Origin of the sequence: Brochothrix campestris (genome assembly GCF_046058945.1) — a bacterium.
GTDB lineage: Bacteria > Bacillota > Bacilli > Lactobacillales > Listeriaceae > Brochothrix > Brochothrix campestris.
Genome location: NZ_CP175511.1, coordinates 230,685 through 288,355, shown reverse-complemented (window position 1 = coordinate 288,355; position 57,671 = coordinate 230,685). Strand labels below are relative to the sequence as shown.

Genomic DNA, 57,671 nt, shown 5'->3' with positions numbered 1-57,671 from the left:
GCTTAACTTTGTTTAATGATCCGATCCCACAAGCCTTAATTTTAACAGCGATTGTTATTGGCTTTGCGGTTACCGCCCTCTTTTTAGTAGTGGCCTACCGCGCGTATCAAGAAAATGGAACCGACATGGTTAACCGCACGAGAGGAAATGATGATGATGATGACTAATTTTGCTTTACTGCCAATTCTAATCCCTTTCGTTGCAGCGATTCTATTATTGATTTTGCCTCATAAAATCAAATATCAGCGTCCCGCAGCCCTAAGTTTTAGTTTTATTTTGTTAGCTGCTTCCCTTTTCAGTGCTTATAAAGTAATCACTGAAGGAACACTTGTTGTCACAATGGGGAACTGGCCTGTTCCATTTGGTATTAGCATAGTGGCCGATATGTTGGCCATGCTACTCGTTGTAACGACAACGCTCATTTTACCGCTAATTATTTTATATTCAATCCGCACCATCAGCGTTCAACGGGAAGAAGGACTCTATTACCCACTTGTCTTTTTTATGATTACAGGTGTTAACGGGAGTTTTTTAACCGGTGATATTTTCAATCTATTCGTTTTCTTCGAGGTTATGCTGATGTCATCCTATGGTATTTTAGTTTTAGGTGGCACGCGAGTACAGTTGCAAGGGATTTTAAAGTACCTTGTGTTCAATGTCATTGCCTCTGCCTTTTTCATCGTCTCTGTCGCGATGCTCTACGGCATTGTTGGCACACTTAATATGGCCGATATCGCCAACAAACTGGCACAAGTTCAAGGCAACGCAGACGCCGGCCTCATTAGTGTGATTGCGATTTTCTTTTTGTTTGTGTTCGGTTCCAAAGCCGGTATTTTTCCACTGTTTGTTTGGTTACCTAGTTCCTACGTCAGTGCACCGATGCCGATTCTTGCTTTGTTCGGTGGTCTTCTCACTAAGGTTGGTGTCTACGCGATTTTACGAACCTTCAGTTTGTTTTTCTCCAGTTCGCCCGGCATAGAATGGGACTTCTTACGTTGGTCGGCCTACTTGACAATTATTATCGGTGTCGTTGGTGCCATGAGTTATCGGAACATGAAAAACATTATTATTTACAACATTTTAATCGCGATTGGGGTCATCTTAGTCGGTTTTACCAGTTTAACAACATCAGGGATGACTGGCAGCGTCTTTTACCTCATTCACGATATGTTAATCAAGGTCGCGTTGTTCATGGTTATTGGTGTGATCCTCTTTATTACCGGCACACCTGATATTCGCGATTTTTCGGGACTGATTGCCCGCTACCCTGGTCTGACCATCACCTTCTTCATCGCGATGTTAGGACTGGCAGGCATTCCACCGTTTAGTGGTTTTGTCGGCAAACTGTACATCGTCAAAGGTGTCTTCGAAAGCGGCGATAGCGTCGGCGGGATCCTCATCCTCGTCTCGAGTCTCTTCGTTTTATTGTCACTACTCCGTATCTTCATCTTAGGTTTTTGGGGCAAAGAACGGGGGCCCCGTCATTACGTCTTTGGCTACCGACAAATGATGCTACCAACGGTGATACTTGTGGCAATTACCGCCATATTTGGCGTCGGGATTCAATTCGTCACCCCTTATGTCCTCGAGGCATCTGATTCGTTAATCGATCCACTCGTTTATATTACTGCTGTGTTAGGAGGCAATTAAATGGTTTTTCAAATCTTTCTCAATACATTAATTGCCTTACTTTGGCAGTTTCTCCAAGCTGAATTCAATTTCAGCACTTTTTTAATCGGTTATTTAATCGGTATTATTATGCTTTTCACCATGCGTCGCTTTTTCAATGGTCGCTTTTACTTAGAACGGGTCTGGTCGGTCATTCGACTGATTATGATGTTCTTAGGAGATGTCGTGACGAGTTCCATCACCATGTCGAAGGTCATTTTATCAAATGAAATCGATATCACGCCTGGTATTTTCAAGTACCGCACGGTGCTTGAATCGGATTGGGAGGTCATGCTACTCACGTCGCTCATCTCACTCACACCCGGAACAACCTGTATCGAAGTTGATGAAGATTCACACACCTTTTACATTCATTGTATCGACTTAACCGACCCTGAAGAAGAACGCAGTAAAATTCGCAATGGCTTTGAACGTCACATCGTGGAGGTGTTCCGTAAATGATTTTACACGTATCGATTTATATCTCATTAGTCTTATTCGGCATTTCAATTATCCTTTTCTTATACCGTGTCATCAAAGGCTTTTTCTTAGCTGATCGCGTACTCGCACTTGATTGTATCGGCATTGCACTCGTATCGATTGCTGCGCTAATTTCAATGATGCAAAACACGCCAGTTTTTGTTGATGTGTTACTCATCATCGGCTTACTCGCCTTCATCGGTACCGTCTCATACGCCCGCTTCGAAGAGAAAGGTCAGGTGATTGTCCGTGATCGCACTAAGTCTTGAAATTTTAATTTCACTCCTCATCATCACGTCTTCGATTTTAAGTTTAATCGCAGCCCTAGGACTGATTCGCCTGCCTGATACGTATACGCGTGCGCATGCAGCCGGTATTGGTAACACGCTTGGTATCACCGTGATGATGGTCGCGCTGATTATTTACTTCTCCTATTTTTCAGAAGTAAACATGTTACCGCGCATTATTTTAGCACTCCTCTTCATCTTCTTAACGGCACCGATTGCGAACCATTTAATTACTCGGTCGGCCTATCATATCGGTGTTCCTTTAACTAAGAACCATCTAATTGATGAGTTATATCCGGTTAAAAAAGAAGAGATGCAAGCGCTCCGTGCTGAACGGTTACAACGGGAGGTTCGCGAACAAGAAGATTATTTGAAGGCGATGAAACAGGTCCATTTTGCCGACTACATGCGCGATCGTCGCTTAGAACAACATGAGCAAGAAGAAGAAGCTGCCTTCCAAACAGAACTTAAGGCGCCACTTCGACCAACTGAAGAACTAAACGATGATGAAACAACTACTTAATTAAAAGGAGGCCTTTTCAATGGATTTTTGGAACAACATTCCGCTGATGGCGGCTTTAATTGCAATTGGGTTCGCCCAAGTGATTAAAGTTCCCATCCAAGCTTTAATGAGTCGTACAACGAATTGGTCTTTGCTAACAGCAACTGGCGGTATGCCAAGTTCTCATTCGGCTGCCGTCTGCGCCTTAATGACAACGCTAGCGATTGAACATGGTATGAATTCACCGTATTTTGCAGTTGCTGCCATTTTCGGCGTCATCGTGATGTATGATGCAATGGGCGTTCGTCGTCAAAGTGGCGAACAAGCCATTACGATTAATAAGCTCATTGCCGATTTTCAAGCGATTACCAACATCGGAAAAAATTCAACCGAAAAAGACCCTGATGAGGGTCTTAAGCGTTTGAAAGAAGTCTTAGGTCATAAACCGACTGAAGTCTTTTTCGGTATTTTAACCGGGATTGCAATTGGCTTTTTGGTTGAATATCTCTATCATTTATAAGTATTAAAAAAGCGGTCAGGATTACTCCCGACCGCTTTTTTTGTGTTACTTATTTATAAAATTGGAATTTACCTTTTTTAAGCATTGTTGAAACGCCACCAAGCATTGCGATTGAACGGTCATCAATTACTTTTTTAAGAACTGATGCACGGTAACCTTTAAGTGCTTTATCGCCAACAAGACCCATTGCATCGTTATCACCCAATGAACAGACAGTTCCTTTAGGTTTGTAAACGAAGTCTTTTAATGGTTGGTCGTTTAATAACGCAATAATGTTAGCTGCTGCATAATCTGCTTGTTGAATAGCAATTTGTGCTGTTGTTGGGTATGGACGGTTGTTAGCAGTATCCATTACAGCTGAACAGTCACCAATCATGATGATGTCTTCGTTACCAGGAACAGTTAGGTTTGCGTTAACCATTACACGGCCACGACGTTCTTCGAAACCAGAAGCGCCGACAACGCCTGAGCCACGAACACCAGCACCCCAAATAAATGTGCCACATTTGATTTCTTTACGTTCTTCACCATCAGCATAAATAACTGAGTCAGCTGTTGCTTCTTTAATTGGGTGACCAATTTTGAATTCAACACCACGGTCTTCAAGACGAGAAATCGCATAGTTTGCTAAGTCTTTTGTAAACATTGGTAACACACTTGGTGCTGCTTCAATACAGATGATGCGGATTTTTTCACGCGGTACATCGTATTGTTTCACTAAGTAAGGAATACGGTTAGTTAATTCACCTAAGAATTCAAAACCAGTAAAGCCTGCACCACCAACAACGATTGTTAATAATTCGTCATTTTGTGTTGTTTTCCATTGTGAAAATTTAGTTTCGATGTGCTCACGAATACGTTTTGTTGAAGGAATATCAGCAATTGGTAATGTGTGTTCATCAACACCCGGCGTACCGAATGATTCTGATTCAAACCCTAAAGCAAAGACTAAGTAATCGTAAGAGATTAAACCATGTTGTTCTAACTCAACTGTTTTATCCTCTTTGTTTACTTTAATAACAGCGTCTTGGATGAATTTAGTTGCACCCTTAACTTGGTCTTTAATTGGGAAACACGCATCGTTTGCTTCAATTGTTCCAGCAGCTACTTCGTGTAACCATGTTGCTTCGTAGTGGTAATCATTTTTGTTAATGATTGTAATTTCTGCATCTGGTTTTGCTTTTTGTAAGTTACGTAATGTACGGAGACCGCCGTAACCAGCACCGAGAATGACAATTTGTTTCTTAGCCATCATAAATCACTCATTTCATTTTTATTATATTTGTGTCCTATTCGTTCACACAAAAAACACTTTTCCATTTACAATTCTAAAGGTTTTTACATTTGTTTTCAAGCCTTTTGGTTATTTTTATCTTTTCTCTTTCATTCCCGTAATTTCTTTCTAAACCAATTAAGTTATCCTAGCTTTTTTTTATGGTATTATATGAAGGAAGTGATGCCGATTAGCATCACAGTTTAATTAATGGAGGTCTTTATCACGTGACTAATACAGAAGAATTATACGATATAACAATCATCGGTGGCGGACCAACAGGTCTATTTGCTACTTTTTATGCTGGCCTACGCAGTGCCAAGGTGAAAATCATTGAAACGTTACCGACTTTAGGCGGACAGCTTTCAATGTTATACCCTGAAAAACGCATTTATGATGTGGCCGGTTTTCCAAACATTAAAGCGCAAGATTTAGTTGACCGCCTCGTTGAGCAAGCAGCTACGTTTAACCCTACGATTTGTTTGGAAGAAGAAGTACTTGAGCTCAATCAACAAGCTGATGAGACCATCGAACTTGTAACGAACAAAGGTCGACACCGCTCAAAAACGGTCATTATTACAGCCGGTAACGGTGCTTTTGAACCTCGTCGACTCGACATCACTAATGCCAGTGCACTTGAAGGCTCACAGGTACATTATTACATTAAGGACATGAATCATTTTGCCGATAAAAACGTCGCCATTTGTGGTGGTGGCGATTCAGCCGTCGATTGGGCTCTAATGCTCGAACCGATTGCTAAATCAGTTAGCCTGATTCATCGTCGCGACGCCTTCCGTGCACATGAGAGCAGCGTGCAACAATTACAGGATTCATCGGTAACTTTGATGACACCTTATGTCCCGGTAACTTTAACGACCGATGATGACGGCAATTTAACACACGTTGGTTTAAAGAAAATGAAAACAGCTGAAGAAAGCAGCGTAGCGATTGATCACTTTATCGTCAACTATGGTTTTATTTCAACGTTAGGTCCCATTAAAACGTGGGAACTCGAGTTACAAAAAAACGCATTAGTGGTCAACTCTAAAATGGAAACAAACCGCCCGGGTATCTATGCCGCCGGTGATGTGTGTACCTATCCTGGTAAAGTCGCCTTGATTGCAACAGGACTTGGCGAAGCACCTACCGCGGTCAACAATGCAATGAACTACATCAACCCCAAAACCCGCGTACAACCGATGCACTCAACCAGTATGTTCGGTCAATAAAAGCACACGACAGGCCGTTAAAGTCGTACAGCTTGGAGGCAGGCGACTGGCGAAAGGTGCTAGTAAAAAAGAGGATTGCTCACAGCCAATTTGGCCCGAGCAACCCTCTTTTTATATGGTTACGCATAAAATTTCCAGAGTACGAAAAAGCCTGCACCGATAAGGAACCACATTACTGCCCAATCGACATTGCGTTTAAACAGCTGAATAACAGCTAAGGCGAGCATAAAGATCATCGCCACTTGTACGAGTAAGGTCATTGTTCTTCCTCCTTTATTTCACGCTTGCTAATCGTTTATTTTTGTTTGTATTTATCATGAATTTGAGCGGCAATTATTAGTACAACCATAATCGTGACACAGACTGTTGAACCGACGATATTTGCCTTATTAAAGACTGATGAAATGAAGATAACACTGAAACACACAATCGCAAAGATGGTTGTATATGGGAATAACCATACTTTGAAACTTGGCGTTAAATTGCTACGTTTGCGTAAAATGATTTGCGAGACACAGATAGCTAACCAAACAATCATAATCGTGAATCCCGGAATTTGCATCAATAAGTTCAAGGCACGACTCTCTGTTAAAAAGGCGATTAAAACGCCTAAGAAAATAAAGACGGCTGTGATGAGGATGGCACGACGGGGCACACCATTCTTCGATAATTCCCCAAACTTACGTGGTGCTTCACCACTTAACGACATTGCATGCAAGGTACGGCTTGTGGCATAGATTCCTGAGTTTGCTGCCGATAAAACAGCTGTTAACAAAACAAAGTTCATAATGTCTGCTGCTGCGGGAATATTTAACATGTCGAATACTTGTACAAATGGGCTTACCTCACCTGTTACTGAGCTCCAAGGAATTAATGCACAAATTACAATAATTGGAAAAATGTAAAAGGTGATGACACGAAAAACTGTTCCTCGGATAACGCGTGGCAAGATTTTTTCAACATCCTTCGTCTCCGTGACAGCTACACCAACTAATTCTGCTCCACCGTATGAGAATACAACCACTAAGAAAGCTGAGGCAATCCCACCTAAACCAAACGGCATAAAACCACCATTACTCGTTAAGTTTTCGACCGGGTTGGCTGCTGAACTCGGGATAATTCCGAAAATTAGACAGGCGCCTAAAATAATAAATAATGTCAGAGTCGTAATTTTAATGCCCGCAAACCAAAATTCAAGTTCACCATAATTTTTTACCTGTGATAAGTTAATCGCAATAATTAACACGCCACAAATGAGCGATAAAATCCATAATGGCAGGTCGAACCAATATTGTAAAAATGAGCCCGCTGCTACAATTTCAACGGTTGTTACAACAACCCAATTAATCCAATACAACCAACCGGTTACAAATGCCGAGCGTGATCCCATTGCCTTATGTATTAACATTTGCACGTTATGTTTGGGATGTGTTAAAGCCATTTCGGCTAAAGCCGTCATTACAATTAGAAGTAATAAGCCCCCTGCTAAATAGGCAAAAACAACGGATGGGCCAGCTTGTTGCAATGTTTCAGCACTACCTTTAAAAATACCCGTACCAATCATACCCGCTAAGGCGATAAATTGGACATGTCTACCCGTTAGGCCTTGTTTTAATTCTGTTTGCTTTGTTTCACTTGCCATGTCTTAATTTCCTCCTAATTGATTACATCATTGAGTTTTTATTAAGTCTAATACATTTTTCAGAAAATTACTACATTTTTAATGTAATTACCTAGTGCTTTTTTCTTTTATCACTTTAGCCCTCCCTTTATTCATGACTTTTATAGTCCTTCACTTTTTTAAAAGCAAGCAACTATGGTATATTATATTCATAATTACTTTTCATAAAACATTTGGAGGTCGAAATTATGGAGCCGAAAGCTCTACAGCACAACTTTGAATTAAAGCTCGTCGAAAAAACGGACGTGACACAATTCAATGAATTATTACGTTATGTATTCCAAGTTACAACGGACGATTTACACACTTTTGGGTGGGAAGAAGAAGAAATTCGGCAGGCGAAGCTCCCTGTGCTTGAACAAGCTGATGTTATTGGCTGGTATGATCAAACGAAGCTCATCTCACAAATTGCGATTTATCCGTTCACCGTCAACATTTTTGGGCAGCAGTATGCCATGGGTGGCATTACCGGTGTGGGAACTTATCCTGAGTATGCTCGAATGGGCTTAATGCATGATTTAATGATTAGTGCACTACAAAAAATGCGTGAAAATAAACAATTCATCTCGTATCTCTATCCGTATTCGATTCCCTTCTACCGTCGTAAAGGCTGGGAAATCATTAGTGATAAAATGACCTTTAAGGTCAAAGATACACAGTTACCAAAAACAAAAGATGTGTTAGGCATGGTTGAACGCACTGACTGTGATGACCCCCTTATTTTTACAATTTACGATAATTTCGCCGCTCAACAACACGGCAGCATGATTCGCACCCAACTTGCATGGGATGAATACTGGCGCTGGGAGTCAGATGAAATGATGGCCGCAGTTTATCGCGATACGACGGGAACACCTACTGGTTTCTTGTTTTATCGCTTGGCAGATGAGGTCTTTTATTTGAAAGAAATGGTCTTTTTAAACGAAGAAGCCCGCAGTGGTCTTTGGAACTTTATTTCAGCCCATTTTTCGATGGTCAATGAGGTACAAGGTTCAACCTATACCGATGAAGCACTCGCCTTCTTGCTCGATGATAGTGAGATTAAAGAGACAATCACACCTTATTACATGGGACGAATTGTCGATTTATTACCGTTCTTGCAGCAGTTTCCATTTAAAACGTTGTCAAAAGTGAATGGCTCTTGGTGCTTTGCAGTAGAAGACCCACTGGCCGAGTGGAATCGCCAAACGTATGAATTAAGTTTGCTTAACGGTACAGTCACTGTATATGTTAGCACCAAACAACCGACAACGACCGTCACAATCCAAACGTTGACAACGATGTTTTTAGGCTACAAACGACCGACGTATTTAAAGAAAATCGGTCGCTTGAATGCAACGTCTGCTGAAGTACAATTGCTTGAAAGTATTATTCCCGCAGATGTTCCCTATTTTTCTGATTATTTTTAAATACTATCCAAAAAAGCTCATGCTCTATCGTTGATTAGCGATAGCACATGAGCTTTTTTTAAAGAACCATTTGATAGAAATCAACATCGAGCCAACGGTCAAACTTAAAACCGACTTCTTTCATACGGCCACTAAACGTAAAACCAAGCTTCTTATGGAGGTGAATACTTGCACTATTCTCACTATCAATCCCTGCAAGCATCACATGATAGCCTTCTTGTTTAGCGATTGCTATTAAGTGTTGCATTAAAGCAGTCGCAATCCCTCTCCCCGCAGAGGTCGGATTCACATAGATGGAATGTTCAATCGTTTGTCGATAGCCCGGATACGCCCGAAAGGAGCCATAGGTTGCATAACCGACAACTGTTTCATCGATTTCATACACAAACAGGGGCCAGCCTTCCTGTGCTTGTCGCGCTATCCAGGCTCTCCGGTCAGCCACTGTCACAGGATCATTTTTGTAAATCGCTGTCGTCTTTAAGATTGCCTCGTTATAAATGGCCGTTATTGCTGCTGCATCTTTCGCTTGAGCGATTCGAATCATCTGTCTCTCCCCCTCAGTACATTTGGCGTGCCAGTTGTTCGATTTCTAACTGTCCTGGTGCGCTTGTTGCTTCCAAGGCACCAAAGGTCATCACTGAGCCACTAAACGAACCAATTAAACGACTGACTTGTCCTAACGCGCCCATTGAGATTGTAATCACAGGCACGCGTTGGCACGCATAACGTTGACTCGCTTCAATCAAACGTAGCACGTCTAATTTTGAATGGGGCATCACTGCTAATTTAGTAATATCAGCCTCTGCATCAGCTCCTGCTTCTAACAGGTTAACCATTGTTTGAACCGGTGGTGTCCGTTCAAAATTATGATGAGAGACAATCACTTTCGTCCCTTGTTGGCGAATTCGGGAGCATAGCCCCGGTGCTAGTTGTGGCAGAAGAGCTAACTCAATATCGATTGCTGCAAAACTACCAGTGGCACTCGCCCACTGCAAGAGTTCCTCATAAGTAACCGTCGAAAGCGTTGCTTGACCACCTTCAGCACGCGTTCGACACGTGAAAATAAGCGGTGTTGTCCCGATTGCTGCTTTAATGATAGTAAGAACCTCTTGGCGTAACGGCTCATTTGACCATTCAACAAAACAATCAACCCGCCATTCTAGAACATCAACAAAGGCTTTTTTCTGCTTAAACAGCTTTAATTCAGCGGCAATAGCTGCCGTCGTTGCCCCACTTAAAGAAACACAACGCCGCGGTGTTCCTTCCTTTATACTGACCTGACCTAACATTAACTGCTCGCCCATCGTTCACACGCCCCTATCTGTTATTTCTTCTCATTTTACACGTTTACGTTCTATTTGAATAGATTAACGCCACAAAAAAGCGGAGGCAACTGCCTCCGCTCCAAACTGAAGATCAACGCTGTTCTAGGTCGTCAATGCCTCACCTTCTCGGAGTCGGTACCATCTGTACACTCTCCTCAAAGGCTTGTGTTTCCTACAACGAAAGTGACATCAACCGCTTAGAAGCAAACAGCTTGGAAGATAAATGGCAGTAACGGGAAATAGTTGCCTTCATTTTTATTCCGTAATAAATTCGCCGTGTGTACGTATAAAATGCTGTGGCGTAATCGCGGTAATTTGCGTGCCATCTTCAACATACTCCAGCTTAATTATCCGTGCTTCTTCGTTCATTTGTGCAACAACATCACCACGGTCATACGGAATAAGCCAGCTATGCTCTTCTTCATCCGCAAAGAGCTCGGCTTCGATGGCTGCCATTAAGGCTGGTAACCCTAAGCCGGTACGTGTTGAAACCCATACATGGTTCGGCGGCATAATTTGTGATACTTCCGGTACTAAATCGGCCTTATTCCACACGTGAATCATTGGTTTATCTTCTACACCAATGGCTTTAAGCGTTTCTTCGGTAACGCGTTGGCGCTTATCAGCATCAGGACTAGCCGCATCAATCACATGAATGAGTACATCCGCTTGAATTACTTCCTCTAAGGTCGAACGGAATGCCTTCACTAGTTGTGTCGGTAACTTATCAACAAAACCAACCGTATCTGTTAATAAGAATGGTTGATGATATTTCGGATGAATCCGACGCACTGATGTTTCGAGCGTTGCAAACAACATGTCTTTTTCAAGCACGTGTTTTTCGTCTGTTTGCGGATGGTAAGCACTGACAAGTGTATTTAAAATACTTGATTTCCCTGCATTCGTATACCCAACAAGTGCTGCCACACGCAAGCCTTTTTTCTGACGTGATCGTCGTTGATTGTCCCGTTCATTCGCAACGATTTTTAATTCACGCTGATACTGATTGATTTTATCACTGATTGTTCGACGATCGAGCTCAAGTTTGGTTTCACCCGCACCTCTGTTCGCTAAACCCGATGAGCCACCACCTTGACGGCTCATTGAAATACCCATACCCGCTAGGCGTGGCATTAAGTATTGTAACCGTGCGACTTCAACCTGTAGCTTCGCCTCACGTGTTTGAGCACGATCAGCAAAAATTGCTAAAATCAGCATCGTACGGTCAATGATTTCAACCTCAAGTGCCGCTTCTAAGTTTTTAATTTGGCTCGGCGTTAACTCATCGTTAAACACGAGCGTTTCGCTCTGGGCTGCTGCTAAGTAACCTTCCAGTTCAGCTAACTTCCCTTTACCAATATACGTACCGGCATGCACGCGTTCGCGTTTTTGTGTTAAGACATGACCGACAGTTAAACCAGCCGCTTCTGCTAAGCCTTCTAACTCAACCATTGATTCAGCAAAATCATTCACACGCGGTAATTCAACCCCTACTAAGATAACATTTGTCATAGTGTCTCCTCTTCTTACTTATATTTTCTACCCTTTAAACGTAACCAAACGGTACGGGCAACGACTGATACAATAAACATGCCAATTAAAACGAGGGTAATTGAGGCACCCGGTGGTGTCCCGACTTCATACGACATCGTTAATCCGCTGTAGACTCCAATCAACCCCATCACAACACTTAAAATAATTGCAACGTCAAAACTCTTAACCCATTTAATCGCTATCGCTGATGGTAAAATCATCAAAGATGACACAAGTAAGGCACCAACAATTGGCATCATAATCGCAACGGCTAAACCCGTTAAGACACTGAATACCATTGAGATTAAACGCGTATTTAAGCCACTCGTATAGGCCGTATCTTCATCAAAGGTCAACACATACATATGGCGACGGAATAACAAGTAAAGTGTCACTGCGATAATTGCTAAACCTAATAGTAAATAAACACTCTCGTTATTAATTGTTACAATCGAACCGAATAAAAACTGTGAAATACTCGCGGTTGAATTCCCACCATTCACACTCGTTAAAACGAGCGCTAGCGCTAATCCACCTGACATTAAAATCGCAATCGATAACTCGGAATACGTCTTAAAAAAGCTTCGCATCACTTCGATAATTAAACCACCAATGACCACGACAATAATGGTTGTATAGGTTGGATTAACTCCGATAGTGAAACCTACTGCCACACCTGCTAATGAAATATGGGCTAGTGTATCGGCAATTAGTGACTGCCGTCTTAAAATAACAAACAAACCAAACAACGGGGCAAGAATCGCAATTAATGTGCCTGCGATGAATGCGCGCTGCATGAATTCATGCAAAAACATCTCCACTCGGTATCTTCCTTTCGTGTTAAGCGTAATTCACGATCAACATATCTCGTGAGATCGTCATCATCATGGGTCACCATCAAAATCGCACGGTTGTGCGAATCAGCATAATGACGCATCAGTTTATAAAAGTTTTTACGGTTCGCTTTATCCATCCCGGTTGTTGGCTCATCCAGTACAAATAAGTCTGGCTCGGCCGCTAATACGCGCGCCATACAGATGCGTTGTTTTTGTCCGCCAGAAAGGGCACCAATTTGCGTATCACGATACTTCCACATGTCAACTGAACGCAGTGCTTCTTCGACTTTCTCATGATCAAGTGCTGACAAGCGTTTAAACCATTTTCCGCGTTGAAAACGTCCCGAACGCACGAGCTCAATGACCGTGCTCGGAAAACCAGCATTGAAGGATGCAACCTGCTGCGGTAAATAGCCAATTTGAAATTTTTCACCTTTCGCATTGAGCAATGTTCGTGTCACTTCACCGTTGGCTGGCTGTAGTAATCCGAGCACGATTTTTAATAAGGTTGATTTAGCCGCTCCGTTTTCACCGGTTAACGATACAAACTCACCTTCACTCACATGAAACGATACATCGGATAACACCGGCTCATCGTCGTATTTAAACATAATATCTTTCACTTGTATATAATCCACTGTACTCACTCCTCGTCAAACGTCCTAAAACGTAAGCATTACGTTTAAGTATATGCTGATTGTCGACAAATAACAAGTAAAAATCCTTGATAGGTTGTCCTATCAAGGATTCAGATTGTAGCTAAAGTCCAAATAAACTTCATTTTCTTTTAAATGCTATTACAGTCACTTTTTCTACGAGATGATTTCACATTTAGTTAAATAATGGTGTTAAGATTGGCACGATTTGTTTCTTACGTGACACGACACCTGGTAATGTTGCACGGTTGTTCACTAAGGTAACATCGTAGGCACGTTCAACGACGGCTGCCTCTGTACCTAATACAAGAACATCAGAATCGTTCGTTAAGATGTTTGTGATGGCAAACAAGAACATGTCTAAACCTTTGTCAGCCATTTTAGCGTTGATTGCCGCTTCGATATCAGTTTGACGAACAAGCACATCCGCTGGATCAACCACATTCACTTGTGCGATTTCAACTTTTTTCGTACCCATCACAAATTCTTTGGCATCTAACGTAATTAACTCAGCAATCGTTTTTTGGCTGACGTCAGCGCCTGCTTTTAATAAGTCTAAGCCGTATACTTGTGCGTCAACACCGGCAAGTGCTGCCAGTTCAGTCGCCGCTTCGATATCAGCTGGTGTACAGGTTGGCGACTTGAATAATAACGTATCTGAAATAATCGCCGATAACATTAAACCAGCGTTTTCTTTTGAAGGTGTCACACCGTTTTCTTTATACAGTTTTACTAGGATTGTCGCTGTACAACCAACCGGTTCAATCCGACAAACGAATGGATCCGCTGTTTCAAAGTTAGCAATACGATGATGATCAATCACTTCTGTTACAGTTACTTGATCACGGTCAGATACACTTTGTTGTGCTTCGTTGTGATCCACTAAAATTACACGATCCGTTTCGTTAGCGACTGTTTCCACTAAGCGTGGTGCTGGTACTTTAAAATAATCTAACGCGAATTGTGTTTCGGGATTAATCGCGCCTAGGCGTACTGCTTCTGCTTCAACACCTACAGCATTTTTCAAGGCAGCGTAACTAATCGCTGCTGTAATTGTATCTGTATCAGGGTTCTTATGCCCAAAAACTAATGTTTTACTCATCTTTAATCGGCTCCTTCTGTTCTGTTTTCGTTTTTATTTTATCATAAATAAATCGCAAACACATCTCTATCATTCAGCCTTTATTTTTGCCTCCTGATTGAGTCGCCACATTTTATTAATATTAACAACTATTGTCTTAGCAACGGCATAAGTCGGGACTGCTAGAAGCATCCCCATCAAACCGGCTAGATTGCCCGCAACAAGCAAGACAATAATAATCGTCAGCGGATGAACATTTAATGAACGGCCAACAATCAGTGGATTCATCACGTTTGAGTCTAATTGTTGCACAATCAGAACGACAATGATAACGGCTAATGCCTGCCATGGTGAAATGAAAATCCCAACAATAACGGCGGGTAATAAACCAATCCATGGGCCTAAGTACGGAATAATATTCGTACAACCGGCAATCATTCCTAATAGTAACGCATAAGGCTGACCAATAATTAAGTAGCCTACAAAGGTGAGGATTCCGACACATAAACAATCCAACGTTTGACCACTAATATAGGCCGAAATCGTTTGGCTCATCTGTGATAAAATCGTACCGACCTCATCTTGTATGCGACGAGGGAAAAATTTAACCGCCTTGCCATTGAATTTATGACCGTCTTTAAACATGAAGAAAACAATAAAGGGAACGGTAATAATCGTAATCGTAATACTTGCTACCACTCCAATAATACCTGAAATACTACTCGTAATGTTTGCAATGACTGAATTGACAACATTAGACACGTTTACATTGGCTTCTTTTAACATGCCTTCAATATCCAACTGTTGAATCCGCGGATTCGCAAGCACCTGCTCAAAATAACTGTTTGCCTTTGTCCAATATCCTGGCATTGCCTTTCCTAGTTCCACCAGTTGGTTTACAAGTGGCGGAAAGATAATGTATGAAAAAACAATGATGATGGCAATTAATAGTAGAAACACTATTAAGGTTGCCCATAGACGCTTCACCTTGATTTTTTCTAACAGTCCAATCACGGGATTCAACATGTAAAAGATAAAACCGGCTAATAACATCGGCATGAAAATTGTTGAGATAAACGTTCGTATCGGACCGAATAAAAAGGACATTTGCGTAAATAAAAAGACAAGTAGCGCAAGCGCTAAAATTTCAACTGTCCAAAAAAATAATTTTGAATTTTTAAACACACCTTCTCCTCCTTAATCAATGTAATAGCACCATTATAACAAAAAACAAGATTCTATCCTAACTATAGCAGCACTTGCAACTCTCCTCCAGACGTTTATAATAAGACAAGACGTCCTCAAAATTACAAACTGATATCCGCTAATAAAAAAATAGCTTTTAAATATCATTTTCGATACCCCTAAGGAGGGTCTTATGCCAAAAAAAATCGATTTCACTGGTCATCTCTCATATAAATTAATGACCATCGCCTTGCTTATGTTTGCTTGGCCAATCTTCACTGAACAATTTTTACGTGTGCTCATTACCAACATTGACATTTTTCAACTGAGTTTTTATTCTGATGATGCTGCCACAGCCGCTGGGGTCGCGAATCAAATCATTGTCTTAACGATTTACATATACGGCTTTGTTTCTGTCGGCTTACAAATTTTAATTTCACAGCTGCTCGGCGCCCGTCGTCATAAAGAAATCACGGATGTCATTACAACGGGGTTAATCTTAGCTGCACTACTTGGTATTATTTTAACGTTGGTGTTTTTATTCTTCTCGGCTCATTTTTTAAGTTGGCTAGGCTTAAGCGATCATTTAATCGCCCTCGGCACACCATTCCTACAATGGACGGGTGGTGCTTCAATTGTCATCGCAGTCCAATCGGCTATTTTGCCAATTTTACGAAGTCATGGTTTTGTCAAGCAAGCGATGTACGTTCCCGTTGTCACAAGTATTCTCAATGTCATCGGGAATTACCTCTTTCTCTTTGGTCCCTTTGGTATTCCTGTTTTAGGAATGGCTGGGGTCGGCATTGCGACCGCACTCGCAAACTTCATTGGTTTGCTCTTAGCGCTCTATTTACTCAATCGTCATGTTGGTTACCGTTTCACACTAAAAAAGGCGCGTGCGCTCACCTACAAGCTTAGTTACGCCATTTTACGTTTAGGCTTGCCTTCGTCTGGTGAATCGATTTCATACAGCGGATCACAAATTATCATCACCTCAATTATCGCGGTGCTTGGTTCAACAGCTCTAACTACGAAAGTATATGTTTCAAGCATCACCCAATTCGTCATCTTATTGCCGATTTCAATCGGCCAAGCCACTCAAATTTTAATCGGTCATCAAGTCGGAGCACGCAACCCTGACCAAGCGTATCGTCAAGGTTGGCACGGCTGGCTCATCGGTACAGGTCTCTCATTGTTTGGTAGTTTTCTTTTATACGTCTTCTCAGCACCATTAATGAGTTTCTTCACCTCAGACCCTGAGGTGATTGCCCTCTCGAAGAACCTCTTTTTACTTGGGTTAGTCTTAGAAACGATTCGCGCAACCAATATTATTTTAATTAACTCTTTAAATGCGACAGGCGATGTACGCTTTCCTTTCATCGTCGGCTTAATTATTATGTGGCTCGTCAGCCTCCCTTTTGCTTATGTCTTAAGTGTACCGTTGCAAATCGGCTTAGCTGGCATTTGGATTGCTTATATTATTGACGAAGGTATTCGTGGTGGCTTAATGGCCTATCGCTGGCGCTCAAAAGTATGGGCACTTAAACGTATTTTATAGCAGGTTCGATTACTCGTTGTATCGAAAAAGGGTTTCTCCTCAAACTAGGAGAAACCCTTTCAGACAGAAGATAAACGCTGTTCTAGGTCGTCAATGCCTCTCCTTAGCGGAGTCGAGTACCATCTGTACACTCACCTCAAAGGCTCGTGTTTCCTACTATAACAACATTTCTATTCAGTCTTATCATCTCGTAAACAAAGTCACTGTAATAGCATTCGAAAGAAAATGAAGTCTCTTTAGACTTTGTCTACAATCTGAAAGGGTTTCTCCTCAAACTAGGAGAAACCCTTTTTTATTTATGCTTTTTGACATTGACACTCTGCATCCGGATGAGAACCATCTTTACGACCACATTTACAGGTTTTCACTGTTCCCTGTTCTGATGAATCATGTTGGTGCTCATGTTTATGTTTTTGTCCGCCACAACCACAACCTGCTTCGTCTGTGTGCTCATGTTTATGTCCATGTCCGCCACATCCACAACCTGCTTCGTCTGTGTGCTCATGTTTATGTCCATGTCCGCCACATCCACAACCTGCTTCGTCTGTGTGCTCATGTTTATGTCCATGTCCACCACATCCACAACCTGATTGTTGTTGCACATTAGGATTATCGATGATAAACCCTTCATTGCCATGTTGGATGCCATAATCGACAGTTGTTCCAGTCAGTAATGGTACATCTTCTTTACGAATCAACGAGGTAAATCCATCAAAAAATTCTTCAATATCATCTGCCTGTTTTTCTTCCGTTAATTGCATCCCATAATTCATACCACCGTATTCATTACGCTCTAAATATAAATTAAAAGCATATCCTTCTAACTCGTTTTTTTGCATCGCCTCTTTAATTTCAGCCTGTGCTTTTTCCGTAAAGTTAACCATTCGTTCTGTCATCATCCAACCTCCTCATAATCTTAAAAAACTTGTTTTACACCTTTAATGTAAGGTAATGTGTCCAATAACCGTTGTTCAATACTCGCAGTCAATGTGAAATCTGAACTCGGACAGGTTGCGCAAGCGCCTAACAATCGTATTTCTACAATACCGTCTGTATATCCTACAAGTTCGCAGTTTCCACCGTCTTTGAGCAAATAAGGGCGCAATTTATCGAGCGTTCGTTCAATTTCGCGTTGCTCATCTTGATTCACTTTGCCCACCTACCTTTCGCCTTTTATTATCACAAATCACTATCATTAAGTTTCATGATGTCACTACGCAACATACTTTACTCTTTTCATTATAAAGTTTTTAACATCAAAAAGCGAGATTTGAAACTAGATGATTCAAGCCTAATAATGGTAAATTTCATTTTTATGACTTAAAATAAGGGTAAATCCTAATAAAGGAGACAGTTGTATGAAAAAAACAGTCGAACTTTTTATTTATGGTGCTGAGATTTTGTGTCCTAGCTGTGTGAATATGCCTTCCTCGAAGGATACCGAAGAATGGTTGCGTGCTGCCTTATCACGTCATTTTCCAAATCAAGCTTGCACAGTGACCTACATCGATATTTTTTCCCCTCCAGAAGATGAACAACATCTCGCTATGGTGCATCAAATTATTGAAGATGAACTATTTTATCCGGTTGTCGTCGCAAATCAAATCATCTTAGCAGAAGGACAACCACGATTAAAAAAAGTCTACTCCTATTTAGAAACGCTAGGCTATATACCTGTCTCTCAAAAGAAAGAGAAAGTGATTTAAAATGAACCCATTGATTGAATTCTGTGTCAACAACTTACTATCTGGCTCAGAACAAGCACTTAAAGAGCTGGAAAATGACGACCGTCTTGACGTCGTTAGCTATGACTGCCTAACCTATTGTGACACTTGTGCGACCTCACCTTATGCCTTAGTTGAAGGTGAAGTGATTCGTGGCAATACGCCGGATGAATTGATTCATAATATTTACACCTATTTATATGATGAAGATTATCTTGAAAAAGCAGAGTAAAGGACGGCTGAAAGATGGCAAAAATAAAAAAAACAAATGCGATGCGAGAACTCGATAAATTAAACATCGCTTATGATATAACAACCTATGCTTGGGATCCTGAACACCTTGATGCCTCTCATGCAAGCGAGTCAATCGGAATGAATGCTTCCACTGTTTATAAAACACTCGTCTTAAAAGGTGATAAAACTGGTCTATTAGTTGCCTGTATTCCCGCTAAAGAAAAAATCGATTTAAAAAAACTCGCTCGTATTAGTCAAAACAAACGTGTGGATATGTTAGACATCAAAGAATTACTACCTGCTACCGGATACATCCGCGGTGGCTGCTCACCATTGGCGATGAAAAAACACTATCCAACTTATCTCCATGAACAAGGTCTTGAATTGAGTGAATTAGCGATATCCGCGGGTAAACGTGGCATGCAAATCATTTTAGCGGGTACTGATCTTAAAGATGCCACTAACGCGACCTTTGCTAACCTAATTGAACAGGAATCAAAATGAAAAAACGAACCGCCTAACGGTTCGTTTTTTCTATGTCTAATAAATAAAGTCCATCCATCATCAACCCAACATATTCGTTCGAACTAACATTCACAACATCAAATACCTTCGTTGAAAAATGCAGCCACTCCCGTTCACACCCATCTTCAAAACAAATCGTTTTTTGTTCTGATGTATCAACTAATAAAATCCCTTTGTCAGAGCAACACATCTGAGTATACTGCTTATTCAATTGTTGCTCGTCGTTTAGCATAAGTTGGTCGTCACGATATAAATACTTGCGGAGGAGACTGCCATCGTCACTTAATGTAATCAATTCATGTGAGACTTTATCTAAATCAAAGGCAGAGATAGCTGCTGATAAATGGTGTGTCTTTATTAACACACCAGCCCTACTAAAATGATAAATCACACTTGTCGGAAAAGGGAGCGTGATTAACAAAGTTTCATTAAAAAGCAATGCCGGCACATCGAGCCAATTTTCTTGATGCTTTTCAATCAGTTCTAACACACTCATCCAAGCTTCACCAAATTTAGCCGTAATGTAGGCCTCCTCAGCTATTTCCTCGACTGCGGTTAGTCGAGTTTTACGATATAGTTTTTCATCTTTATTGAAATACAAAGTATGATCCCTTACAAACAGATTCACACCTTCTGCAATGTAGCTCACGTTGTTCTCCCCCTTATAAATAAACAGACGTCGCACATAGGCAACGTCTGTTTGATTACAAGTTTCCACCTATTAAATTGCTTCTTCAAGATTAAGTTTAGCTTGTAATGCAGATAATTCATAATTTCTCACTTTACGTGGTAAGAAACTACGGATATCTTCTTGGTTAAAGCCTACTTCTAATCGTTTTTCATCGATTAAAATAGGACGTTTCATAATGGTTGGATTTTCAATCATCAAAGTGAATAGCTCATCCAATGTATAGTTATCAATATCTTTTTTTACATGTTGAAAGGCTTTAGATTTTTGCGAAATCACATCATCTGTTCCATTTTCAGACAGGCTCAAAATTTCTTTTAATTGATCACGTGTTAATTTTTGTTTAAATAAGTTTTGTTCTTTAAATGGAATATTATGCTCTTTCAACCAAGCAACTGCTTTACGACAAGATGTACAACTCGGAGTAGTATAGATTGTTACCATATTCCAGGACCCCTTTCGATTTTAAAAGGCTTTGAGATACAACCAAGACTTTATATTTATTTCCCGATATATGGAAAAATTAAACATTTTATAGTTCTGGCTTTGATTTTATATGAATTCAAGTATCTCTTAGACCTAATTATACCTCCTTATCGACTACTTGTCTAGATGTCCAACAATATTTCTTACTCAAACACTCGGAATTAAGTTAATCAACTTCGCGATGGCGCTAGGCAGGCTAGAATAGCCTTTTCCTAACATAAAAACAATCATAATTGACTATTGTTGCCCACGTTTCATTTTATGATGATTGCTATCAAAAAATTGAGACATCCTTCTCTTTAAAAACAAAAAAACTGCTACCCTTGCGGGAGTAGCAGTTCTCATTTTCAAAAATTATTTAGCTTTGATGTTGTAGAATGTAGCTTTACCGTGGTATTCAGCTAATTCATCTAATTCATCTTCGATACGTAATAATTGGTTGTATTTTGCAATACGGTCAGTACGTGATAATGAACCAGTTTTGATTTGACCAGCGTTTAATGCAACAGCGATATCAGCGATTGTTGCATCTTCTGTTTCACCAGAACGGTGAGAGATAACAGCAGTGTAACCAGCGCGTTTAGCCATTTCAATCGCGTCAAATGTTTCTGTTAAAGTACCGATTTGGTTAACTTTGATAAGGATTGAGTTAGCGATGCCTTTTTCAATACCTTCAGCTAATTTTTCAGTGTTAGTAACGAATAAATCATCACCAACTAATTGAACTGTATCACCTAAAGCAACAGTTAATTCTTTAAATCCAGCCCAGTCATTTTCGTCAAGACCATCTTCGATAGATACGATTGGGTATTTAGCACATAAGTTTTTGTAAAGCTCGATCATTTCTGCAGTTGTTTTTTCGCCTTCACCAGAATCAGCTAATACGTAAACACCTTTTTCTTTATCGTAGAATTCAGAAGAAGCAGCATCCATTGCAAGTAAAACATCTTCGCCTGGTTTGTAACCAGCAGCTTCGATTGCTTCAATGATAACTTCAAATCCTTCTTCGTTTGAACCAAGGTTAGGAGCGAAACCACCTTCGTCACCTACAGAAGTAGCTAAGCCTTTAGCTTTCAAGATTTTAGCTAACGCGTGGAATACTTCTGCACCCATACGTAGACCTTCTTTGAAAGAAGGAGCGCCAACTGGCATAATCATGAATTCTTGGAAGTCGATGCTGTTATCAGCATGTGAACCACCATTGATGATGTTCATCATTGGAACTGGTAATACTTTACCGTTTGTTCCGCCGAAGTATTTGTAAAGTGGTACGCCTAATTCGTCTGCTGCTGCACGAGCTGCTGCGATAGAAACACCTAAAATAGCGTTTGCTCCAAGGTTACCTTTGTTTTTAGTACCATCTAAATCGATCATTAATTTATCGATTGCTGGTTGATCAGTTACTTCCATACCGATAACTTTTTCAGAGATGATTGTGTTAACGTTTGCTACTGCTTTAAGAACACCTTTACCTAAGTAACGTGCTTTATCGCCATCGCGTAATTCTACTGCTTCGTATTCACCAGTTGATGCTCCTGAAGGAACGATTCCGCGACCAAAGCCACCATCTTCTGTAAATACTTCTACTTCTACTGTTGGGTTACCACGTGAGTCTAAGACTTCGCGTGCGTATACATCGATAATTGCTGACATATTATAATTCTCTCCTTTTAAGTTAAGTTATTTCCATCACTTATTTTACCCTGTTTTTCGGAAAAAACAAAGTAAAGTGACGAGTTTTTATTTAATAATTAATGATTCACCAGTCATTTCAACTGGTTTTTTAATGTTTAGTAAATCTAACATTGTTGGAGCGACATCCGCTAAGCGACCGCCTTCACGTAATGTTACACCTTTTTTAGTTACAATTACTGGCACTGGCACTGTTGTATGAGCGGTATGCGGTTCGCCCTCTGGTGTCGTCATTGTTTCTGAATTCCCGTGATCAGCGAAGATAATTGCAGCTCCACCTTTAGCAAGAATTGCATCAACGACACGACCTAAGTTTTCATCAACAGCTTCAATTGCTTTAATTGTTGGTTCTACCATACCTGAATGTCCAACCATATCTGGATTGGCAAAGTTCAAGATGATTGCATCATGCTTATCTGCTTCGATGTCTGCTACGAGCGCATCAGCCACTTCATAAGCACTCATTTCTGGTTGTAAATCGTATGTTTCAACTTTTGGCGAGTTGATTAAAATACGACTTTCGCCCGGAAACTCTTCATTACGTCCACCGTTCATAAAGAAGGTAACGTGTGGGTATTTCTCTGTTTCTGCAATACGTAACTGAGCTAACCCCTCATTGGATAACACTTCACCAATCACATTTGTCATTGGCATTGGTGCAAAAGCAACTTCTGCATCAATACTTGGGTTATAAAGTGTCATTGTTACGTATTTCAAGTTCTCAACATGGTTGTCACGGTCAAAGAATTCCCATTCTTTATCAGTGAACGCATTTGATAATTGGATGGCACGATCAGGACGGAAGTTAAAGAAAATAACAGCGTCGTTATCGTTAACGGTTGCAACTGGTTGACCATCTTTAGTGATGACAGTTGGCACGACAAATTCATCATTCTTCCCAGCAGCATAAGAAGCTTCAACTGCTTCTTTTGCGGATGCTGCTGTTGCGCCAGTCCCATTTGTGATAGCGTTGTATGCTTTTTCAACACGTTCCCAACGTTTATCACGGTCCATAGCGTAGAAGCGACCAGAAATTGTAGCAATTTCGCCGTATCCAAGTTCAGCAATCTTAGCATTAACTGTGTCAATGTAACCTAAGGCTGAACGAGGTGCGACGTCACGTCCATCTGTAAACAGGTGGAGATACGTGTGTTTAACGCCTTGTTCTTTCGCTGTTTCTAACAGTGAAAGCAGGTGGTTAATGTGACTATGCACACCACCATCAGACAAGAGACCAAACAAATGTAAATTTGAATCGTTGTCTTTCGTATGTGTATAAGCACCATTTAAGACCGGGTTCGTTTGGAACTCGCCATCAGTGATTGCTTTGTCGATACGTGTTAACGATTGATACACAATACGACCTGCACCGATGTTTGTATGACCAACTTCAGAATTCCCCATTTGACCTTCAGGCAGACCAACATCTAAGCCAGCAGCTTTCAGTTGACCATGTGGAAACTCAGCCATATAACGATCGAGGTTTGGTTTTTTCGCTAAGGCAACTGCGTTTCCGACAGTTTCATCGCGTAAACCGAGGCCATCTAAAATGATAATTGCAACAGGGGCTTTAGTCATTATTTTGCACCTTCTAATAAGGCTAAGAATGATTCAGCTTCTAAGCTCGCTCCACCAACTAAAGCGCCATCAATGTCGCTTTGAGCCATGTATGATGCAATGTTTTCTGGTTTAACAGAACCACCGTATTGAATACGAACAGCTTCTGCAGCTTCTGCAGAAACAGCAGATGCAACAACTTCACGAATAGCAGCACATGTTTCGTTTGCTAATTCAGCAGTTGATGATTTACCAGTTCCGATTGCCCAGATTGGTTCGTAAGCAAGAACAGCTTGTTTAACTTGTTCTTCAGAAAGACCAGTTAAAGCTGCTTTAATTTGGCCACCAACGAATTCGTTAGTAATACCAGCTTCGCGTTGTTCTAATGTTTCACCACAGCAGATGATTGGTGTCATGCCATGTTTGAAAATCGCGTGTGCTTTTTTATTGATATCTTCGTCTGTTTCGTTGAAGTACTCACGACGTTCAGAGTGACCGATAACAACATAGTTAACACCTAAATCAGCGATAGCAAATGGGCTGTTTTCACCTGTGAATGCGCCAGTATCTTCAGAGTAGCAGTTTTGAGCAGAGATACGTAATTCTGTACCTTCAACTAAACGACTAACTTCTTGTAAGAATAGTGCTGGTGCAGCAACAACTGAATCAATTTCAGTATGTGATGGTACTTTGTTTTTTACACTTTCGATAAACTCAGCAGCTGTAGCAGCTGTTTTGTTCATTTTCCAGTTTCCTGCAATAATTGGTTTACGCATTAATAAAACTCCCTTTCAACGAAACTAATTTTTATTATTTGTTATCTAACGCTTCAACGCCTGGTAATACTTTGCCTTCGATAAACTCAAGTGAAGCACCACCACCAGTTGAAATGTGGCTCATTTGATCAGCAAGGTTGAATTTTTCAGCTGCTGCTGCAGAATCCCCACCACCGATAATTGAGTAAGCATCAGAATCAGCTAATGCTTGGGCCACACCTTTAGTACCGTTAGCGAATGCGTTTAATTCAAACACACCCATTGGTCCGTTCCAAATAACAAGTTTAGATTCAGCAATTACTTTGCTGTATAATTCAACTGTTTTTGGTCCAATATCAAGTGCTTCCCAGTCAGACGGAATTTCAGTAATTGGTACCACTTTACGCGGTACGTCTTCGCCAAAACCATCTGCGACAACAGCATCAACTGGTTGTAAGAAGTTAACACCTTTTTCTTCTGCTTTCTTAAGGAAAGACAGTGCAAGTTCTTGTTTGTCTGCTTCAAGTAATGATTTACCAATTTCAAGGCCACGTGCTTTAGCAAATGTGTATGCTAAACCACCACCGATGATTAAGTTATCGACTTTGTCGAGTAAGTTTTCAATTACGCCGATTTTATCTTTAACTTTTGCACCACCGATAATAGCTGTGAATGGGCGTTCTGGGTTTTCCATTGCTTTACCTAATACTTCTAATTCTTTTTCCATTAAGAAGCCGGCAACAGCTGGGATTTCATGTGCAATACCTGTTGTTGAAGCATGCGCACGGTGAGCAGCACCAAATGCATCATTAACAAAGATATCTGCTAAAGCAGCAAATTCTTTTGCTAATTCTGGATCGTTTTTAGTTTCACCTGGATAGAAACGAACGTTTTCAAGAACTAAAATATCGCCATCAGTCATCGCATCGATTTCAGCTTTAACATTAGCACCATAAGCTTCATCTACTTTTTTCACTTCTTTGCCTAATAAATCAGCTAAACGTTTTGCGGGTGCGTTTAAGCGTAATTCTTCAACAACTTCGCCGTTAGGACGACCTAAGTGACTTGCTAATAAAACTTTAGCACCATTTTCTGCTAAAAATTTGATTGTTGGTAATGCTGCACGAATACGAGTATCGTCAGTAATGACGCCATCTTTAAGTGGCACGTTAAAGTCGACACGAGTAAAGACAACTTTGCCTTTAACATCGATATCACGAATTGATTTTTTGTTCATATGTCATAGCCTCCAGAATAATTAGTTAATCGTTTAAACGATTATTGAACAATAGCGGAAACTCTCGTTTCCGCTATTATTCATTTCTTATGAAAATGTCGCTGTTTTACAACAGTTTATTATTTAGCTAATTTAGCAAAGTAAGCTAATGTACGAACTAATTGAGAAGTGTAAGACATTTCGTTATCGTACCAAGCTACAGTTTTAACTAATTGAGTATCGCCAACAGTCATAACTTTAGTTTGAGTTTCATCAAATAATGAACCATAGTTAATACCTACGATATCAGAAGAAACGATTGGGTCATTTGTGTAACCGAAAGTTTCAGGAATTGAATCAGAGTAAGCTTTCATTGCAGCGTTAACTTCTTCAACAGAAACTTTTTTGTCTAAAACAGTTACTAATTCAGTTAATGAACCAGTTGGAACTGGAACACGTTGAGCAGCACCGTCTAATTTACCAACTAATTCTGGTAATACAAGGCCGATAGCTTTAGCAGCACCAGTAGTGTTTGGAACAATGTTAGCTGCAGCAGCACGTGCACGACGTAAGTCACCGTTACGGTTTGGAGCATCTAATGTGTTTTGGTCACCTGTGTAAGCGTGGATAGTTGTCATTAAACCAGAAGTGATACCAAAGTTATCTTGTAACGCTTTAGCCATAGGAGCTAAACAGTTAGTAGTACATGAAGCACCAGAGATAACTGTTTCAGAACCGTCTAATTCGTTATGGTTAACGTTGTAAACGATTGTTTTCATGTTACCTGATGCAGGTGCAGAGATAACAACTTTTTTAGCGCCACCTTGTAAGTGTAATTCAGCTTTTTCTTGAGTAGTGAAGAAACCAGTACATTCAAGAACGATGTCTACGCCTAATTCGCCCCAAGGGATTTTAGCTGGGTCTGGTTGAGCAGAAACAACTAATTTTTTACCGTTAACGTTGAAGAAACCTTCGTGTACTTCAACTTCGCCGTCGAAACGACCTTGTGTTGTATCATATTTTAATAAATGTGCTAATTGTGAAGCATCAGTTAAGTCGTTGATTGCTACAACTTCCAAACCTTCTACGTTTTGCATACGACGGAACGCTAAACGACCAATACGTCCGAATCCATTAATACCTACTTTTACTGTCATGAGTAAATTCCTCCTTCAATAATTGAAAGTTCTATATTTTAAAAGGGTTAGCCTTCTAAAAGCTTATGTGCTGCACCCTCATCTGTGAATAATATCGCATGATGAGGGGCATGTTTGACGAATGATGCAATCGCCTTAGCTTTGGACTTACCACCTGCACCAATAAAGACGTGAGGGATATTTGCGAGCTCTCCAAGCTGTAAACCGATTGTTGGCACCTGATACACTACATTCCCGTTTTCATCAAAATAATAACCAAAAGCTTCACCTACGGCTTGCTTTTCTTTGATAATTTCGAGGGTGTTTGTATCGGTATGCCGTCTTTGCGTCATTGTCACTGCATCGCCAATTCCATGCAACACTGCGTTTGCCGATTGTAGCAAATTAAGTGTGTCACGTACAGTTGGTTCTGCAAGTAAAGAGCGATAAGTTGATTCCGTCACTTGTTCGGGCACATAGAGTGCACGGTGACGTGTACCGGTTTTTTCTGCCAAGCGTGAGCAGATTGTATTGGCTTGGTTACTTAACTCTTCACCTAAGCCTCCACGGGCAGGCACAAATAATAAATCACGCCCGTTGGCGAAATTAGCTGGCGCAATGCCGGCAATTTCAGCCATTGTTGTACCACCGTTAACGGCAATTACGTCGCCATCAATCAGCACTTTGTCCAGGGCTGTAATCATCGCACGACAGAGATCTTGTTTCACCCAAGCGGCAACATCACTATCTCCTTGTACAATAACCACGTGAGCGATGCTTAGCTTTTGCGCTAATGCATCTTCCAACTGTCTAATTTCAGATGTTTCATCGATAACTGTAATCAACTCATGATACACAGTTTTACCAATTTCTGTTATCGACATTCCAGCGGAAGTCATTGTGATTAATTGTCGGTCTTTCAAAAAAGCTACCTCAGTACGCAATACTCGTTCTGACATTCCTAGCATTTCCGCTAAGGCACGCCGACCGATCGGTTGTGCAAAATAAATCGAACGTAAAATCCGATACCGTTTTTGCATAACAATGAAAATGTCGGGTACTAATCGTTTTTGAACTTTCAACAATTCTTGCATAATCTGACATCCCTCACTGTCTGGACGTTTTTTGACCCAGCGGTCATTTTTTTGTCCCGCTAACTCAAAAAAAAATATTTCGTACTGTCTAAGCAATACTAACTTACACTCTTATAGTAACAGATTTCCGTTTCTTTTTCAACTATATTGTTTAAATAAACTCATATTTAAAAACCTTACTCTTCTCCTATTTATTTGATAGCCTAGTTCGATAGATAGCACGCTAAAATATGACATCCTTTTTAACGCGTGTTACTATAGAAGTAATGAATTCGTACAAGGAGGTTGTTTCATGAATTGGTTAAAAAAAGGGTGGTATTACATTCTACCAATACTCGCGCTCATCTTAAGCTTAATGAGCGATCAAAAAATAGACAAAAGTTTAGTGATGATTGTCGCTGGTGTGTTGTTGTTGATGATTTTAATGGATATTAGCAAGTATCGTATTTTGCAAGAAAAACGTAAAAAAGAAGCCGAGCAACAAACGAGCACCATCGCACAGGAGAGCACTAACAAAAAGAAACGCTAATAGCATACAAAAAAGGTGACCTACGCAACTAACAATCGCATAGGTCACCTTTTTTGTATTAGATGCCCTCGGGGGGAATCGAACCCCCATCTTAAGAACCGGAATCTTATGTTCTATCCATTATACTACAAGGGCAAAAAACAAGTCTGTTCTAAAACGAACACACTTGTAATTGTAGCTATCACAGACGTTATTGTCAACCTTATTTATTTTGACGGCGGGCAAAATCGACAAAGCGGAACTTATCCAAACGATGTCGTGAAATCGTATATTGAATAAAAGCGGTGTTTTCAAGATGAACATCACTTCTTACAACAACAACATGTGTATCACCATGAAGATCTAATAACTGTTGATCTTCGAGCGTCACTGGTTCGACTGTGTATTGTTTATGGGCAAAATCAATCGTCAAACCGAGGTCCTTTTCCATATAATCATAGATCGAATCTTCGGCCCGTTTTGTTGGCATCTCAGCTACAAATTCTTTTGCTAAATAATCATCATCGATAATAACAGCTTCATCATCGATAAACCGCACACGTGTCAAGTGAATGACCGGTGTATCAGAGCGCATACCTAGTCGCTTCGAAATTTCGAGTGGCAATACTTGTTCTTCATTGCGGATGACCTTCGTTGTGGTCGCTTTTGCTTTCACTGTCATCAATTCTTTAAAACTCGTCAAGCCCGATACAGGAAAATCAAACCGCGTTTGATCTAATACAATCGACCCTTTACCCTGTTGTTTTTGAATATAACCGGTTTCTCGCAAACGTCGAAGCGCCTTACGTACTGTTTCACGCGAAACGTTATATTGCTCAGCTAAATCATTTTCACTACGGAGTGGTTCACCAACACGATATTTTTTTTCATCAATCGCTTGTGCTAGTTCTTCGTAAATTTTCATAAACTTATTTTGACTCGCCATTCGTTTCCCCACTTAGACAACTACAGTTCCTTTCCACATGATGCTTTCATATGGTCTTAAGGTTAGTTTCGTTTGATCGTTTGTAGCGTCTCCTTCATAGTTTGTCAGTAATGTTTCAGCCAAATGGATAGGTGTCGCCCATTCAAACACAACGGGTTGATCAGTGAAATTCGCTACGACACGAATAACCTCATCCCCAGCAATACGATCGTACGCAAACACACCTTCTTCGGGACGATCATACCGCCTGAATTGCCCTGTAATGAGCGTTGCTTCTACCTTTCGTAACGCAATTAATTTTTGATAAAAGTAAAAGATTGAATCCGCTCGACTTAAGCATTCTGCTACGTTTATCTTAGTATAATTACTCGCAATTTTCAACCATGGTTTACCTGTTGTGAATCCAGCCTGTTGACTGGCGTCCCATTGTACTGGCGTGCGACCATTATCACGCGAGCGAGCGCTGACGGCTGCAAAGGCTTCGTCTGCTGTCTGTCCTTTTTGTTGAATTAGCTCAAATTGATTCAACGTTTCTACGTCTTCAAACTCATCAATTGCGTGCCAATCTGGATTCGTCATTCCGATTTCTTCACCTTGATATATATAAGGTGTCCCTTGTAGTCCATGCAAAACAAGCGCTAACATTTTAGCAGATAGTTCCCTGTATTCATCTGAGTCATTACCATAACGTGACACTATCCGTGGTTGATCATGGTTGCACCAAAACAATGCGTTCCAGCCACCCTTTGCTTGCATCCCTCTTTGCCAATCACTCAACAACGCTTTCAACGCACTTATATTCATTGGCATCAGCTGCCATTTATCACCATCTCGATAATCGACCTTTAAATGGTGGAAATTAAAGGTCATACTTAACTCGTTATTAGCTGGTTTAGTGTATTCAATACAAGCGGCCATTGAGGTCGATGACATTTCACCAACCGTAAGGATACCATAAGGACTGAAAATTTCTTCATTTAATTCTTTTAAATAGGACTCTACTTGTTTACCATCTGTATAAAAACGACGACCATCACCTTCATCATCATTAAGAAAGAGCGTCGGCTTAGAAATCAAATTAATAACATCTAATCGAAATCCATCAACGCCAAGTTCGGCCCAAAAACGCAGTATTTTTTTTATTTCTGCGCGAACACTTGGATTTCGCCAATTCAAATCGGCCTGGGTCGTATCAAATAAATGCAAATAATATTCCGCTGTCGCTTCATTATAACCCCAACTACTGCCGCCGAATTTAGACTGCCAATTCGTTGGCGGTTGCGCAGGTGTGCCTTCTTGCCATATGTAATAATCATGGTACGGATGACTTCGTGATTGCTTAGCCGCTTGAAACCATTGATGTTCGGTTGACGTATGGTTGAGCACCATATCCATCATCAGTTTAATCCCGACTTCATGGAGATCGTTTAACAACTGCTTGAATTCTAACAGCGTGCCGTACTGTGGATTAATGGCACAGTACTCCGATATATCGTAGCCGTTGTCTTTTTGTGGTGAGGGTTGGATCGGTGTAATCCAAATCATATCAATTCCAAGTTTTTTTAAATAAGGGATTTTTTCGCGAATCCCTTCAATATCACCAAATCCATCACCGTTAGCATCATTAAAACTCTTTGGATAAATTTGATACACGCTATATGATTGCCATTCTTCAATTGTCATCTTTAGCCCCACCTTTCTTTCTCTCCAATAATAACTTGTATATACAAGTTTGTCAAACAGAGTTATCACATCTCTTTTGAAAAATATGGTAAAATAAGGCTATCATACGTGGCAATTAAGGGATTGAACTCTGTTTTTCTGACAGCTGCTTCCTAGGTGTTTCTCGTCATTATTTAATTGAATCACTTCAATTGACCTTGATTGACCTAACGTGTAGTATAATTATTAGATTGTTAAATTAGAGGAGGGCTTTTTTATGAACTTAATTCCAACAGTGATCGAACAAACATCGCGTGGCGAACGTTCTTACGATATTTACTCACGCCTACTTAAAGACCGCATCATTATGCTCGGAAGCCAGGTCAACGATGACGTTGCCAATTCCATTATTGCACAATTACTCTTTTTAGATGCACAAGATCCTGATAAAGATATTTACCTTTACATTAACTCACCTGGCGGAAGCGTCACTGCAGGGATGGCTATTTATGATACGATGCAGTTTATCAAAGCCGATGTTCAAACGATGGCAATGGGAATGGCTGCATCGATGGGTTCGTTCTTATTAACTGCAGGCGCACCTGGCAAACGCTTTGCTTTGCCGAATGCAGAAATCATGATTCACCAACCATTAGGTGGTGCACAAGGGCAAGCGACTGAAATTGAAATTGCTGCTCGTCATATTTTAGCAACACGTGCTAAATTAAATAAAATCATCGCAGAACGCACCGGTCAACCGCTTGAAAAGATCGAACAAGATACTGATCGCGACAATTTCATGACTGCTGAAGAAGCTAAAGCCTATGGTTTAATTGACGATATTATCGTAAGCAGTAAAGCTCTTAAATAAACACATAGACATCTTTTAGCTATTTTCAAAAAACCGAACTAGACGTTCGGTTTTTTTTTGCCATTTGACTAACTTGTATATACATGTTACGATGATTTTGTTAATTAACGCAACAACCTTTCAGAAAGATGTATTCGCTTACAAAAATCTAAAGATTGAGGTGAAAGAACATGTCATATACTCCAGAAGAAGTACAAAAAATCATTGCAGCGGTCGGCGGTAAAGAAAACGTTCAAACCGCTAGTCACTGCGTCACACGTTTACGTTTAGTTTTAAAGGACGACACCCTCGTCGACGAAGCTGCGCTCGATGAGATTGATGTCGTGAAAGGTTCGTTCTCTGCTAACGGCCAGTTTCAAGTCATTATCGGTACCGGTACTGTCGAAAAAGTATTCGCAACCTTTGCTGAGTTAACAGGCGTCGATAAAGAAACAACTAAAGCTGACGTTAAGCATGCCTCTGCAAAAAAACAAAATTGGCTACAACGAGCCCTCTTAGGCTTGGCTGATATTTTTGTCCCTATCCTCCCTGCCATCATCACTGCCGGCTTACTACTCGGCATTAATAACCTTCTTACTGGCCCTGATATCTTTATGAAGCAGCCTATAATCGAGGCTTATCCACAATGGGCCGGAGTTGCTGACATGATTAACATCATCGCCAGTACTGCCTTTGCTTTTCTCCCCGTCTTAGTCGGTTGGTCTGCCAGTAAAAAATTCGGTGGAAATCCTCTGCTCGGAATCGTACTTGGATTAGTGCTCGTCAACCCGTCGCTCCTCAATGCCTATGGCCTTGCTGATGCGCGTTTAGCGGGGGAAGTTCCTCATTGGAATCTCTTTGGTTGGGAAATTGAGAAAGTCGGTTACCAAGCACAGGTGCTCCCGATTTTAGCGGCTACTTACGTTCTCGTTAAGATTGAACTTTTCTTAAAGAAACACATCAAAGAAGCCTTCCACTTATTATTGGTGGCACCTATCGCGTTATTGGTCACAGGCATCCTCTCATTCATCATTATCGGACCGGTGACAATGTTTATCGCGGGCCTCATTACAGATGGCATCGTCAACATTTTCAACGTTGCCCCTGGACTAGGCGGCTTCATCTATGGCCTCTTATACGCTCCCCTCGTTATTACCGGCATGCACCATCTCTTCCTCGCCGTCGACTTACAATTGATTGGCTCAACAGGCAGTACTTTCTTATGGCCAATCCTTGTCATGTCAAACTTAGCACAAGGCGCCGCAACCCTTGCGATGGTCTTTGTGTTCAAACGCCAAAAAGACAAATCATTAGCCGGAACAGCAGCCTTAACTGCCTCTCTCGGAGTGACTGAACCTGCCCTCTTCGGTGTTAACTTACGCTATCGCTATCCGTTCTACGCTGCCATTATCGGAGCGGGTCTCGCGGGTTGTATCATCACCATCGCAAAGGTAAAAGCCTTTAGCATCGGTGTCGGTGGTTTACCAGGCATTGTTTCGATTATGAAACCCGGTTGGGCAATCTTCGCCTTAGGAATGTTACTCGCAATTGTAATTCCCTTTGTCTTAACATTAGTCTTTTCAAAATTCCAAAGAGGGAAATAAACAAAAGTGACAGCAGCTCGTCATAGGCAACTAAATTGGAGGCTTTGAGTATTCGGCTATCTGTGTCGAAACGAAAAGGCGAAATTTAGACAGCCTATAGCTGATGGAACTGGAAGAACAAAAGTGACAGCAGCTCGTCATAGGCAACTAAATTGGAGGCTTTGAGTATTCGGCTATCTGTGTCGAAACGAAAAGGCGAAATTTAGACAGCCTATAGCTGATGGAACTGGAAGAACAAAAGTGACAGCAGCTCGTTCAACTTCGAAGATATTGGAAGATAAAAGGTCTGCGACTATTTCCGGTCGCTGCCTTTTAGCTGAAATATCCCAGAAGTTAGCTGATGGAACTGGAAGAACAAAAGTGACAGCAGCTCGTTCAACTTCGAAGATATTGGAAGATAAAAGGTCTGCAACTATTTCCCGTTGCAAGCATTTGTCTGACAGATGAACGCAGCTTCTTCACCGCTCCAAGCATCATAAAAGCCCGCTAAACAATTGTTTAGCGGGCTTTAGGTTGTCATCTCGGAAAAGTGAACAACAAATATAATTTATTACAAACGATTAATCTTCATCAACCGGTTTGATCGAGTCTTTAATTTCAACGTCTAAATCATGTGTATATTCTTCAACTTGCGCAGGTGTCCAACCGAAGATACGCGTCATTTTAGCAACAACGGCAGCTTCCCATTTTTGTGCCCATTTAACGTTAAAGAATACTGAACCTGTACGACGAACGAAGAAATCGACTGGACGTACAACACTTTCATGTTCAATCGCATACATTAATTGCGCATCAACAACTGGTGCAATATCTGCTTCGTTAGATGCTTTTGCATAAGCAAAGAGTGTATCAACGTTTGTACCATATTTATCTGCTAAGTAACGGCCTTCTTCTTCAGTTAAGTTGAAGTTAACAGCTTCTTTCGCTTTTTTAGCCACGAAACCAGCAAACGCTTTCGAACCACCAACATCACCACCAGAAATCGGTAAATGTTCTGTTTGTGTTTTTTCACTAAATCCACGGTTTGGCATACGTTTAACAGCGACATTGACAATGTTTTCTGCCATTTTACGGTAACCCGTTAATTTACCACCAGCAATTGTTAAGAGGCCACTTTCAGCTTCCCAAATTTCATCTTTACGTGAAATTTCTGAAGGATCTTTCCCTTTTTCAAAAATCAGTGGACGTACACCTGACCAACTTGATTCAACATCATCTTTTGTGATGTTAACTTTAGGGAACATGTAATGAATCGCTTCAATTATGTAATCACGATCTGCTTTGTTTACTTTTGGATGTAATTTATCTGCTTCATATACTGTGTCTGTTGTACCGACATATGTTTTACCATCACGCGGAATCGCAAACACCATCCGTTTATCCGGTGTATCGAAGTAAACTGCTTGATGTAACGGGAAAGCTGATTGATCAAAGACAATATGAACACCTTTCGTTAAACGAAGTTGTTTATTGTTTTTAGCGTAGTCTTTACCACGAACTTCATCAACCCATGGACCTGCAGCATTGATTACTTGTTTTGCACTTACTTTGTAAGCAGTACCTGTTTCAACATCCGTAATATCAGCACCGATAATTTGACGATTATCGTCATAAATAAAGTTATTTGATTTTACATAGTTGATTGCCAAGGCGCCTTTAGCGATGGCAGCTTTCATAACTTCAATTGTTAAACGCGCATCATCCGTACGGTACTCAACATAGTAACCGCCACCTTTAAGATCTTTGTTTTTAACAAGTGGTTCTTTTTTTAATGTTTCAGAAGGTGATAACATAATACGACGTTCGCCTTTTTTCACCTGTGCTAAGAAATCATACACACGCAAGCCGATTGATGTTGTAAATGAACCGAAAGTACCGCCTTTATGAAACGGTAATAACATCCATTCAGGTGTTGTTACATGAGGACCATTTTCATATACAATCGCACGTTCGCGACCAACTTCAGCTACGACACCAATTTGTAATTGTTTTAAGTAACGTAAACCACCGTGCACTAATTTAGTTGAACGACTTGATGTTCCACCAGCGAAATCTTGCATTTCGACTACCGCTACCTTCATCCCACGAGTGGCAGCATCTAAAGCGATACCAGCACCAGTAATTCCTCCACCGATTACTAAAATATCAAATTCTTCTGACGTAAGTTTATCTAATTTACTTTGACGATCTAATCCTGAAAATTTAACAGACATGCTTATCGACTCCCTCTATCTTAATTTAGCCACAGATTTCATAAAAAGAAAGAGACTGCACGAATGCTTAGTATTGAACTAAACTTGTGCAGTCTCTCGGAATCTCCGACCAATTTATTAACTTGACACAAGTGTATCATAATTCAGCATTTTTAACAAGTATTCTCATCAATTAAGCGAAAATGTTCGTAAAGTGTTAAATCATTGTACAACTTGTGATTATTTAAAGACTTGTGTTGCTTTAACCGCTTTTTGCCAGCCTTCATATAACAACTCTTCTTTTTCAGTTCCAGCAACTGGTTCAAATTTATGTTCTAAGCTCCAGTATTGGTTGATTTCTTCTTTATCTTTCCAGAAACCAACAGCTAAACCAGCTAAGAAGGCTGCTCCTAAAACAGTTGTCTCTTTGTTTTCTGGGCGTTCAACTGGAACTTGTAATAAATCACTTTGGAATTGCATTAAGAAGTTATTCGCACTTGCACCACCATCGACACGTAGTGTTTCAAGTTTAATACCTGAATCTTTTTCCATGCTGTCGATAACATCGCGTGTTTGGTATGCTAATGATTCTAACGTCGCACGGATAAAGTGTTCTTTTGTTGTTCCACGTGTTAAACCAAAGACTGCTCCACGCGCTTCAGCATCCCAGTAAGGTGCACCAAGACCTACAAAGGCCGGTACAACGTACACACCTTCAGTTGAATCGACACGCGTCGCATATTCTTCTGTTTCAGGCGCTGTCTTAACCATACGTAAACCATCACGTAGCCATTGTAAGGCTGAACCAGCCACAAAGATACTACCTTCAAGTGCATAACTTACTTTACCGTTGATGCCCCATGCAAGTGTTGTTAACAAACCATTTTGTGATTTAATTGCTTTGTCGCCAGTGTTCATTAATAAGAAACCACCGGTACCATAAGTGTTTTTACCCATACCTTTTTCGAAACAACCTTGGCCGAATAACGCCGCTTGTTGATCCCCTGCCACACCAGCGATTGGTGTTTCGAGACCGAAGAAGTGGTAACCCACAGTGTGTCCGTATACATGTGAAGAATCATGTACTTCAGGTAACATTGCAGCTGGTACATTTAACATTTCTAACAATTCTTCATCCCATTTAAGGTCGTAAATATTGTACATTAACGTACGGCTTGCATTTGAGTAATCGGTAACGTGTACTTTACCGCCACTTAATTTCCAAATCAACCATGTGTCAATTGTACCGAAGGCTAACTCACCTTTTTCAGCACGTTCTTGCGCACCATCGACATGATCTAAAATCCAACGTACTTTTGTTCCTGCAAAATAAGGGTCAAGTAACAAACCTGTTTTGTCAGTTACCATTTTTTCGTAACCTTTGGCTTTTAAGTCTGTACAAATATCGACAGTTTGACGTGATTGCCATACAATCGCATGATAGATTGGCTTGCTTGTCGCTTTATCCCAAACAACCGCTGTTTCACGTTGGTTTGTAATCCCAATACCAGCAATTTCTTGTGCGTTAACGCCTGTTTTAACTAATACACCTGACATTGTTGCTAACACACTACTCCAAATTTCATTGGCATCGTGTTCTACCCAACCTGATTCAGGGAAATGTTGTGTGAATTCGCGTTGCTCTGTTCCTAAAATTTTACCTTGTTTGTTTAAAAGCATTGCCCGTGTACTTGTTGTTCCTTGGTCAATTGCTAAGATATATTTTTTTTCCATCATTTTCTCTCTCCTTTAATAACGATTTAGTTGTTTCCTGCTTTTTTATCAGCTGACATTGCGATGAATTCAACGATAACTAAAACAATGATACTAACGAATAACCAAGCACTTACTTCATGGTTAATAATCGCTTTGTACGCTGTCGCTGCGATTGTTGCTCCTAATAAAGGTCCAATCACAGGTACCCAAGCGTACGCCCAATCAGATCCACCTTTACCTGAAATCGGTAAAAGCGCATGCATAATACGAGGTCCTAAGTCACGAGCAGGGTTAAGTGCATAACCAGTAGTACCACCAAGTGACATACCGATAACAACGATTAACGCCCCAACGATTAATGGGTTATAACCTGCACCAATATTGACATTAGCACCGAAAGATAAAATACCGAATACAAGTGCGAATGTACCAACAACTTCACCAAAAACGTTTGATGTATAGTGACGAATAGCAGGACCAGTTGCAAAGACACCTAATTTAGCACCTTGATCTTTTGTTGCTTTCCAGTGTGGGTAGTAATGTAACCACACGACTGTTGCGCCTAAAAAGGCACCGATAAATTGACCACCAACGTAAGCAGGCACATCAGCCCAAGGGAAGTTTCCAGCTGCTGCCAACCCAATTGTTAACGCTGGATTTAAATGTGCTAAGCTTAAGTAACCCGATACATATGCCCCCATCGCAACTGCAAGACCCCAAGCAATTGTAATGACGACCCAGCCTGCACCAGTTGCTTTTGTTTTATCTAGTACGACACCTGCTACAACGCCGCCACCAAATAAAATCAAGATAAACGTTCCTAAAATTTCGCCTAAAAACTGTAATCCTATACTCGTATCCATAATGATACCTCCTCGTGTATGTAATGGGATTTAGAACTTATCGTTTTGATAAGCTACGCGACTGGGTTCTATGTAGTTATAATAGCAATTCCGCCAAAACACCCGCAAAAAAATCCGCAGTAAAACAACCTAATAGATTAGGTTTTTCCCGCAGATCTCATCGTCTCATCACGTTTCCATTAACTTAACCTTAGTATAAAACAGCATGTAAGCGTTGTCAATCGTTTCTGACAAATTTCTGTCACAAAAGCGGATTTTTTTATAAATAGTTACTTTTTATCATATAAATCCCATAATTTATAATTAGAAGTTGTAATAGCCGATGCTCCCGCGGCTAATGCTGCCTCAACTTCTTCGGCTGTATCAATCAGCCCTCCTGCAAAAACAGGTTTACCCGTTTGTTCGACTACAGTTCGAATTACCTTCGGAATCACACCAGGGAGCACTTCAACATAATCAGGGTTCGTCTTGCTTATAATATTAATGCTTCGTTCCAAGGCACTTGAGTCGAGAATGAACGCGCGTTGGGTTGCGACCACCCCTTTTTGTTTTGCGGTAGTAACAACACTGCCTTTTGTTGAAATAATACCATACGGTTTAATCGTTTGACAGAGAAATTCTGTTCCTGCCTCATCGGTTTTAAGACCGCTCACTAAGTCAGCATGTAAAAACATCTTTTTGCCTGAACGATTCGCATAGTCAACCAGACTTGCGAGCATGTTAATATGAACATTTAAAATAACGCCGTACTCAAATGATGTTTTGAGCATCCGATCAAATTCTTTCATCGTTCTCACCGCTGGTAATATCTTCTGATTGTTAAACATCTGGCACCTCCGTTTTACTTGAATACAATATCTTTTAATTCTTCGCCCGCTTTCAGACGATTTGCAATTTGATCAAGTTTTCGTAGGCGGTGATTAATGCCCGACTTACTAATTGGACCCGTTGATAACATGTCACCTAATTCCGCCAATGATACATCCGGATATTTGACACGGAGTAAGGCAATTTCTCGTAATTTATCTGGCAGAGCTTCCACCGTTACCGTGTTGGCAATGTATTTAATATTATCTATTTGTCGAACAGCCGCACTAATCGTTTTATTTAGATTGGCTGTTTCACAGTTGACTAAACGATTGACTGAGTTGCGCATATCTCGTAAAATGCGGACATCTTCAAACCGCATTAGCGCCACATGGGCTCCAATTAAATTGAGGAAGTCCGTAATTTTTTCGGCCTCTTTCAAATAAACGATGTAGCCCTTTTTACGGCTTAAAATACGGGCGTTGACATCAAAATGATTCAATAAGTCTCGTAAAGCTTCACCATGCTCTTTATACAAGGTCATGATTTCCATATGATACGAGGTCTTATCGGGATTATTAACCGACCCACTTGCCAAAAAAGCACCACGTAAATAAGACCGCTCATATAACGAATTACCGTTTAAAAAGTGTGGCAACTCATCGGAGAACATAAAACTACCTTTCGTAATTTCAAGGTCTTCCAATACTTTCGCTGCATTAACTTTCAAACGGACTAAGTACACATTGTTTTTCTTCAATTGCATTTTTTTACGGACTAATAATTCAATCGGTAAATTGTAGACTTGTTTAAGCAACGAATAGATCCGTCGTGCAATCGCCGCATTTTGTGTCTGCACATTCACGACACTCATGCCATTTGCAATCGCCAACGTCCCATTCATTCGAATAATCGCAGACAACTCCGCTCGCGCTTCTTCATTAGAAACGCTCAACTGGGTGATTTCTTTTTTTGTATCTGATGCAAAAGACATCGTTCTTTCCCTCCTTATGAATGACGGCTTTTATCAATCAGAGCAATTAATTTTTCAACCACTAAACTGGCGTCATGTCGGACAAAACCATCCGATGTGTCAAGATAATTATCGTACAACGGTTCAACTTCTTGCTCTTGCATCCCTTTTAAATCTGTCATAACCTGGTTTACTCCGTCAGGATGAATAAGGGCAGGTGCCACTTTCTTTTCATTCACTAACATACGATCGATAAATTTCGCTCCGACATGCTCGTGTAAAACCCGTACGTGATCCGCATCGCTAAACCCTTCGGTTTCGCCTAACTGAGTCAAAATGTTACAAACATATACTTTTTTTGCTCGCGACGCAACAACTGCCTCTGCTATATCATGCACCAGTAAATTCGGTAAAATACTCGTATACAGACTACCTGGACCAAAAGCAATTAGATCCGCTTCTTTAATCGCAGCTACTACCCGTTGTGATGCCCGGGCGTCGTCAGGCACAATCTCCAATTTTTTAATCGGTAACCGCACTTTTGGAATATTGGACTCACCTAAGACAATTGAGCCATCGGCCATTTCTGCTTGCAATTGTAATGGAATCGTCGTTGCTGGTAACACAACCCCTTTTACGTTTAAAATATTGCTCAAATCAGCAATCGCCTCGAGCGCATCCCCATGCATATCGGTTAACGCTGCTAATAGTAAGTTCCCTACCACATGTCCTTTTAGCTCACCATCATTTTGGAAACGATATTGAAAGACACGGGCAATACTGCTCTCACTTTCTGATAAAGCAGACAAGGCGTTACGAATATCGCCAGGCGGAATAACATCAATTTGCTTTCTAATTTTACCTGAGCTACCACCATCATCACCGACAGTAATAACGGCTGTAATATCTAAATAATGTTGGCGTAACCCTCTTAAAATAACTGGCAATCCTGTCCCGCCACCAATAATAACAATTCGTCTTTTTCTCATTTATACGCACCATGCTCTCATCTTTTTATTGTAAAATGACACACCCGGCTCCGTTTAATATCATACCACATAAAGAGCTAACTGTAAGTAAAAATGGTCAAAAAAACAGGTCATCGTCTGTTGATGGACGATGACCTGTTTTTTGTAAGCACTTATTTAGTTTCAGCCGCTTCACGTTCTTCTAAGTCTTCTAAATATTTCAGTACAAATTGACCAGCAATCCCACCATCTGCTGCAGCTGTTACAATTTGACGTAAGTTTGTGTCGCGCACATCGCCAGCAGCAAAGATACCCGGAATACTTGTTTCCATGTTACGGTTTGTTTTAATATAGCCTTCTTCATTTAAAATGCCGAGATCTTTAAATGGTTCTGTCAGCGGAATAATACCGACATAAACAAACACACCCGATGCCGCTATTTCTTGGGTTGAACCATCAACCGTATTTTCTAACACGACTGACCCGACTTTTTTGTCATCGCCTTTGATTGCTTTAATCGTATGATTCCAAATGAAATCGACTTTTTCATTATCAAATGCACGCTTTTGAATTAACGGTGTTGCACGTAACTTATCACGACGATGAACAATCGTTACTTTATCGGCAAAACGTGTTAAGTAAGTCCCTTCTTCAACAGCTGAGTCGCCCCCACCAATGACAATCAATTCTTGGTTTTTAAAGAAGGCACCATCACAGACTGCGCAATATGAAACACCGCGACCGCTATACGCGTCTTCGCCCTCAACAGCAACTTTACGATGCTCCGCTCCTGTGGCAATCACAACCGCTCGCGCAGTGTAACTTTTTTTACCAGCAGTGACAATTTTATACGTATCATGATCTTCAATCCCTTTAATATCACCATAAGCATATTCAGCGCCAAATTGTTTCGCGCCTTCCATCATCTTAACTGATAAATCAGGTCCCGTAATATTATCAAAGCCTGGGTAGTTTTCAACTTCGGCTGTATTGACCATTTGCCCACCAGGCACGCCGCGTTCAATCATTAATGTGCTCAATTCTGAGCGCGATGCATAAAGTGCAGCTGCCATTCCGGCAGGACCCGCTCCTATTATAATAACGTCATAAATCTTCTCTTCGGTTGACATTGTCATCCTCCTCTTGGTATTCATATCTCTATACTAAATACTTCAGCTATTGCCGTCTAACAATATGCTTGTGTTTTCTTAATAAATTTATTCAATTGGCTTTGCGAGACCCCGAACTGTTGCATTAATGCTCGCTTCGTTACTTTCTGAGCTGTTGCTTGATTATACTGATAAAGCAACGCCGCTAGTAAGAGCGGTTGTTCCACTGTATCACAATGACTTTTATGTACGGTTTGATCATTAACATAAGCAAAGAGTCGTCGATACAACGGTAATGTTTCACGTGTAACGTTATAACCGATTCGTATCAGTTCAGACGCAGTCGCCAAAGAAAACTGACCGTTAGCAACGGCTAACGACGGTTGTTCTCCTTTAGCAGTCGTTGGTGTTGTACAAAAACCTCTTTCCAAATCATTGAATTGATTCGGACTAAAATGCAGTGAAAAATGCATATATTCGATCTTATTGGTCGATTGCGTTAACTGTAGTAAGCCACATAGACGTTCAACTTGATTGTCACTTTGCAGGCCAAGCAACATTTGTTCTTCATCGGCATGAACTGCCTCATTTTGGGAATGTGTTAACCAAATATTGGCATAAGGTTCTTCATAATCATAGTTACCAAACTGTTGCCAATAATAGTTCGATAATGGTTCGTTCCCTTGATAATAGGCGGCCTTGGATGCATAAAAGTAAAATTTCCGATGTGAGCCGGTCGCTTCATTTAATTTTGTAAACATCGCTAAAGCACCCGCATAGTCGCGTGCCAACGTTTTAACAATCGCACCTTCAAGCTGTTCATGACTGGTGAACGGATAGACTGTCGCTAACTCGGTTGCATACGTCTTAAATAAGTCCCACTGACCTTCGTAGTATGCCGAAACCGCCCGCTGACAACGTGCTAAATAATGACCTTCATACTGTGACTCAATTTGATTCAATAACTGTTTCGCATCATTTTTCCGATTTTGACGATTGTATAAGACACTTAACTCGATTGCATAGATTGGAAGGTCATCGGTCAATCTCGCTTGTTCTAAGTAGCGGATAGCTTTAGTGACATACCCATCACGCAAATAGCCATCGACCGTTTCAATCACCTGTTGTTGCGCTAGTTCAAGTGGTGTGCGCTCACGCACAAGCGGCTTAACGGCTTCAACTTCTTTTTCGGCCTCAAACCGTTCTTCCAACACCCGTAAAAGTTCACGTGCAACAGCTGCATATTCACCACGTGGCTTTGCTTGTAAATAGCGTCTCGAATAATAAATCGCTTGTTTGAAATTAGCTAAGTAGGCATAGTTATTCGCCATAAAATAATAAAAGTATGGTTTATAGTCTAACTTCAAGGCGCGATTTAATAACTCGTTTGATTGTTCATAATCGGCTTGTTCGGTGTAACAGATTGCCAACTGACAAATGATCAACGTGTTTTCAGGTGCAAGTCCCATTGCTCTCGTCAAATATTTAATTGCTGCTGGTAAATCATTTGCTTCAAATGCTTTTGTCCCTTTTGTAAAATACAATTCTGGTGTGGGATGCAAAAAATAAAGTTGCGTTGATTTTGAATCAGGCATATCTGCACTCCTTTCGATTGTTTTTCCGTACGTAAGTATATCATATTTTACCCTTCGTTTCAGTCCATCAAACGTAAATAGGCAGTTTCAAAAACGAAACAGCCTGGCAATGAAAATCCACCAGGCTGTTCCAGTTAATTGCGATAATAAGGTAAATGCTTTGTCGTTAAGCGACGATACACCCATAAACCGATACAGCCAACCACCAAAATAAGCGCCAATAGTTGCGAAATACGAATGTTAACTCCTACTAAACTCAACATTAAGCTATCGGTTCGCATACCTTCGATAAAAAAGCGACCGAACGAATACCAGATGACATAGCTTAAGAACACTTCGCCACGCTTCAACGGCAGTCTGCGACGAATAAGGAGCAAGACTATGAAACCGACAATGTTCCAGAGTGATTCATATAAAAACGTCGGCTGATGATAAACACCATCGATGTTCATTTGATTAATGATAAACGCGGGTAAATGGAGACCTTCTAAAAAGGAACGACTAACCGCTTCGCCATATGCTTCTTGATTCATAAAATTGCCCCAGCGACCAATTGCTTGTGCAATAATCAAGGCTGGCGCGGCAATATCAACCACTTGCCAAAAAGAAATATGCTTCAATCGTGTGAAGATGAGCGTCGTCACAATTGCACCAATCAAGGCGCCATAGATGGCGATGCCACCTTCCCAAATTTTAATGATTTCACTTGGGTGCGCACCGTAATACGACCATTCAAAGGCCACGTAATATATACGAGCTGAGACAATCGCTAATGGAATCGCCCAAATGAGTAAATCAATAAAATAATCAAAGTTAAACGCTTGTTTTTTTGCTTCTGGCACCGTGATGACAAATGAAATAGCGACAGCCGACGCAATAATAATGCCATACCAATGAATGGCCAAGCCACCGAGTTGAAAAGCAATCGGATTGAGTGCTTCTGTCATAATTCCACCTCTTAGTTGTTCGTTTTATTTTTTATTTCGCGGGTCAAGTTTTCATTAAATGTTTGCGCCGCATTATTACCTAATTGTTTCAAACGAAAGTTCATACATGCGACTTCGATAATAACCGCTAAGTTACGACCTGGGCGAACCGGCACTGTAATTTTAGGAACCTGGACGTCACAAATAGCCGTTGTCAATTCTTCTAAACCGACACGATCGTATTGTTTTTCTGCATCCCATAACTCTAAATCAATAACTAACGAAATCTTTTTATCTGGCCGAACTGAACCAGCACCGAAAAGATCCATGACATTGACAATGCCAAGTCCTCTAATTTCGAGTAAATGCTCAATTAATTTAGGTGAACGACCAATTAAAGTAATCCCGTCTAATTGACGAATTTCTACCGAGTCATCTGCTACCAGACGATGGCCACGTTGCACAAGCTCCAAAGCTGTTTCACTTTTACCAACGCCTGACTTCCCACGGATTAAGACACCGATACCGTATATATCAACGAGTACACCATGCATTGTTTTAATTGGGGCTAATTCAGTTTCTAAAAAGTTAGTAATATAGACAGATAAACGTGTTGTTTTTAATTTCGAACTGAGTACTGGTATCCCTCGTTCTGTTGCAATTTCAAGCAACTCAGTCGGGGCTGGCAAACTACGGGCGATTACAAATGCCGGTGTCCGCGGCGTACAAAGTTTATCAAACAGGGCGCGTTTCTTTGCAGATGAGAGACTTTCTAAGTATGAGGTTTCAGCCATACCAAATAATTGAATCCGGTCTTCGGGATAGTAATTCATAAAACCTGACAATTCTAAACCTGGACGCGATAGATCACTCACTTCTATCTTGCGATTCAAGCCGTTTTCACCAGTCACTAATTTAAAATGCATATTCTCGAATAAGGCTTGTACAGTTACACTTGGTTCCATCATAGTATACGGTCCAACAAAATCGTTGTGACCTTGTCACCTCTTTCACAGTTTTATTTTAGTTTACCATGTTAACCGCTTTCTGACTAATGACACGTCAATAAAAACGGACATACAGGTCGTATGTCCGCCAGATTTAATATAAGCGTTCTTACATTCGGCTTTGATTTCATTTAAAGACGTTCAGTTTAGCTGTTTCACCTGTTTACATTATCCTTGTTTTTTTAAGGCCGAACCAACAATCATATTAACAAGCGTCATCACAATCGCAATTAGAATGGCTACGCTAAATGAGGCAATGGCAAAGACATCTCCACCAATAATTTTCGAGGTTAACTGCAATAGAAACGCATTGATAATAAACGTAAATAATCCTAACGTTAAAAAATTAATCGGCAACGTTAAAATCAATAAGATTGGTTTCAGCAACACATTCAATACGGCTAATACAAAACTCGCACCGAGAGCGACCCAAATAGAGGCCACGTGAAAACTTTGAGTGAATCCGGCAATGGCGATGAATAAGACGGCATTAATAAGCACGCCACTAATAAATTTCATCTTTGCACCCACTCCTTTCATCTACCATGTTTTATTGGACACCTGTTCCCCGTCTGCTTGTTTTGCGGTTGTACGGTAATAATCAGACGGTGTTTCTTCAGGTAGTACTAACCATAATACCACATATATTACAAATAGCGAGCCAAAACCTAGAATCGCACCAAGGGCGAAAACCAAACGCACAATCGTGGCATCAATATTAAAATAAGTGGCTAAACCTCCACAAACTCCGGCTAACTTACGATCTGTTTTTGATTTCATTAATTTTTTTCTCATTGTAAGCACTCTCCTTATGAACGATATTCTTCGATTTGGATATTTCCAGCCGAGCTATCACAGACTAAGGTAACATTCCCTGGTGATAACGGCATTTTCGTAAATAACTTATGTTTCTTCACCTTATCTTTTTCGTCAAGCAATAAATCAAAGTCGGCTAAATTCAATTGAATCTTACCGAAATTAGAACGTAAATCACCATCAATTCCAATTGTATTTGGCAAGCTCACTTTAATCGCACCCGCAGTTGTTTTGATGTTGGCATCTTCCGTACCGTTCCCTTCAAGTCGGGCAGTAATTGAACCGTTTTTTGTTTGCAAGCCGACTTGCTTACATTCGCCAGTATAATTAATTGGACCATTGACCGTGGTCATTTCAAGTTGACGGAGTTGACCATCGTGCAATCGTAATTCACCATTGATTGATTGGATATCAGCATCAGTCGCTTCTAACCCTTCAATGATCACGTTACCATTGGTTGTTTTAGCCAATAAATCATTGCAACGTAAAGTAGCGATATCAATCGTCCCATTCAATGTTTTCAATGAAATTAAGTCATATGTTGTCACCGGCAAGGCGATTTCAACACTGACACGCAAGCCTTTTGATGGTGATTTAAAGGTGAAACTATCGGCATCATAAGCAAGACTCGTTTGTTCAAAGAAATATGTTTCAATATGTTCTTGTTTTAATGGTTGATAGTTTTGCACTTTAACAAATAGATGAAGGTCCTCATCCTTACTTTGACGAACAGTAATATTGCCATTAAAGACATCCAAGGTAATATTTGAGGCAGTCGGATTTTGATACACGAACGCACGTTCCATCCGTGCTGGTTTTAAAAAGGGAACTGCTGCTTCTTTAATTTGTTTGAACGCATCAGTTACAAAGCTCCCCACTTGATCGCCCAAACTTGGCTGTTCAACGGTCTTATCTTGTTGCTGCCATTGTGACGATTGGCTTGTGTTTGTCTCATTGCTGTCGGTTTGTTGCTTCGCAGTCTGGCTGCTGTTCATTTTCTCTTCAGCAGTCGTAACCCCTTCTTTTTTCGCCATATTTTCTAATAAAACCAAGGCTTCTTCCGTTGTAATGACACCCTGCTTTACAAATTCTAAAATGCGTTTACGTTCATTTTCCATCTTTGTCACTCCTCTTCCTTTATTAATCCTATGTGTTGTTACCTTATTTACTATACCTTTATTATGTCGCACAGCCCTGCGTTTGTCATAGGTCTAAAGGTTGATTTTAACCTCGGACTCACTCAAAAAAAGCTCAGTCACATGACTGAGCTCAGATTGTAGACACTTACTTAACTGTTTTCACCTTAGCCTTCGTACGGTCTTTATCACGGTTCATAACCGCTTTCAAGTATTTCCCTGTATAAGAAGCCTTCACCTCACAGATTGTTTCTGGCGTACCTGTCGCGATAATTTGACCGCCACCGGCACCGCCTTCTGGCCCTAAATCAATCACATAATCGCCTTGTTTAATCACATCTAAATTATGCTCAATTACGAGCACTGAATCGCCATTATCAACAAGTCGTTGCATCACTGTTAACAGTCGTTTTATATCATCTGCATGCAAACCGGTTGTCGGTTCATCTAAAATATAGAATGACTTGCCGTTTGAACGTTTATGTAACTCAGATGCCAGTTTAACCCGTTGCGCTTCACCACCTGATAAGGTGGTGGCTGGTTGACCTAGTCGTACATACCCTAAACCGACATCAACGAGCGTCTGTAACTTCCGTTCGATTTTAGGGACGTTTTTGAAGAATTCAACACCCTCTTCTATCGTCATCGATAATATATCACTGATGTTCTTACCGCGATAATGCACATCTAACGTTTCGCTATTATAACGTTTTCCATGGCACACCTCACACGGCACATACACATCCGGCAAGAAATGCATTTCGATTTTCAAAATACCATCGCCGCGACAAGCTTCACAACGACCACCTTTAACATTAAAACTAAAGCGACCTTTTTTATAGCCACGTACCTTCGCCTCGTTTGTCACCGAAAACAAGTCACGGATATCATCAAATACACCGGTGTATGTTGCTGGATTCGATCGCGGTGTTCGACCGATTGGTGACTGGTTAATATCAATCACTTTTTCAATATGTTCGATTCCAGTGATACTCTTATGTTGCCCTGGTTTCACATTGGCCCGATTGACTTGACGTGAAAGCGACTTACGGATAATTTCATTAACAAGCGTACTCTTACCCGAACCTGATACACCGGTTACAACTGTGAATGTATTAAGCGGAATACTCACATTGATATTTTTCAAATTATTCTCCGTCGCCCCTTTGACCGTGAGGAAGTTGCCATTGCCACTGCGACGTGTTGCCGGCACCGGAATAAAGGCTTTGCCACTTAAATATTTCCCGGTCAATGATTTACGACTCTTCATCACTTTTTCAGGTGTACCCGCAGCAACAATTTCACCACCATGTTCACCTGCGCCTGGACCTACATCGATTAAGTAATCGGCTGCTAACATCGTATCTTCGTCATGTTCGACGACAATTAACGTGTTGCCTAAGTCACGCATATCTTTTAAGGTTTGGATGAGGCGATCATTGTCACGCTGATGCAAACCAATCGATGGTTCATCTAAAATATAAAGGACCCCACTCAATTTCGAACCGATTTGTGTCGCTAAGCGAATTCGTTGCGCTTCTCCACCTGACAAGGTACCGGCGGTGCGGCCAAGCGTCAAATATTCCAAGCCGACATTGTCTAAAAAACCTAACCGGTTGCTCACTTCTTTCACGATTGGTTCTGCTATTTGGCTATCTTGTGCGCTCAATGCTAACGTTTTAATCCAGTCAATCGAGTCCGAAATTGCTAATTCACACACTTCACCAATGTGACGATCGGCAATTTTAACTGACCGTGCTTTCTCATTGAGGCGGTAACCCTTACATGCTTTACAAGATTGTTCAGCCATGTAAGTCAGCATCGTGTCACGAACAAAGTCAGAGCTTGTTTCTTTGTAGCGGCGTTCAATATTATTCAAGACGCCTTCAAACGCAATATCAACATCTTTCGTATTACCGAATTCATTCGTATAATGAAAGTGGAACAAGCGGTCACCCGATCCCCACAACAATAGTTTTTTATCATCTTCCGCGAGTTCAGCAAAAGGGACAGTCATATCAATGTTAAAGTCACGACAGGCACTGGCTAACATTTGCGGATAATACTTTGTGCTGATGGGATTCCAAGCTACAATTGCGCCATCACGCAAGTTTTTATTCATGTCTGGTATGACGAGTTCGACATCAGCTTTCAAGGTGCGCCCTAACCCATCACACGTTTCACACGCGCCATAAGGGGCGTTGAATGAAAAGAGACGCGGCTCAAGTTCACCAACATTAAAACCACAGTACGGACAAGCGTAATGTTCACTAAAGAGCAGTTCTTCACCATCAACTACATCGATAACGGCATAACCGTCGGCAAGACGCAAGGCAGCTTCGAGTGAATCCGATAGGCGTGTTTCAATGCCTTCTTTCACAACCACACGATCAACGATAATATCAATCGTATGCTTTTTGTTCTTTTCAATGGTTATTTCTTCAGCGACATCATAAATGATACCGTCGACCCGAACACGGACATAACCTTCTTTTTTAATATCTTGTAGCAATTTTTTATGTTCACCTTTTTTACCGCGCACGAGTGGCGCCAACAAACTAATCCGTGTGCGTTCAGGCAACTGCATAATCCGTTCAACCATTTGACCAATTGTTTGTGCCTTAATTTCAATGTTGTGCGTCGGGCACATTGGATGTCCGACTCGGGCAAATAACAACCGTAAATAATCATTGATTTCTGTCACTGTTCCCACGGTTGAGCGTGGGTTATGATTCGTTGTTTTTTGATCAATCGAAATGGCTGGCGATAAACCTTCAATCATATCGACATCGGGTTTTTCCATCTGCCCTAAAAATTGGCGTGCATAAGAAGACAGCGATTCAACATAGCGACGTTGTCCTTCCGCATATAAGGTATCAAATGCCAGTGATGATTTCCCCGAACCTGATAACCCCGTAATAACGACGAGTTTATCACGCGGAATCACAACATCAATGTTTTTCAGGTTGTTGACACGGGCACCTTTGACCGTAATTTCATTTTGCTTAACCATTCTCTTTTTCCTCCTTATGCATCGCTTTGGCCTAATGCAATAATTTTATCACGCAAGGCGGCAGCTGTTTCAAAGTCTAACATCCGTGCGGCCTCTTTCATCGTTTCTTCTAATTCGGCAACTGAACGTGTCTCTGTCACCGCTTCGCTTTCAGTCACTTCAACGTCAGTATTGCCGGCTGAGACCACGTCGTGAATCACTTTCTTAATTGTGGTTGGTGTAATACCGTGCTTTTCATTGTAAGCCTTCTGAATGATACGACGACGCTCGGTTTCTGCTAATGCTTTTGTCATCGAATCAGTCACACGATCGGCATACATGAGGACGTGTCCATTGGCATTACGAGCCGCTCGACCCATCGTTTGAATCAGTGAACGTTCTGACCGCAAGAACCCTTCTTTATCTGCATCGAGAATCGCAACCAGTGATACTTCTGGAATATCAATGCCCTCTCGTAACAAGTTAATACCGACGAGAACGTCATATTTACCGCGACGCAAGTCTTGGAGTATTTCTAAACGTTCGATTGTTTTAACTTCAGAATGAAGGTATTGTACTTTAATGCCCAGTTCTTTTAAGTAATCGGTTAAATCCTCTGACATTTTCTTCGTTAAGGTGGTAATTAAAACCCGTTCATCCGCTGCAATCCGGGCATTTATTTCGCCGATAAGGTCATCAATTTGCCCTTCAATCGGGCGCACTTCAACTTCGGGATCAAGTAAACCGGTCGGTCGAATAATCTGTTCAATCACATCGGGATTTTGTTCAAGTTCATACGGGCCGGGTGTCGCTGAAATGTATGTGATTTGATTGACATGTTCCTCAAACTCAGCTAGTTTTAACGGCCGATTATCTAAGGTTGACGGCAGTCTAAAGCCATAATCAACGAGCATCTGTTTTCGGGCCTGATCACCATTATACATCCCTCGAATTTGTGGCATCGTCACGTGCGATTCATCGATGATAATTTGAAAATCATCGGGGAAGTAATCGAGTAACGTATGTGGGGTTGAGCCCGGTGCGCGCAGCTCAATTTGACGCGAGTAGTTTTCCACTCCCGAACAATAACCAACTTCTTCAAGCATTTCTAAATCGTAGTTAGTCCGCTGTTCCAGACGCTGCGCCTCGAGGAGCTTCCCATTTGCTTTAAAATAGGCCAATTGTTCAGCTAATTCAGTGCGAATGTTTTGTAAGGCAAGCTCCATTTTTTCAGGCGCTGTCACAAAGTGAGTCGCTGGAAATATCGTCATATGTTCACGTTCGCCAATAATTTCACCGGTGAGGGCATCAATTTCACGTAACCGTTCAATCTCATCTCCAAAAAATTCAATCCGATAACAGCGTTCACTGCGTGATGCCGGGAAAATTTCAACGACATCGCCACGGACACGAAAACGTCCCCGTTGAAAATCAATGTCATTGCGTTCAAACTGAATGTCGACTAGTTTTCGCAACAGCGTATTACGCTCGAGTTCCATTCCAACCCGCAATGAAATAAGCCGATCAAAATATGATTTTGGATCGCCTAAACCGTAAATACAGGACACACTTGCTATCACAATTGTATCCGATCGTTCCAGCAATGAGGCGGTCGCTGAATGTCGCAATTGATCTATTTCATCGTTGACGCTCGAGTCCTTTTCAATGTATAGATCTTTCGATGGTACATATGCCTCTGGTTGAAAAAAATCATAGTAACTGACAAAGTATTCGACCGCATTATCGGGGAAGAATTCTTTGAACTCACTGTATAACTGACCAGCTAATGTTTTATTATGAGCAATTACAAGCGTCGGCTTATTGATTTCACGAATCACATTTGATACCGTGAACGTTTTACCGGTTCCGGTCGCACCAAGCAAGGTTTGTTGTTTGACGCCTTGTTTAAGGTTAGCGACTAATTTTTCAATCGCGCGTGGCTGATCGCCCGCGGGTTGATACGGTGATACTAGTTTAAATGCTTCATTAGCCATTTTTAACGCCCCTTTTTTACATATTCATAGTGTTATTTTAGCAGAAACGACCAAAAAAAGCGAAAATACGTTCGCCTTCACAAAAAAAGCCCCATAACAAATGTTATGGGGCTCCAGCTTGTAGACAAAGTCGAATTAAACTGATTTTACTTTGAAAGTTAGTTCAAGTGACTTTGGCTTCAAGATGACTTGACTGAAAAGAAACGTTGTTATATCCTCTCGTTTAATCAGCTAACTTCTATGATATTTCATGGAAAAGTAGCGACGGGAAATAGTCGCTATTCTATTCCATTCCAATATCTTCAAAGTTGAACGAGCTGATTTCACTTTCGTTCTAGTAGGCACGACGAGCGAGTGACGGTGCGCGTACTGATGGTACGTAATCCCGAGCGAGCAAGTCGTAACGACCTAGAACAACGTTTATCTTCAGTTTGTAGACTAAGACGAATTGAACTCCTTTTTTCTAGCTCCTCACAAGGCACGGCTTTACGCTGGTCAGCACTGCTCATCGTGTTCTGCTTTTGCTCTTTTATGCTTGATTAAATTGACAACGACAAGCCCCATCGTAATTGAAAAAGCGTCTAACAGTATTAATAAAAAACCAGTTGTATAGCCTAAAAAGGCACTCGTCATAATCAGTATTACCGTCAAACTAACTGCTACAACACGGCTATAGGTAACTTTTGCCAATAGAAGCACCATCAAAAATGGTAAGATAAGTGCGGATAAAAAAACATCGATACTCATCTTAGCTATTTGCCTTCAATAAGCTTAAGGTTGTCGCAATGAGTTGACTGGCACTTTTCTCATCCTGCGTAAGCACATCTGGCAAGATTTCATCGATGAAATAAGTAACTGATGCTAAATGACGGTATCGCAAAATCGTTTCGAGCGCTTCAGCATAAATGTCATAAAATAGCGGTTCGCTATTGCCTTGTTGGATTTCGGCATATGATTCATAGAGTAAATCAACCTTGTCGGCCACTGCTAACAACTGCCCTTCAAGTGATTCATCCTTGCCTTCTTTAAAGAAGCGTTGAAAGTCAGCTTGAAAACGTTCGGGCACTTCTTTTTCAATAAAGTTCGTCGTCATCGTTTCTTCGACATCACTCAGCATTTCACGGAGTTCCACCGAGGCATATTTCACTGGTGTTTTTATGTCACCGATGAATAACTCGGAGTAATCATGGTTTAATGCTTTTTCATATAACGACCGCCAATTAATCGCTTGTTGGGCTTGTTCTTCAACCAACCCTAGAAATTGGGCAATTTGAGCTACCTTAAAGCTATGTGCTGCCACATTATGTGGTTGATATTTGAATTTGCCTGGACATCGTACAATTAATTCCAAATCTGCTAAACTGCCAAAAAAGTGATGAATACCCATCTGCCCACATCCTTCTGTCGTGTTATTTTTGTTATCATATCACATTTATTCAACATTAGGGTAGTGGTCTGTTACGATTTCAAGCTTCATCCGTAGTGTGTAATGTTTTTTCTTCGGCACCCGGTATCAGCAGTGACAAGCTAAGAAGCGTCACGATTACGGTTGCCCCCATATCTGCTAAAATAGCAAACCATAAGGTCAACCAGCCGGGAATTGTTAACAACAAAGCGATGAGTTTGAGGCTGAGTGCAATCCCGATATTGAAATAAATCACACGCTGAACCTGGTGTGCGATTCCCTGTACAATTGGTAAACGTTTCAAGTGATTTTGCATTAAAACAACGTCAGCCACCTCAATTGCTGCATCGCTCCCTTGTCCCATTGCAATGCCAATATCAGCCGTAGCAAGCGCAGGTGCATCATTAATGCCATCGCCAATCATGGCAACTGTGTGTGTGGTTTTCGCTGTTTTAATATAGCTAACCTTATCTTCCGGTAATAAGTTGGCATGGTAATCGGTTAGCCCTGCTTCTGCCGACATCAATGCCGCACTCTGTTCATTATCGCCTGTTAGCATCGTTAGCCGTTTTACACCATTTTTTTGTAGCGCTGTAATGGTCTCAGACGCCTCTTCTCGTAGCTGATCACGTATACCAAAGATGGCTAAGACCGTCGTTTCATCACCTAAAATAGCAACTGTCATACCGTCAGCTAGCATCGCTTCATACGCTCGTTCACTAGTTGTGCTCCAGTGTTCCGGTGTGAAAAGACGTTTATTTCCCAAGAAATAATGCGTGGTCGCAACTTCTAATCGGAGACCTTTTCCTGCCAGTGTTGTTACTGAACCTGCGGTAATTTCCGTTGTCAGTTCTTGTGAAGCAGCGGTTAAAAGGGCTTTTGCCAATGGGTGTTTCGACTCACCTTCCATTTTGACAACTAAACCATATAGCTTTGCCTTATTAGCATTTTCAGCAATCCAAGTCGCATTAACCTCCAACTCACCCTTCGTCAGAGTTCCAGTTTTATCCATCACAACCTCTTGTATTTTGGCTAGTTGTTCTAAGAATACTCCACTTTTAACAAGGACACCGCTTTTTGCACTACGGGTAATACCTGCCATCAGAGCGATTGGGGACGATAGCACTAGCGCGCATGGGCAACCGATAATTAAAACGGCCAAGCCTTGATAGAGCCAACTCTGCCACTCACCCGTTATTAGACTGGGGATAATAACTACAAGTATCGCTAACACTAAAATAAGTGGGGTGTATATTTTTGCGAATTTATCAATCGCTAACTCAAGAGGTGTTTGTTGACTTTGCGCTTCTGCCACCAAAGCGAAAATTCGAGCAATCGCTGATTCTTCATATCTTTTTGTAACGCGTACGACAAGCGTGCCATCTTGGTTAACTGCACCACCATATACGGGGACACCGGCAGTTTTTTTTACTGGTAAAGCTTCGCCCGTAATCGCTGCTTCGTTCATATGACAATATCCCGTCAACACAACACCATCTGTCGGCATTTTTTCACCGGCTTTAACAATCACCACGTCGTCAATTTTCAAGGACTCAAGCCCAACGACTTGCTCATCACCATCGTTATATAAGGTGGCTGTCTCTGGCGCTAGCTGCAACAGACTGTTCATCGATTGACGTGCACGTCGCATACCGAACCCTTCTAAGTATTCATTGATGCCAAATAAAATCGCCACAAGCGCCCCTTCACGCCATTCGCCAATCGAGAAAGCGCCAATCATCGCGATTGTCATCAACGTATCAATCGTAAAACGCCACACTAGTAGGTTTTTCAAACCTCTAATAAAGGTCGTATAGCCACTAATAGCAGCAGCTGCCACATACAGGCTAAAAACAAATCCACTCAATAGGTGCTGTTGAAAGCTCAATGTCGCAACAAAAATCAGCGCGGCACTTATGAGTACGAGCAGTTCTCGCCGCTGCTGTTGTCGTTGTTTCATCGCATCTGTCTGCGCTGCTAGTTGTGCCCCTTCAGTTGCCAGTATACGCTTCACTGCTGTTAAATCCACCGTATCAGCGATTGTTAAAGTTTGGGCAGCATAATTAATGTTAGCCGTTTCTCCATGGTCTAACCGGCGGATTTCCAGTTCTAATTCACGGGCACAATTGGCACAATCAAGGCCTGTTAGTTGATGTTTTGTCATGTCATTGCCTCCTTTATGTGGTTATATGATTATTCATTCATATATTAACACCCGTGCTTTAAAAAGGCAAACCATCCCCCTTTCTTTACAAAAAAAGACACACCGCTCATTAGCAGTGCACCAAGACGAACTGTGAATTTATTTTAAAAGTCGTTACAACGATATCAATTGGAACTACCCTAATTGTCGATTATTAACCGTCGAAAATACAGGAAAAGCTATTCACTCCTCATCTTCTTCTAACTCAGTCATTTCACCGGTTTTTAAATAGATGACCCATTCACAAATATTCAATAAATAGGCGCCGATTCGTTCATAGCTTTTGATGGCATTAAATAGTTTTGAAATCGGTTTAACATGCTCTGGATAAGGAACTATTTTTGCTAACATTTCCTTTCCGAACTGATGGGAAATATGTTGAATTGTATAAATAGCACTTGCAATTTCACGGGCTTTTTTCGCATCCATATCACGGTAAGCGGCCAACGTCTCTGTTAAAACTTCACTCAATAATTGGGTGATTTTTTCGCTTTTCGCTAAATCCAAATCAAATTCATATTTAGCAGCCGACCGTCCCGCTTTCGCTAACACAACGGCATGGTCGCCCATCCGTTCTAAATCAGCGCTAATTTTAATCATTGTAATCACACGACGTAAATCCAACGTCACGGGTTGTTGTAGCGCAATCACCTCAATCACATGTTGTTCTAATTGCAGTTCTTTAGCATTGATGACCTCGTCCCCTGCAATGACTTCATTCGCTTGTTCGACATCTTTAGTCATCAACGCATGTCCCGCTTTTAAAATGCTCTCATTGACCAACATGCCCATTTCTGAGAGTTGTTGTTGCAAACTCTTCATTTCTTGATCGAGTAATTGACGTCCATTCATAGTATTGCCTCCTTTAGCCAAAGCGGCCTGAAATATAGTCTTGCGTTTCTTTTTCCACCGGGTTTAAAAAGATTGTTTTCGTATCGGCATACTCAACGACGCGACCATTTAAAAAGAAGGCCGTTCGGTCAGAAATGCGCGACGCTTGTTGCATATTATGTGTCACGATTAAAATCGTGTACTTTTCCTTTAACTCAACAATTAAATCTTCAATTTT

General features: G+C 41.0%; 57 protein-coding genes and 1 tRNA gene (2 of these 58 cut by a window edge). 15 read left to right on the top strand and 43 right to left on the bottom strand.

Annotated features, from left to right (window positions below; all coding sequences use genetic code 11):
* The 6 genes in view from ACJYYY_RS01435 to ACJYYY_RS01410 are tightly spaced (at most 19 nt apart) and all read left to right on the top strand, a layout consistent with a single transcriptional unit that may run on beyond the window.
* Positions 1 to 167: the 3' end of a Na(+)/H(+) antiporter subunit C gene (locus tag ACJYYY_RS01435; protein WP_035314296.1), read on the top strand. It extends 178 nt beyond the left edge of the window; 167 of the gene's 345 nt are visible here — the last part of the coding sequence; its start codon lies off the left edge, out of view; its stop codon occupies positions 165 to 167.
* Entirely contained in the window at positions 157 to 1,650 is a 1,494-nt protein-coding gene (locus ACJYYY_RS01430; RefSeq protein ID WP_408869226.1) for a Na+/H+ antiporter subunit D, read from the top strand. Before ACJYYY_RS01435 ends, ACJYYY_RS01430 begins: the two co-directional genes overlap by 11 nt.
* Complete coding sequence (locus ACJYYY_RS01425) at positions 1,651 to 2,130, top strand: Na+/H+ antiporter subunit E (protein ID WP_035314298.1); 480 nt, start codon at positions 1,651 to 1,653, stop codon at positions 2,128 to 2,130.
* The gene (locus tag ACJYYY_RS01420) at positions 2,127 to 2,417 is read left to right on the top strand and encodes a Na(+)/H(+) antiporter subunit F1 (protein WP_035314300.1); all 291 of its coding nucleotides are present in this window, start codon (positions 2,127 to 2,129) and stop codon (positions 2,415 to 2,417) included. Before ACJYYY_RS01425 ends, ACJYYY_RS01420 begins: the two co-directional genes overlap by 4 nt.
* Positions 2,398 to 2,958 (top strand): monovalent cation/H(+) antiporter subunit G, encoded by a 561-nt coding sequence (gene mnhG / locus ACJYYY_RS01415; RefSeq protein ID WP_051456908.1) that lies wholly within the window; start codon positions 2,398 to 2,400, stop codon positions 2,956 to 2,958. Before ACJYYY_RS01420 ends, mnhG begins: the two co-directional genes overlap by 20 nt.
* 19 nt (positions 2,959 to 2,977) lie before the next feature.
* Positions 2,978 to 3,457 carry a divergent PAP2 family protein gene (locus ACJYYY_RS01410; RefSeq protein WP_035314302.1) on the top strand — a complete coding sequence of 160 codons (480 nt, stop codon included), beginning with the start codon at positions 2,978 to 2,980 and terminating at the stop codon, positions 3,455 to 3,457.
* A gap of 49 nt (positions 3,458 to 3,506) precedes the next feature.
* Here ACJYYY_RS01410 and ACJYYY_RS01405 read toward each other — a convergent pair whose 3' ends face one another.
* Positions 3,507 to 4,709: an NAD(P)/FAD-dependent oxidoreductase gene (locus ACJYYY_RS01405; RefSeq protein ID WP_035314304.1), complete on the bottom strand. Its 1,203-nt coding sequence runs from the start codon at positions 4,707 to 4,709 to the stop codon at positions 3,507 to 3,509.
* Positions 4,710 to 4,957: 248 nt separating this feature from the next.
* On the opposite strand from ACJYYY_RS01405, the gene ACJYYY_RS01400 reads away from it, so the two are divergent.
* Positions 4,958 to 5,959 (top strand): NAD(P)/FAD-dependent oxidoreductase, encoded by a 1,002-nt coding sequence (locus tag ACJYYY_RS01400; protein WP_035314306.1) that lies wholly within the window; start codon positions 4,958 to 4,960, stop codon positions 5,957 to 5,959.
* Positions 5,960 to 6,078: 119 nt separating this feature from the next.
* Here the strand turns inward: ACJYYY_RS01400 and ACJYYY_RS01395 are convergent, their stop codons facing one another.
* Together ACJYYY_RS01395 and ACJYYY_RS01390 are read right to left on the bottom strand one after the other, a co-directional pair.
* Complete coding sequence (locus ACJYYY_RS01395; RefSeq protein WP_156921150.1) at positions 6,079 to 6,219, bottom strand: hypothetical protein; 141 nt, start codon at positions 6,217 to 6,219, stop codon at positions 6,079 to 6,081.
* 35 nt (positions 6,220 to 6,254) lie between these two features.
* Complete coding sequence (locus ACJYYY_RS01390; protein ID WP_035314308.1) at positions 6,255 to 7,601, bottom strand: amino acid permease; 1,347 nt, start codon at positions 7,599 to 7,601, stop codon at positions 6,255 to 6,257.
* Positions 7,602 to 7,828: 227 nt separating this feature from the next.
* On the opposite strand from ACJYYY_RS01390, the gene eis reads away from it, so the two are divergent.
* The gene (gene eis, locus ACJYYY_RS01385; RefSeq protein WP_035314310.1) at positions 7,829 to 9,049 is read left to right on the top strand and encodes an enhanced intracellular survival protein Eis; all 1,221 of its coding nucleotides are present in this window, start codon (positions 7,829 to 7,831) and stop codon (positions 9,047 to 9,049) included.
* Positions 9,050 to 9,107: 58 nt separating this feature from the next.
* Here the strand turns inward: eis and ACJYYY_RS01380 are convergent, their stop codons facing one another.
* The 7 genes from ACJYYY_RS01380 to ACJYYY_RS01350 form a co-directional block, all read right to left on the bottom strand.
* On the bottom strand, positions 9,108 to 9,593 hold the full coding sequence (locus ACJYYY_RS01380) for a GNAT family N-acetyltransferase (RefSeq protein ID WP_035314311.1): 486 nt from the start codon (positions 9,591 to 9,593) through the stop codon (positions 9,108 to 9,110).
* A 13-nt stretch (positions 9,594 to 9,606) separates the two neighbouring features.
* On the bottom strand, positions 9,607 to 10,353 hold the full coding sequence (gene aroD / locus ACJYYY_RS01375) for a type I 3-dehydroquinate dehydratase (RefSeq protein WP_035314313.1): 747 nt from the start codon (positions 10,351 to 10,353) through the stop codon (positions 9,607 to 9,609).
* Between the two features lie 276 nt (positions 10,354 to 10,629).
* Positions 10,630 to 11,886 carry a GTPase HflX gene (gene hflX, locus ACJYYY_RS01370; protein ID WP_051456909.1) on the bottom strand — a complete coding sequence of 419 codons (1,257 nt, stop codon included), beginning with the start codon at positions 11,884 to 11,886 and terminating at the stop codon, positions 10,630 to 10,632.
* Positions 11,887 to 11,900: 14 nt separating this feature from the next.
* Complete coding sequence (locus ACJYYY_RS01365) at positions 11,901 to 12,728, bottom strand: metal ABC transporter permease (protein WP_198015719.1); 828 nt, start codon at positions 12,726 to 12,728, stop codon at positions 11,901 to 11,903.
* A complete protein-coding gene (locus tag ACJYYY_RS01360; protein WP_035314316.1) occupies positions 12,674 to 13,381 on the bottom strand; it encodes a metal ABC transporter ATP-binding protein in 708 nt (235 codons plus the stop codon). The genes ACJYYY_RS01365 and ACJYYY_RS01360 overlap by 55 nt, the downstream gene beginning before the upstream one ends.
* Positions 13,382 to 13,574: 193 nt before the next feature.
* The gene (locus ACJYYY_RS01355; protein ID WP_035314318.1) at positions 13,575 to 14,501 is read right to left on the bottom strand and encodes a manganese-dependent inorganic pyrophosphatase; all 927 of its coding nucleotides are present in this window, start codon (positions 14,499 to 14,501) and stop codon (positions 13,575 to 13,577) included.
* 69 nt (positions 14,502 to 14,570) lie between these two features.
* Positions 14,571 to 15,665 (bottom strand): AI-2E family transporter, encoded by a 1,095-nt coding sequence (locus ACJYYY_RS01350; RefSeq protein WP_035314319.1) that lies wholly within the window; start codon positions 15,663 to 15,665, stop codon positions 14,571 to 14,573.
* A 193-nt stretch (positions 15,666 to 15,858) separates the two neighbouring features.
* Between ACJYYY_RS01350 and ACJYYY_RS01345 the strand changes: the two genes are divergently transcribed.
* On the top strand, positions 15,859 to 17,223 hold the full coding sequence (locus ACJYYY_RS01345) for an MATE family efflux transporter (protein WP_084038592.1): 1,365 nt from the start codon (positions 15,859 to 15,861) through the stop codon (positions 17,221 to 17,223).
* A gap of 296 nt (positions 17,224 to 17,519) precedes the next feature.
* Here ACJYYY_RS01345 and ACJYYY_RS01340 read toward each other — a convergent pair whose 3' ends face one another.
* Together ACJYYY_RS01340 and ACJYYY_RS01335 are read right to left on the bottom strand one after the other, a co-directional pair.
* On the bottom strand, positions 17,520 to 18,119 hold the full coding sequence (locus ACJYYY_RS01340; protein WP_408869019.1) for a HesB/IscA family protein: 600 nt from the start codon (positions 18,117 to 18,119) through the stop codon (positions 17,520 to 17,522).
* A 20-nt stretch (positions 18,120 to 18,139) separates the two neighbouring features.
* Complete coding sequence (locus ACJYYY_RS01335; protein WP_156921151.1) at positions 18,140 to 18,382, bottom strand: NifU family protein; 243 nt, start codon at positions 18,380 to 18,382, stop codon at positions 18,140 to 18,142.
* A gap of 199 nt (positions 18,383 to 18,581) precedes the next feature.
* On the opposite strand from ACJYYY_RS01335, the gene ACJYYY_RS01330 reads away from it, so the two are divergent.
* Genes ACJYYY_RS01330 through ybaK form a run of 3 tightly spaced genes read left to right on the top strand, consistent with a single transcriptional unit; the run spans position 18,582 to position 19,685 of the window.
* The gene (locus ACJYYY_RS01330) at positions 18,582 to 18,929 is read left to right on the top strand and encodes a YuzD family protein (protein WP_408869018.1); all 348 of its coding nucleotides are present in this window, start codon (positions 18,582 to 18,584) and stop codon (positions 18,927 to 18,929) included.
* A 1-nt stretch (position 18,930) separates the two neighbouring features.
* Positions 18,931 to 19,179 carry a DUF1450 domain-containing protein gene (locus ACJYYY_RS01325; RefSeq protein WP_035314322.1) on the top strand — a complete coding sequence of 83 codons (249 nt, stop codon included), beginning with the start codon at positions 18,931 to 18,933 and terminating at the stop codon, positions 19,177 to 19,179.
* A 14-nt stretch (positions 19,180 to 19,193) separates the two neighbouring features.
* On the top strand, positions 19,194 to 19,685 hold the full coding sequence (ybaK, locus tag ACJYYY_RS01320) for a Cys-tRNA(Pro) deacylase (RefSeq protein ID WP_408869017.1): 492 nt from the start codon (positions 19,194 to 19,196) through the stop codon (positions 19,683 to 19,685).
* Positions 19,686 to 19,698: 13 nt separating this feature from the next.
* On the opposite strand, the gene ACJYYY_RS01315 is transcribed toward ybaK, so the two are convergent.
* From ACJYYY_RS01315 to ACJYYY_RS01280, 8 genes are all read right to left on the bottom strand, one after another.
* Positions 19,699 to 20,355, bottom strand: coding sequence for a hypothetical protein (locus tag ACJYYY_RS01315; RefSeq protein WP_035314323.1), 657 nt, complete (start codon positions 20,353 to 20,355; stop codon positions 19,699 to 19,701).
* Positions 20,356 to 20,427: 72 nt separating this feature from the next.
* Positions 20,428 to 20,838 (bottom strand): transcriptional regulator Spx, encoded by a 411-nt coding sequence (gene spx / locus ACJYYY_RS01310; protein WP_035314325.1) that lies wholly within the window; start codon positions 20,836 to 20,838, stop codon positions 20,428 to 20,430.
* Positions 20,839 to 21,234: 396 nt separating this feature from the next.
* Entirely contained in the window at positions 21,235 to 22,533 is a 1,299-nt protein-coding gene (gene eno / locus ACJYYY_RS01305; protein WP_035314327.1) for a phosphopyruvate hydratase, read from the bottom strand.
* An 87-nt stretch (positions 22,534 to 22,620) separates the two neighbouring features.
* A complete protein-coding gene (gpmI, locus tag ACJYYY_RS01300; RefSeq protein WP_035314329.1) occupies positions 22,621 to 24,150 on the bottom strand; it encodes a 2,3-bisphosphoglycerate-independent phosphoglycerate mutase in 1,530 nt (509 codons plus the stop codon).
* Positions 24,150 to 24,905 carry a triose-phosphate isomerase gene (gene tpiA, locus ACJYYY_RS01295; RefSeq protein ID WP_035314331.1) on the bottom strand — a complete coding sequence of 252 codons (756 nt, stop codon included), beginning with the start codon at positions 24,903 to 24,905 and terminating at the stop codon, positions 24,150 to 24,152. Before tpiA ends, gpmI begins: the two co-directional genes overlap by 1 nt.
* Before the next feature lie 34 nt (positions 24,906 to 24,939).
* The gene (locus ACJYYY_RS01290; protein ID WP_035314332.1) at positions 24,940 to 26,121 is read right to left on the bottom strand and encodes a phosphoglycerate kinase; all 1,182 of its coding nucleotides are present in this window, start codon (positions 26,119 to 26,121) and stop codon (positions 24,940 to 24,942) included.
* A 119-nt stretch (positions 26,122 to 26,240) separates the two neighbouring features.
* On the bottom strand, positions 26,241 to 27,257 hold the full coding sequence (gene gap, locus ACJYYY_RS01285) for a type I glyceraldehyde-3-phosphate dehydrogenase (RefSeq protein WP_035314334.1): 1,017 nt from the start codon (positions 27,255 to 27,257) through the stop codon (positions 26,241 to 26,243).
* A gap of 47 nt (positions 27,258 to 27,304) precedes the next feature.
* Positions 27,305 to 28,330 carry a sugar-binding transcriptional regulator gene (locus ACJYYY_RS01280; RefSeq protein ID WP_035314336.1) on the bottom strand — a complete coding sequence of 342 codons (1,026 nt, stop codon included), beginning with the start codon at positions 28,328 to 28,330 and terminating at the stop codon, positions 27,305 to 27,307.
* Positions 28,331 to 28,622: 292 nt separating this feature from the next.
* On the opposite strand from ACJYYY_RS01280, the gene ACJYYY_RS01275 reads away from it, so the two are divergent.
* The gene (locus tag ACJYYY_RS01275; protein WP_035314338.1) at positions 28,623 to 28,859 is read left to right on the top strand and encodes a hypothetical protein; all 237 of its coding nucleotides are present in this window, start codon (positions 28,623 to 28,625) and stop codon (positions 28,857 to 28,859) included.
* A gap of 63 nt (positions 28,860 to 28,922) precedes the next feature.
* On the opposite strand, the gene ACJYYY_RS01270 is transcribed toward ACJYYY_RS01275, so the two are convergent.
* The 3 genes from ACJYYY_RS01270 to treC all read right to left on the bottom strand — a co-directional run bounded on the left by ACJYYY_RS01270 (position 28,923) and on the right by treC (position 31,467).
* A tRNA-Arg gene (locus tag ACJYYY_RS01270) sits at positions 28,923 to 28,994 on the bottom strand.
* A gap of 67 nt (positions 28,995 to 29,061) precedes the next feature.
* Positions 29,062 to 29,784, bottom strand: coding sequence for a trehalose operon repressor (gene treR / locus ACJYYY_RS01265; RefSeq protein WP_035314340.1), 723 nt, complete (start codon positions 29,782 to 29,784; stop codon positions 29,062 to 29,064).
* 12 nt (positions 29,785 to 29,796) lie between these two features.
* Positions 29,797 to 31,467, bottom strand: coding sequence for an alpha,alpha-phosphotrehalase (treC, locus tag ACJYYY_RS01260; RefSeq protein WP_408869016.1), 1,671 nt, complete (start codon positions 31,465 to 31,467; stop codon positions 29,797 to 29,799).
* Positions 31,468 to 31,723: 256 nt separating this feature from the next.
* Here treC and clpP point away from each other — a divergent pair, with 256 nt between their 5' ends.
* Positions 31,724 to 32,317: an ATP-dependent Clp endopeptidase proteolytic subunit ClpP gene (clpP, locus tag ACJYYY_RS01255; protein ID WP_035314342.1), complete on the top strand. Its 594-nt coding sequence runs from the start codon at positions 31,724 to 31,726 to the stop codon at positions 32,315 to 32,317.
* 170 nt (positions 32,318 to 32,487) lie between these two features.
* A complete protein-coding gene (treP, locus tag ACJYYY_RS01250) occupies positions 32,488 to 33,900 on the top strand; it encodes a PTS system trehalose-specific EIIBC component (RefSeq protein ID WP_035314344.1) in 1,413 nt (470 codons plus the stop codon).
* A 560-nt stretch (positions 33,901 to 34,460) separates the two neighbouring features.
* Here treP and ACJYYY_RS01245 read toward each other — a convergent pair.
* From ACJYYY_RS01245 to pstB, 20 genes are all read right to left on the bottom strand, one after another.
* Entirely contained in the window at positions 34,461 to 36,113 is a 1,653-nt protein-coding gene (locus tag ACJYYY_RS01245; protein WP_408869015.1) for a glycerol-3-phosphate dehydrogenase/oxidase, read from the bottom strand.
* A gap of 219 nt (positions 36,114 to 36,332) precedes the next feature.
* Entirely contained in the window at positions 36,333 to 37,826 is a 1,494-nt protein-coding gene (gene glpK / locus ACJYYY_RS01240; protein ID WP_035314345.1) for a glycerol kinase GlpK, read from the bottom strand.
* Between the two features lie 26 nt (positions 37,827 to 37,852).
* A complete protein-coding gene (locus ACJYYY_RS01235; RefSeq protein WP_035314347.1) occupies positions 37,853 to 38,674 on the bottom strand; it encodes an MIP/aquaporin family protein in 822 nt (273 codons plus the stop codon).
* A 266-nt stretch (positions 38,675 to 38,940) separates the two neighbouring features.
* Positions 38,941 to 39,498, bottom strand: coding sequence for a glycerol-3-phosphate responsive antiterminator (locus ACJYYY_RS01230; protein WP_408869014.1), 558 nt, complete (start codon positions 39,496 to 39,498; stop codon positions 38,941 to 38,943).
* 14 nt (positions 39,499 to 39,512) lie between these two features.
* On the bottom strand, positions 39,513 to 40,472 hold the full coding sequence (gene whiA, locus ACJYYY_RS01225; protein WP_035314349.1) for a DNA-binding protein WhiA: 960 nt from the start codon (positions 40,470 to 40,472) through the stop codon (positions 39,513 to 39,515).
* Between the two features lie 14 nt (positions 40,473 to 40,486).
* Positions 40,487 to 41,440, bottom strand: a complete 954-nt coding sequence (gene yvcK / locus ACJYYY_RS01220) for a uridine diphosphate-N-acetylglucosamine-binding protein YvcK (protein WP_408869013.1) — start codon at positions 41,438 to 41,440, stop codon at positions 40,487 to 40,489.
* 152 nt (positions 41,441 to 41,592) lie between these two features.
* Positions 41,593 to 42,549: a thioredoxin-disulfide reductase gene (trxB, locus tag ACJYYY_RS01215; RefSeq protein WP_408869012.1), complete on the bottom strand. Its 957-nt coding sequence runs from the start codon at positions 42,547 to 42,549 to the stop codon at positions 41,593 to 41,595.
* A gap of 56 nt (positions 42,550 to 42,605) precedes the next feature.
* Positions 42,606 to 44,123 carry a tetratricopeptide repeat protein gene (locus tag ACJYYY_RS01210; protein WP_408869011.1) on the bottom strand — a complete coding sequence of 506 codons (1,518 nt, stop codon included), beginning with the start codon at positions 44,121 to 44,123 and terminating at the stop codon, positions 42,606 to 42,608.
* A 134-nt stretch (positions 44,124 to 44,257) separates the two neighbouring features.
* Positions 44,258 to 45,070, bottom strand: a complete 813-nt coding sequence (lgt, locus tag ACJYYY_RS01205; RefSeq protein ID WP_035314355.1) for a prolipoprotein diacylglyceryl transferase — start codon at positions 45,068 to 45,070, stop codon at positions 44,258 to 44,260.
* A gap of 11 nt (positions 45,071 to 45,081) precedes the next feature.
* Positions 45,082 to 46,014 (bottom strand): HPr(Ser) kinase/phosphatase, encoded by a 933-nt coding sequence (gene hprK, locus ACJYYY_RS01200; RefSeq protein ID WP_035314455.1) that lies wholly within the window; start codon positions 46,012 to 46,014, stop codon positions 45,082 to 45,084.
* A 210-nt stretch (positions 46,015 to 46,224) separates the two neighbouring features.
* Complete coding sequence (locus ACJYYY_RS01195; RefSeq protein ID WP_035314357.1) at positions 46,225 to 46,575, bottom strand: phage holin family protein; 351 nt, start codon at positions 46,573 to 46,575, stop codon at positions 46,225 to 46,227.
* 21 nt (positions 46,576 to 46,596) lie between these two features.
* A complete protein-coding gene (locus ACJYYY_RS01190) occupies positions 46,597 to 46,851 on the bottom strand; it encodes a PspC domain-containing protein (protein ID WP_051456911.1) in 255 nt (84 codons plus the stop codon).
* 14 nt (positions 46,852 to 46,865) lie between these two features.
* Positions 46,866 to 47,990 carry a DUF4097 family beta strand repeat-containing protein gene (locus ACJYYY_RS01185; protein ID WP_035314359.1) on the bottom strand — a complete coding sequence of 375 codons (1,125 nt, stop codon included), beginning with the start codon at positions 47,988 to 47,990 and terminating at the stop codon, positions 46,866 to 46,868.
* 166 nt (positions 47,991 to 48,156) lie between these two features.
* Entirely contained in the window at positions 48,157 to 51,021 is a 2,865-nt protein-coding gene (uvrA, locus tag ACJYYY_RS01180) for an excinuclease ABC subunit UvrA (protein ID WP_035314361.1), read from the bottom strand.
* Between the two features lie 14 nt (positions 51,022 to 51,035).
* The gene (gene uvrB, locus ACJYYY_RS01175; protein WP_408869010.1) at positions 51,036 to 52,994 is read right to left on the bottom strand and encodes an excinuclease ABC subunit UvrB; all 1,959 of its coding nucleotides are present in this window, start codon (positions 52,992 to 52,994) and stop codon (positions 51,036 to 51,038) included.
* A 495-nt stretch (positions 52,995 to 53,489) separates the two neighbouring features.
* Complete coding sequence (locus ACJYYY_RS01170; RefSeq protein WP_035314363.1) at positions 53,490 to 53,741, bottom strand: DUF2198 family protein; 252 nt, start codon at positions 53,739 to 53,741, stop codon at positions 53,490 to 53,492.
* A 1-nt stretch (position 53,742) separates the two neighbouring features.
* Complete coding sequence (locus tag ACJYYY_RS01165; RefSeq protein ID WP_035314364.1) at positions 53,743 to 54,381, bottom strand: HD domain-containing protein; 639 nt, start codon at positions 54,379 to 54,381, stop codon at positions 53,743 to 53,745.
* A gap of 79 nt (positions 54,382 to 54,460) precedes the next feature.
* The gene (locus ACJYYY_RS01160; RefSeq protein ID WP_035314366.1) at positions 54,461 to 56,563 is read right to left on the bottom strand and encodes a cation-translocating P-type ATPase; all 2,103 of its coding nucleotides are present in this window, start codon (positions 56,561 to 56,563) and stop codon (positions 54,461 to 54,463) included.
* A gap of 222 nt (positions 56,564 to 56,785) precedes the next feature.
* Positions 56,786 to 57,454, bottom strand: coding sequence for a phosphate signaling complex protein PhoU (gene phoU, locus ACJYYY_RS01155; protein ID WP_035314367.1), 669 nt, complete (start codon positions 57,452 to 57,454; stop codon positions 56,786 to 56,788).
* A 13-nt stretch (positions 57,455 to 57,467) separates the two neighbouring features.
* Positions 57,468 to 57,671, bottom strand: the final stretch of a protein-coding gene (gene pstB / locus ACJYYY_RS01150) for a phosphate ABC transporter ATP-binding protein PstB (RefSeq protein WP_035314368.1). The gene runs 549 nt beyond the window's last position; only the last 204 of its 753 coding nucleotides appear in the window; its start codon lies beyond the right edge, outside the window; the stop codon is at positions 57,468 to 57,470.

Excerpts from the sequence above, each read along its gene's own strand:
- ACJYYY_RS01430 (WP_408869226.1), top strand. The coding sequence starts at position 157 with ATGATGACTAATTTTGCTTTACTGCCAATTCTAATCCCTTTCGTTGCA.
- ACJYYY_RS01425 (WP_035314298.1), top strand. The coding sequence starts at position 1,651 with ATGGTTTTTCAAATCTTTCTCAATACATTAATTGCCTTACTTTGGCAG.
- ACJYYY_RS01420 (WP_035314300.1), top strand. The coding sequence starts at position 2,127 with ATGATTTTACACGTATCGATTTATATCTCATTAGTCTTATTCGGCATT.
- ACJYYY_RS01410 (WP_035314302.1), top strand. The coding sequence starts at position 2,978 with ATGGATTTTTGGAACAACATTCCGCTGATGGCGGCTTTAATTGCAATT.
- ACJYYY_RS01405 (WP_035314304.1), bottom strand. The coding sequence starts at position 4,709 with ATGGCTAAGAAACAAATTGTCATTCTCGGTGCTGGTTACGGCGGTCTC.
- ACJYYY_RS01395 (WP_156921150.1), bottom strand. The coding sequence starts at position 6,219 with ATGACCTTACTCGTACAAGTGGCGATGATCTTTATGCTCGCCTTAGCT.
- ACJYYY_RS01390 (WP_035314308.1), bottom strand. The coding sequence starts at position 7,601 with ATGGCAAGTGAAACAAAGCAAACAGAATTAAAACAAGGCCTAACGGGT.
- eis (WP_035314310.1), top strand. The coding sequence starts at position 7,829 with ATGGAGCCGAAAGCTCTACAGCACAACTTTGAATTAAAGCTCGTCGAA.
- ACJYYY_RS01380 (WP_035314311.1), bottom strand. The coding sequence starts at position 9,593 with ATGATTCGAATCGCTCAAGCGAAAGATGCAGCAGCAATAACGGCCATT.
- aroD (WP_035314313.1), bottom strand. The coding sequence starts at position 10,353 with ATGGGCGAGCAGTTAATGTTAGGTCAGGTCAGTATAAAGGAAGGAACA.
- hflX (WP_051456909.1), bottom strand. The coding sequence starts at position 11,886 with ATGACAAATGTTATCTTAGTAGGGGTTGAATTACCGCGTGTGAATGAT.
- ACJYYY_RS01355 (WP_035314318.1), bottom strand. The coding sequence starts at position 14,501 with ATGAGTAAAACATTAGTTTTTGGGCATAAGAACCCTGATACAGATACA.
- ACJYYY_RS01345 (WP_084038592.1), top strand. The coding sequence starts at position 15,859 with ATGCCAAAAAAAATCGATTTCACTGGTCATCTCTCATATAAATTAATG.
- ACJYYY_RS01340 (WP_408869019.1), bottom strand. The coding sequence starts at position 18,119 with ATGACAGAACGAATGGTTAACTTTACGGAAAAAGCACAGGCTGAAATT.
- ACJYYY_RS01330 (WP_408869018.1), top strand. The coding sequence starts at position 18,582 with ATGAAAAAAACAGTCGAACTTTTTATTTATGGTGCTGAGATTTTGTGT.
- ACJYYY_RS01325 (WP_035314322.1), top strand. The coding sequence starts at position 18,931 with ATGAACCCATTGATTGAATTCTGTGTCAACAACTTACTATCTGGCTCA.
- ybaK (WP_408869017.1), top strand. The coding sequence starts at position 19,194 with ATGGCAAAAATAAAAAAAACAAATGCGATGCGAGAACTCGATAAATTA.
- spx (WP_035314325.1), bottom strand. The coding sequence starts at position 20,838 with ATGGTAACAATCTATACTACTCCGAGTTGTACATCTTGTCGTAAAGCA.
- eno (WP_035314327.1), bottom strand. The coding sequence starts at position 22,533 with ATGTCAGCAATTATCGATGTATACGCACGCGAAGTCTTAGACTCACGT.
- gpmI (WP_035314329.1), bottom strand. The coding sequence starts at position 24,150 with ATGACTAAAGCCCCTGTTGCAATTATCATTTTAGATGGCCTCGGTTTA.
- tpiA (WP_035314331.1), bottom strand. The coding sequence starts at position 24,905 with ATGCGTAAACCAATTATTGCAGGAAACTGGAAAATGAACAAAACAGCT.
- ACJYYY_RS01290 (WP_035314332.1), bottom strand. The coding sequence starts at position 26,121 with ATGAACAAAAAATCAATTCGTGATATCGATGTTAAAGGCAAAGTTGTC.
- gap (WP_035314334.1), bottom strand. The coding sequence starts at position 27,257 with ATGACAGTAAAAGTAGGTATTAATGGATTCGGACGTATTGGTCGTTTA.
- ACJYYY_RS01280 (WP_035314336.1), bottom strand. The coding sequence starts at position 28,330 with ATGCAAGAATTGTTGAAAGTTCAAAAACGATTAGTACCCGACATTTTC.
- ACJYYY_RS01275 (WP_035314338.1), top strand. The coding sequence starts at position 28,623 with ATGAATTGGTTAAAAAAAGGGTGGTATTACATTCTACCAATACTCGCG.
- treR (WP_035314340.1), bottom strand. The coding sequence starts at position 29,784 with ATGGCGAGTCAAAATAAGTTTATGAAAATTTACGAAGAACTAGCACAA.
- treC (WP_408869016.1), bottom strand. The coding sequence starts at position 31,467 with ATGACAATTGAAGAATGGCAATCATATAGCGTGTATCAAATTTATCCA.
- clpP (WP_035314342.1), top strand. The coding sequence starts at position 31,724 with ATGAACTTAATTCCAACAGTGATCGAACAAACATCGCGTGGCGAACGT.
- treP (WP_035314344.1), top strand. The coding sequence starts at position 32,488 with ATGTCATATACTCCAGAAGAAGTACAAAAAATCATTGCAGCGGTCGGC.
- ACJYYY_RS01245 (WP_408869015.1), bottom strand. The coding sequence starts at position 36,113 with ATGTCTGTTAAATTTTCAGGATTAGATCGTCAAAGTAAATTAGATAAA.
- glpK (WP_035314345.1), bottom strand. The coding sequence starts at position 37,826 with ATGGAAAAAAAATATATCTTAGCAATTGACCAAGGAACAACAAGTACA.
- ACJYYY_RS01230 (WP_408869014.1), bottom strand. The coding sequence starts at position 39,498 with ATGTTTAACAATCAGAAGATATTACCAGCGGTGAGAACGATGAAAGAA.
- whiA (WP_035314349.1), bottom strand. The coding sequence starts at position 40,472 with ATGTCTTTTGCATCAGATACAAAAAAAGAAATCACCCAGTTGAGCGTT.
- yvcK (WP_408869013.1), bottom strand. The coding sequence starts at position 41,440 with ATGAGAAAAAGACGAATTGTTATTATTGGTGGCGGGACAGGATTGCCA.
- trxB (WP_408869012.1), bottom strand. The coding sequence starts at position 42,549 with ATGTCAACCGAAGAGAAGATTTATGACGTTATTATAATAGGAGCGGGT.
- ACJYYY_RS01210 (WP_408869011.1), bottom strand. The coding sequence starts at position 44,123 with ATGCCTGATTCAAAATCAACGCAACTTTATTTTTTGCATCCCACACCA.
- lgt (WP_035314355.1), bottom strand. The coding sequence starts at position 45,070 with ATGACAGAAGCACTCAATCCGATTGCTTTTCAACTCGGTGGCTTGGCC.
- hprK (WP_035314455.1), bottom strand. The coding sequence starts at position 46,014 with ATGGAACCAAGTGTAACTGTACAAGCCTTATTCGAGAATATGCATTTT.
- ACJYYY_RS01195 (WP_035314357.1), bottom strand. The coding sequence starts at position 46,575 with ATGAAATTTATTAGTGGCGTGCTTATTAATGCCGTCTTATTCATCGCC.
- ACJYYY_RS01190 (WP_051456911.1), bottom strand. The coding sequence starts at position 46,851 with ATGAGAAAAAAATTAATGAAATCAAAAACAGATCGTAAGTTAGCCGGA.
- ACJYYY_RS01185 (WP_035314359.1), bottom strand. The coding sequence starts at position 47,990 with ATGGAAAATGAACGTAAACGCATTTTAGAATTTGTAAAGCAGGGTGTC.
- uvrA (WP_035314361.1), bottom strand. The coding sequence starts at position 51,021 with ATGGTTAAGCAAAATGAAATTACGGTCAAAGGTGCCCGTGTCAACAAC.
- uvrB (WP_408869010.1), bottom strand. The coding sequence starts at position 52,994 with ATGGCTAATGAAGCATTTAAACTAGTATCACCGTATCAACCCGCGGGC.
- ACJYYY_RS01170 (WP_035314363.1), bottom strand. The coding sequence starts at position 53,741 with ATGAGTATCGATGTTTTTTTATCCGCACTTATCTTACCATTTTTGATG.
- ACJYYY_RS01165 (WP_035314364.1), bottom strand. The coding sequence starts at position 54,381 with ATGGGTATTCATCACTTTTTTGGCAGTTTAGCAGATTTGGAATTAATT.
- ACJYYY_RS01160 (WP_035314366.1), bottom strand. The coding sequence starts at position 56,563 with ATGACAAAACATCAACTAACAGGCCTTGATTGTGCCAATTGTGCCCGT.
- phoU (WP_035314367.1), bottom strand. The coding sequence starts at position 57,454 with ATGAATGGACGTCAATTACTCGATCAAGAAATGAAGAGTTTGCAACAA.